Origin of the sequence: Peribacillus simplex (assembly GCF_030123325.1) — a bacterium.
Classification (GTDB): Bacteria; Bacillota; Bacilli; order Bacillales; family DSM-1321; genus Peribacillus; species Peribacillus simplex_D.
Map to the genome: position 1 here is coordinate 2,216,807 of NZ_CP126106.1, position 57,671 is coordinate 2,274,477.

The following is a 57,671-nucleotide window of genomic DNA, read 5'->3' on the forward strand; positions in this document are numbered from 1 at the left end:
AAGAATAAAGAAGAAAAGCATGAGCTAACGGAAAAGGAGCTCGAACAGAAATTACAGCAGGATTCCCATGAAGCTGCGCAACTTAAAGTGTTACTAGATAATTGGGAAGAAAGCAATAATTTTGATGAGAGGAAGGCTACTCTTCAGAATCGAATCAATCGTCTACGAGTAGAAATCGAATATCTCGAAGCACAGGAGTCTTTCGACAAAGCATCAGAACACTATAAAGAATTAGATTCACAGTTAGAACGGTTGCGGAGACGTGAGAGAGAAATAGAGGATATCCTAATGGAAATTCCTCGGATGCATGATGTGGAGATTGTATCTTTTATTAATAGTAGAAGGGATATCAATTCTCCTGCGATTTTGCAAAAACAAATGCGACTATCTGAGTCGATTCGTATGGTTAATCAAGGAGAAGCTGGCAAGACACAGTTAGCGAGTGATAATGATACTTTTTCAAGGCTAGAAAAGCAATTAGATATTGTCATTGGTAGGCAAAAGAAGGTGCTCGTTCAATATGGGTATGATACAGAATTAGCAGAGACACTAGGTGGATCCGATGAGTATCCACATACAGACCTTATGCAGCTTGTTCCTCGTCTGGCAAATCGGATGATGGCATTCTCAGAGCCTTCTTTTCTACAAAACTTGAAATGGAAACTCACGAAAAAGCTCCCGAAACAAGTGGAGAAGTTAATAGAAGAATACAATCAAAGTATTGCTGCTAAAAAGCTACTAAAAGAGACGGTTGAGCGCAATAAACTGCGAATGGTGGAGATGAGAGAGGCAAAAAGTAAGCTTCCTCTTTTAACCGTGGAAATGCTGGAAGCACTAACTGATTATTATAAGCAAGTAGAAGTGAAGATAGAGAATGAAATCGGCGTTATCCATTTTGACATGGTACCAGGTAAAAATCAGGTGAAGAAGTGTCATCAGTTGTTGATAGAGTTGAGAGGAAAGTTGGATGGTGAGGAGCCGAGTAAAACTGTCTCTGAGTTAAGAAGATTAGTAGATGTTGCGGTGATAGAGTTAACGGAGCTAGGAACAGAGGAGCAATATAAAAAGAGACTCATGATTCAGAAGGAGGAGAAAGAGTTTGCTTGTGAAAAATATGGGGTGCAGCTAAAAGAAATCACTCGTGAAGTGGAGGGGTTGGGCTTTAAGCTAGCAGAACTACAGCCAACTCTAGAAGACCTAGTGAAGCAAGTGGAAGAGAATCAGAAAATAGTTGATTATTTAAGTAGTATTAACGTAGAAAAAGAGAAAATGATGATTGATAAGAAGAACCAATTGATAAAACAGAGAATGGAGAGGTCGGATAATCATATTACAGCTTATATGAATCAACGGATGATGAAGATTGAATGGTCGAATATGCTGCAGGATGCAAAGGATTATGACCTGAGAGAAATTAAAAAGCTGTATATTAAGCATGCGAATGTGATTGGGATTACATGTGTGCAGTCTGCGAAGAAGGATTTTGCTAGAGATTACCCAGATTTTGATGTGGTCATTATTGATGAGGTATCAAAGGCGACACCACCTGAACTGCTTTTACCGATGCTAAAAGGGAAGAAGGTCATTCTGGTAGGGGACCATCATCAGCTACCACCACTCATTGGACAGGAAACATTGGATGAAGTGATTGAGAAAATCCCGAATCCACAGAAAAAGGATGAGGTCAAAGCCAACCTGCAGGAATCTCTGTTTGAGCGCTTATTTAAAACTTTGCCAGATCAGTATAAAAGCACTCTCCGGATTCAATATCGAATGCATGAAGATATTATGGAAACAATCACTCAGTTTTATGAAGGGGAAAGTGAGGTAGGTTACGGATTAAGATGTGGGTTAGAAAATTCTAATAGAGAACGTGACCATTATTTAGACGGACAATATGTGAAGCGTGGTCAGCATATTATGTGGTTTGACCTACCGCATGAAGAGGGATTTTTTGAAACGAAAGAGAAGGGGATGACAAGTCCTTATAATGGTGCCGAGTTAAAAATCATCTCTGAATTGTTAGTCGACCTAAATGCTGCTGTCGACAAAGCAAAACAAGAAGGTAGAATCTCAGAGGATGCAACGAAGAATGTTGGTATCATTAGCTTTTACGGGGAGCAAGTGCGTAGATTAAGGCATTTAGTAGATGATCTTAAAGTAGAGCATCTCAAGTTTCGGGTCGGGACCGTCGATAGATTCCAGGGGATGGAAAGTGAGATTATTATCGCAAGCTTTGTACGTAATCATAGCAATAAAGAAGAGGATATTGGTTTTGCCAATGATTATCGTCGTTTAAACGTTGCGCTATCAAGGGCTAAAGAGCTATTAATTGTAACTGGAAGCTCAAAGATGTTTACTGTGCAAGCAAAACGAGCAGCAAGTAGGAAAATGTATACGAGGGTTATTGACACCATTCGTTTTAAAAACGGTTTAAGAGATCACAAGGGTCGTGTGAAATAGAAGGGATTGATTAGGGTTGTTATGGAAACTATGGGATGATTCTTCCACAGATGAATTTCAGGAGAGAATGCTCCATCAGGCGATAGAAGACAAAGAATATCTTCATATATTGGGGACAAAGGAATGGAAAATCCCGATCCACTATTATCACGTCCAGGTGACAGCATCGACGAAAACAAAGATTGATATGTTAAAAAAGATGGTTATGTTCTCCTTCTTAAATATGAATATTAGCCATCTGGATGAATTGAGCGGGTTTTTACATGTTGATACGTTATTTATCGAGGATATTGTTACGCAGATGATTGCGACAGGTGTAGTGGAAAAGGTAGATAGTGTGTACAAACTGACGAAAATTGGTGAAGAACAATTCAAAGCTGGAACCATTTTGAGTGAGCCAAGTACAGAGGTTATTCCATTTGAATTTAGTGTGTTAAATCAGAATGCGATACAAGAGGAACCGACGAATGTAATGGTAAAAGAAGATTGGGAGTTAGATTTGTATCGTTATTCCAATGAAGTTGCCAATTTAGCGGGGACTATTTTAGAAGAAGATAAGCTTCGAGAGTACGTTCAAGAAAGTGGCAAAGTGTTTGAAGTCGGGGGAAATGAAAAAATCATTTCTAAGATTGAGCCCATTACTTTACAGGCTATGAAATTTGCGAAGTGTATCGAGTATCAATTGTACGATTTACTTGAAAACAAAGTGTATGCACGTATCTGGAATGGAGCATCTGGTAGATGGGATGAACGTTTTGAAGAGGAGATTACTAGACTTGAAGGAGAAGCGTGGAAGTCTCATCATGATCAAGCGATTATCGAAAACTTTCCGGAGCGATATGAATATCTAAGAGGTAGATTGAAGGCTTTTCACAATAAGGGTAATAAAAATCAAAAGGTACTCGATATTTTAAGAGGGAAAGATATTCGAGCCCGGTTCATCAATTCCTTTTCCGAAACAAAACGAAAGATGCTCATGGTCTCACCGTGGATATCGGCAGTAGTAGTCGACCGAGATATGCTCTCGAGATTGCAGCAATTTGCTAAACAAGGAAAGACCCTCTATATCTCGTGGGGAATTGCGAAAAACATGGAAACTGAGGACCGTAAGCCTAGTCCGGCGCTACTTAAAAGGCTGCAGGAGATTACCCATGAAGATGGCACACAGGCTGTGTTTGTTCGATGGTTTGGCAATCAGCATAACAAGGAAATTGTGGTAGATGCAAGAACACATATACTAGGCTCGTATAACTGGCTGTCTTATCGTGGGGAATACGATATTCGCCATGAATCTGTCGTGGTGATAAAAGAAGAAAAAGTAATTAAGGACACGACTGTATATATTGAAGCGAAGTTTATTAACGCGCTAAAACAGGATTTAACAGCTCTTTTAAGCAATGTGAGCGCGCAGGTTGAACCAATTATCGTGAAAAATTGGATGAAAGAGCTCATTATGTTAGACAGCTCACTTGAAAAGAGAAAACAGCTATCAGATCAACTAATGGAGCATCTACGAAACAATGGACAAGTTGAATTAATACATGAACTTGCATCCCTATGGGCTCGTTATGATGTGGAAGACTTTGGTGTGCGTTCGTATTTAAGTGAATTGTTAAATGAAGAGAATTTTGACTTAGCGAAGGAATATTATGCGCTTTGTCAAAAGCATATAAAAACAAGCCCTATCTCTGAGTGGGAGAAGGCTCCTGAGTTATCGGAATATAAGGAATGGTTTGCAGAGCAGAAGGTTGTGGGGAAGACGAAGCCACAATTACAAGAGAAACCTACTCCGAAAGGTAATGCTAATGGGAAGAAACGAATACCGAGGAGTAAGAAGAAGAAGTAAGTTAATGGTGTCCCACTTTTATAGGTGGCCATTCATTAAAACTATTTAACTGTGTTTATTAATTTTTTCTGGAGGATAATAAGGGATAATTATTTGGATATGTAGCGAGGATAAATTGAATTGAATCGTTATAAAAAGAATAAACCTAAATACTTATGGATACAAGAAGAATTAATGGAATTTTTTATTGACTAAGTGTGGATTAGTAGAAGAATGTTTTTCCAGTACATAGATACATAGAAAGAACTAAAAAGATAATGAACGATCCACATAAAGAAGAGTGTAACTGCTAAACTAAATTGAACAGTTTCTGACAGATAAAAATGAACACTTTTTGCCCGATATCATCTCGGCTAAGTTATGGTGGGATTTTAACATCATTGTTTAGTTGAGGGATTTGAAAGGTGAAAAAACTAAAATTGTTAATGCAGGTTTATCATCCACACTTCAATTCATCAGAAATCCTGCTAAATTACTTTACTTATAGAGTCATAGCTAAACTAGTAAGGGGATTGGTGAGAGAGGTTTTTGTTATGTTTTCCTCTCTCCCTCTCTATAAAAAAACTAGGAGGATTACTAAATGAGTAAAACTACACTAAAGACAACTATAGAAAAAAAGGTTCAGGAATTACATGAGAAATTAGAGGCTCTTGATTTGGTATTAGGAGAGAGCAAGTCAGTAGAATCAGCAGGAGTTAAAGCTATTGCTGAGATTCAAGCAAAGATTGCTGAATCAAAATCCCAATTAGTTGTAACAGACATTGAGAGTGCTAAACAGCATTTATCTATGTTGGATGAGATAACAAAGGATTTAGGCATTCAAGCATACCTAAATAAATCACTTGTCGAGTCAAAGAAAGAAGGCATCTTATCTGCATTGGATGATGCTTATGGAGTCCATAAAGAGGCGGTAGCATTGTTTAAAGAGCTAGATAATGAGTATGTATTGCATATGAGCATTGCATCTGTAAATTAGGATTTTGCATATCTGAATGGTCTTGAAAATGAGATAAATTCTGTGATTGGAAGTCTTAATACTTGTATGGTGCGACAAGGTGTTGTCCAAAATACCTCAACTTCTTTTACATTTAAATCAAGTGGATTGATTCATTTAGGACAAACAGGAGTATCTACTGCATCTAGAGGTTTTGAAAGTGCTATTAGCATGTTTGTTTGGGAATATAAAGTAAAAGTAAATAACTAATAAATGGAGGCTGAGCAGAGGTGCTTGGTCTTTCTTTTTTTAGCTGACATGTACATTCTACATGGATGAGGATAGAGAGGAGGAGTGGCTTAGACCTATTTAAGGGATATATTTATGGATCATCTAATACAGAATCCTACACCAAATATAAGGATACACTTGAGACTGACCCTGAGAAGCTGACAGAATCTTTGGTAAAAAAGATAGGATCAAGAGGAAAAGATTTAGGTAAGCTTATATACTGGATAAATGTACCATGTTAAATTATGTTTACAAAATTATTACAGAGTAATATTATTGCTATTGGGATTAACTATTGTAATCTCTATTTATCAAAGGGGGACAAATACATACTATGAGAAAGAACATGTTAATCAGCCTATTCGCATTACTAATGGGTGCTTTTTTAATGGTTGGTTGTAGTGATGAAAAGGTATCTAATTCAGAGGGAAAAGAAGAGAAGGCAACTCCCGCTGAACAAAAAAAAGTATCTAATGAGCCAGAAACAGAGCCAAAAGAAGATGAAAATGGAAATGTAGTGCTTACTGAGGTGGGGCATAAAACTAAAGGTGAGGATGGTACCACTGTAGAGCTACTGAAAATAAAAGATGTAAATCAAAATGTTAACATCGATCCTATCAAGTTAACTATTAAAGATTTAAAAGTAATCCAAATGACTAATGTGAGTAAGGATTCGGAAGAATTTTTACTCCAATATACAAATGGAACAAAATTACCTGAAAAATTAAATTATCTTCAAATTCAATATACAGCTGAAAATACTGAGGATAAGAATATTGGTTGGAATGGTATTCAAAAAATAGTAACTAACACTGGCGAGCAGTTAGATGCTAGTGGTAATGACTTTATCTGGGAGGAAAATGGATTTGATGGAACTTTTTATGGTAAGACTAAACATGAGGGTACTATTGCAGTTATAACCAAAAGTGATCCAAATCAATTAAAGAATGTTAAATTCATTATTGGTAGCACTTTTAATCCAGATAATTATGAGGATATTACTCCAGAACAACAAACTCAATTTGATTTTTAAATATGTATAGGAAGCTTGAGCGTATTTTTAAGCTTCCTTTTTTTGTCCATTTTCGAGGCAGTAATAAGGAGAATGTACAAATATAAAAGTTAAATAAGAATAGTATAGTAGAACCTAGAGCCTGCGGTTTGGGCTTCTTTTTGTATACTGTCACACTTCTAAAGACACTTCTAATTATAGCTCTGTAAGAAAATTGCAGACAAGGAGAGGGTAGAGATGACTAAAGCAATTGTACAAGAACAGACAAAGGCAAATAAGACTTTCACTATAGGAAAGGGTAAGAGTAAAGTAACTGTGACCTCAGAAGGAAATCCTTACTTTGATCTATTTGTAACAAAGATAAGTAGTATTTTTGTAGAGAATAAATATGAGTTGATGCAGGAAAGACTACTTAAAGGGAGAGGCAGATAATCTGTCTCTTTTTTTTATCTGCTTTTTTAGGCAAACAAAAAGGAGGAGCTATTACAGCTCTCTCCAAATAATTTTTATATGAGGTTGGTTATTTGTCTCCTTTGTTCTTGTATAGATAATCACCCGTTTTATCTTTCGATTCGTGAGTTGTTATTTTCTAATCAGCACCTTGAAAAGTACTTCCTATATAGAATTTTTGGCTTTGATGAGCGAGCAATAGTGGAGCCATATATAATAAACGAGGATTTAGAACAACATCTTAATTTGGAGCCCTTAACTTTTAAGGCTTCAAAATAGTAAGGTGAATTGTGAAACAAACAGCTAAGATAATTGATTCATCCGAATTTTACTCTTTGACATTCCATTTTGTATTATTCCGATAACCTGACCTTAAAATTTTGTGGAGTTCATCGGAAGATTTTCCGTTAACTACGTAAAGAATCACAGCTTTAGAGAGCTATTGTTGGTGACACAGTGTCGACTAGAGGGCGCCGTTAAATAAATTCCCCTTCAATTTCATAACAACATCCTATAGAATAAGGTTTTAAAACTGGTTTAAAATCATTTCGCTACCTTGACAGGGTAAGGGATCGTGGGTTGGACTCCCTCACAGGTCATCTTACATTTGAAGCCCCTGCTATGACTGGTTTTTGAGCATTTTCCGAACTTTATGCATCATGCAATATTATAGAGTAGGGGGGGGTTCCTTTTTATTATACGTTTTTTTAGTAGCATAGTAGTTGATATCTTTGGTTTTCATATCTACACACATACAAAAAAAGAGAAGACTAGAAAATCTTCTCCTTTTTCATTTAATCCTTTTCAAGATAATTAGTTCTTCGCTCTCCCAGTTGTTTCGCAGCCTTTTTAGCCTTCAGGATTTGTATATAGAGCAGCGGTTGTGGTTGAAGTATGACCAAGTTGAGTCATCAGTAAATGGATGTCTCCTGATTGCTCCATTAAGTTCGTCCCATAGGTATGCCTCAGTTTGTGTGGGGACATCGATTTATTGGATTTAAATGCTTTCGTGTATTTCTTTACTAAAGCCTCAATGGCGCGGTTGGAAAGAGGAGTGGCTCCATCATTCACCCTAGTCAAGAATACATAGGCCGTATCATCGTTTGATCCCCTATAACGCTAGTTAATCTTTTACGTCCTGCATAGACGGAGGAGATACTGCCACTACATCCTTTTTTTCGCCTTTACGTAAAACATGTATTTGTTTTTCCTCGAAATCCAAGTCTCGTAGCCTTAAGTTGGATAACTCATTCATCCTGATGCCACTTCCTAAGAAGAGAGATAAGATTGCAAAATCACGTTCCTTGTCCCTTTTAAAGTATATGAGTTTTCTGGACTTTTCGGGTAGCTCCTTTTCATAGTCATGCTTCACGAATTCAAGAAACCGAGCATCCTCATCATTGTGGAAAATCTTTGTCGATATTCTGGAAGCACGAGCCCCAATGTTTCTTTCACTTTATTCACTTCAATTTTCAACATGACATTTCAATAGAAGTAAGGTTCGCCATCTTCATTTTCTGTCTGGGTCGTTAAATACTTGCAAAATAACTTTCCAGATAATATATCATCATTATACTTTAAGTTATCTTGAGAAAAGTTCTCAAGTACTTCCCGTTCAAGAGCTTTAGACGAAATTATTTTTCTTTTTCAATAGAATGATCTCATTTACACAGTTACTTATAAAAAATCCGTATTAAATGAAGAACTAATCCATATTTTCGAGAATGTGGAAATTTATTCCTTGGACCGTTGCGATTACAATTCGAAAAAAGTAAGGTATGATTGGGTATATAGATTATGTACGATTATAAAAAGAAACAACTATGAATTTAAATCGTATATTTTAGCATGTAGGAGGAAATACGTTGAGCAGCTTTATTGTCATGCAAGGCAGTACATATCAAGAAGAAAAACAATTAGGGATCATCTGGTCTCCTCAAATAGACAAATCAGGCATGGTACCTCACTCATGGAAAAGGATGCAAGAGGTCAAAAGTGGCAATCGAATCTTTCATTATGTAAAAGGGTTCATTGTCGCAATTAGTGTAGTCAAAGAAGGCTGTAAAGAGGGTAGCAAGCCACAAACGATGCAAAATCATGATAGATGGAACGATGAAGGATATCTGGTTTCGACTGAATACCGTGAGCTAGAAGTACCACTGAATGTACGCGATCATTTTGATGAAATTGTCCGGTACCTACCTATTAAGTATTCAGCATTCCAAGTGGACGGAAGTGGCAATCAAGGCTACTTATATCCTTGTAATGAGGAGCTTTCTCTTAAACTATTAGAATGTATCAGTGTGCTCAACATTTATAAATTAGATGAAGATCAATTAGAACTTTCTGTTGATGAAGTCATTGAAAAAGAGCGTAACCCATTACTAACCATCATTGCCGAAACTGAATCAGAGGCTAAAATGAAAATCCGACGCGGCCAGCAAAAATTTAGAAAGAGCTTAATGCCACTCTGGAATAATGAATGCCCGCTATGTGGCATTGGAATGGAAGTCCTTCTAAGAGCAAGTCACGCTAAACCATGGAAGGACAGCTCAGATCAGGAGCGACTAGATCCATACAACGGAGTACTATTATGCTGCAACCATGATGCGCTGTATGACAAAGGCTTGATTTCGTTTGACGGTCAAGGTAGACTGCATATCTCTAAGCAGATTCCTGAAGAAGAGTATGTTCTGTACGGTTTGGCAAAAAACGTAAAAATCCCCGTTCATCCTGAAAATAAACTTTATTTTAAGTGGCATAAGAAGAATGTATTTGTGGAGAATAATAGAGTTTAATATCTTATTTTGAAGTAAAGGGGATAGATCCACATGCCAATACCCATTAAGCTAACACCGTTTTATCATGTCGAGGTTAACTCCTCGGCTTTTTCTATAGGTTTTGGAATGATTTTCGCCACGATAGCATCTTAGGTGAATGAAGCAGTTGGTAAATCTAAAACGAAAAGTTACAAAGTCACATCTACAAATTTTTGGATCACTAAATCCAAACAAACGGTAGGATGGAGCGGTGCCAAACCTATAACAAAAACCGTTCAAAAAAGTGCCAAATTGGCAAATAAGAAAGCAAGTTTATACCCTAAAATCAAAAATGATCACAACAGGGTGACTATGCCTACTCCTAAAATTGCCGATATGGAAATAGTGCCAAAAAAAGATAGAGTTAAGTGGACAAGTACAAATAGAAAAAATTACAAGAAGGCATACATAAAAAAATACGGTGATCCAAAAATTGATTGGAGCGGCGACTCTACCGAGATACATCACGTTGTTCCAAGAGAATACGGTGGAACTAACAAATTTGAAAATTTATTCCCGCTCCCTGTAAGAATACATCGTTCTACAGTTAATACCTGGTGGAAAAACTACTAATAAGGAGATCATCTATATGCCATTTATTAATCAAACTTTAGCAAGTTTTAAAAATAGATTAGACGAAGACTTAAGTATGATTGTTTCAGGTCCTGAAGGAGAAAACTCGAATATTGTTTGTTCCTTTAATGATCCGGCTACAAAAGAACAAATTGAGGAATTTGAAAAGAAAACGGAATGGATTTTACCAGAAGACTACAAGGCATTTTTATTTATTCATAACGGTTGTATGCTTTTCGAACATATAGACGAAGATGGCGACAGAGTGGGAGGGGAATACGGCTTCATTCTTTAGAAGAAATCGAGCGTGCATATAAAGATATGCAAGCAGATGAGCCAGATAAACCCTTGCCTTTTATTCCTATAGGCAGCGTATTGGACGGAACCTTGGCTATTAGTATTAAAAAACTCAAAACTCAAGAGCCAAATTATTTACTTAATTTTGATATACCATCTGAAGAATTTTTTGAAGACATTCAACTTAACTTCGAATTGTTTCTTGATCGATATATTATGACTCAGGGGAATGATTTTTGGAACTGGAACACTTATACAGCTGAAAACTATTATAGGTTATAAACAAAAAGCAGAGTGTGAAAAAACACTCTGCTTTTTGTTTAGGTTGCCAACCCCTTGCAAACCGTTATTTTATTGTAAGCGTTACAGAATTATAGTTTTTCCCATTACCGAGTGGATTGTAGTTTTTCTCAATGTTTCCTGCGGCGTCCACAGTGAAATAATTGATGGTTGTTGTCTTTTCAATTTTTAATGTTTCTGCAAATTCACGGGTGCCGCTTAATTTAATTTTAGTTGATTGGAAGGTAGGGCGGCTGCCGTCAAGCGTATAATAAATGGTGGCTGGCTCACTTGTTTCAATCTTAACATTAACCGGACCTGTGTATTTACCGTTTCCAGGTGTAGCTTTTGAAGTAGGCGGCTGATGGTCTTTTGCACTGTTGTAGGCTACTTTCATTAAGCCAATCAACCCATTGGCAAATTCCATTGCTTCTTCATGACCTTCTACAAAGGCTGGCTGGAATCCAACTGCCTGCCATCTTTTTGTATCCTTATTCCATAAATCTGCCCCTACTTCGAAGTTCCAGGCATAAATCCCCTTTTCATACCATAGGTAGTCCGCAGAGTTACCTGCAGCAGAGTATAGTACGTCAGGAATTGGACCTGTACGGCTAGGTAGAATGACCGTTCCGCGGTGGTCTTGAATATCATTTAAGATGTTATCAGAAGCTGCCCAGTAAAACGCTTCTTCACCAGCTGATGGGCGTGGTAGAGTTGTACGTTTTGAATCGTAAGCACCAGGGGACCACATGAAGTAGCCGCCATAACTATGAATATTCATTGCAAACTTAATATTTGGGTTTTTGTCAGCAAGCCAGACAAGGTTTCTTCCTTCAGGCTCAGAGTTTTCAGCTGGTCCAGCATAAGTTTCTCCCGTGCAACTTGTACCTCCGCCAATATAGCCATCAAAAACGGAACCAACAGAATGGTTGCGGTTAAGGTCAACTCCCCAATTATTACGGTACCCAGGGTCAGAGGCAGTGGGACCACAGTGATTGGTCATATTCTTACGCTGCACATTGTAATCATTGAGGCTGTAATTGGCACCATCAGGGTTTACTGAAGGTACAAGGAATATATCAAGATTATCGACAAGCTTTCTTGTCTCACTATCTTGACTATAGTTTCGCAGTAGTCTTTCCGCTGTTTCGATTGTTACGAGTGGGGTCACCCATTCACGGGCATGCTCCTGAGCATATCCAAGAACACCTGGTTTAGAACCGTCTCGATGCTTGCCGATTCGGATCGCTTTTACTGTAAAAGGATCACGGGAAACGTCTGCCCCAGCTTTCAAGCCATCAGTTAATATCGCAGCATTTGTAGTTGGTGCGACAACACCAGCACCAGTATTACCGCGGTATGTAGTCGCAGTGACAAGGTGGCTAGCATTCTCATTCAGTGCTTTAACCACTTGTGCGGCAGTACTTGTTGCCTTTCCTGACGAATCAGTAGCTAAATCTACTAAAATCTTGGTACCATCCACAGTCACTTTTAGTGGTGCATTATTGGTTCCTGGATTCTTGAATTCTACCGATACATCATTCCCGCCTTCATGCCCCCATGCTTTTGAGGAAACAACAACTGCGAGATTGGTCGTGCCGCCGATAGTTGCTTGGGCAAGACGTCTGTAACCATTTGTTTTATTTGGCATATCAATGATTTCTACCAAGTTCGGAAATTCTTTTGCAAGGTTTTCGGCACGTTCATATAATTCATTTGGTGACATATAGTGGTCAACAAAATCCGTAACATAATCTGTTTTTGGATGTTTCGGCTCTTTCCCTAACCATTCAGTAATGGTGCTCGTAGCTGTTCCTCCAAGATTACTTTCAATTTTAACAGATGAAGGAATGGCGCTAACTGGTAGAAGCAAATAGTGATATAAATATTCACCGTAATCTACCAATCTAGAAAGTGTAGCGGATTTTTCCTCACCGTTCTCGGTCCAAGTTGCTTTAAGTGCTGTGCTAGCAGTCGCACCGGCGCTTGATTTCACTTCGAGATATAGGAAGGTGCCTGATTGATTGGTAAAATGGTTTGCCCTAAGGACTTTAAGTGTATCCTCGGAAGCTGCCAGACTGGCTTGCAGCTGGACAGTAGATTGCCGCTCTGCCACGCGTGTGTTCCATTGATTTTCGGTGATCAGGGTCTCTTTTACATTGATGCCAAAGGTCTTTAACATGGCAATTTCTGTTGGTGTGACAACGGCATCCACTTCATAGACTCCGTCGTGTGCTTCGATTCTGTGGGTAAGGTCAATTCCAAGCTCAAGAAGCTTGTCCTTTGCCTTTTCATTTGGTACTACAAGTTGAACAATTGAGACCGATTCTTCCTTAGGAATCGGCTGGTCAGGTTGTTCGACCGCTGCAACCGGAATACTTAGGCCTGTATAAAATGTAGAGAACCCTAGTCCGGTAATGGCAGTCATCACCACTAAATTCCTTTTCCATTTCTGCTTTTTCTGTTTTGTCAAAAACTGCACCCCCAAAATGCTAGAAATTTTAATACAAGCTTATTGTAAATTGAATGTACTTAATATCTTGTCGTAAAATCAGGGGCAGATAAAAATCGGCTCTACAAAAATTTTATTGAGAAAATATAATACTTTATTTTAGAAGAATAAATTTTAGGCTGTTTTTCCTGTTTAAAAAGTACTGTGCCACTCGAAATCCAGTAATTTTAGGAGTACAAAATTACTGGATTTTATTCCATTATAATCCCCATAAACTGTATATTGATAATCAACTGTTTTTATTGTTTAATATTGTTGCTGCTTGTTTAATTTTGTAAAAGGAAAGTTGTAATATATTTCATGTGAATTGCGGCTCTATTGTTAAAAGCCATTAAATGCCTATCAACCTTTGTGCCAGTCCAACATTTAATAAAGAAACAAGAATTATTATGAATAGGAATGATGGGGAATGGCAAAAAGAAACCGAGGAAAATCAATCAGCTACTTGCCTTCAAATGGCAGAGGGACATGCCCACTGTGTGAAAGAACAGGAGTAAAGCTTCTCTACCCGCACAAAACTGAAACAAACCAAACCATCAAAGTCTGCAAAAACTGCCGCCATAAATAAAAATCTCATAGTATAAAAAATCACATTCAGCAATTGACCGTAAAAATGAAACCATGGAAATGGAAGCTATTACTATGGTAAAAGCGCTACAAGTAAGTAACAACCGCACAGAAGCAGAATCAGCTATGGCGAAGGAGAACCTATACTTTGGCTCGTCTGCAGACAGATATTCTCGAGCTTGCGATAACAGATTTAATCGAGAAATATAGTAAATAAAAAACACCAACATCCATTGGGTGCTGGCGTTACATCTATACGGTAATTCATTAAAGTCTATGAATATAAAAAAAATCTGGCAACATTAGAACAGTTTGAATAATAATTCCCATTCGGTGGGATAGTATTCTTACACCTAAATGTTGTCTATCCCTGTTATCAGTTGCCTGGTGCAGGGGTAGTTTTATTGTCCTGGTAAGTTACTATGTGAGAAACACATTCAATTAAGCTTAATACAGCTCTTCCCAGTGCCCTTGTAACAGCCTAAAAGTTGGTACGGGGCATTTTGTGCGTTATGGCTGCTTGCTACTAATATCCTATATCTTGATGGAACTAGTGAAAAAAGAGAAATCAAACAGTCTAATACCGATAGCAGTTACACCAAAATAAACCCCTTGGAGCGAATGGGTTTATCTTTCACTTATAAAATGCCACAAAAGTCCTTGCAAACAAGTATACAAGGACTTTTATAAGTTACATAAAAGAAATAGCACCACTAATTATAGCTAATACTGTTAAGATTAACGATGTCAAGATGGCCCATTTGTATGCGAATTTCTGATATTCTCCAAGGTCTTTATCAACCATACCAACTAATAGAATGGTTGATGCAACAAGTGGACTCATTAAATGAGCGGGTTGTCCCAATATAGAAGCCCGAGCAATTTCTAACGGACTAATACCATAGGCTGAAGCTGCTTCTGCAAGAATAGGGAGAACTCCAAAATAATAGGCATCATTCGATAAAACGAAAGTGAATGGCATACTTGTAATGCCAACAATGACAGGAAAAAACTGTCCTAATGAAGCAGGTATTATCGCAACCAGTCCATTAGCAATAGCATCAACCATTTTTGTACCGGAAAAGATTCCTGCAAATACTCCTGCCGCAAAAACTAATAGAACAACAATTAATGCGTTTCCAGAGTGTGCTAAGATACGTCTTTTTTGCATTTCCAAATTGGGATAGTTAATCATTAAAGCAATAGCGAATCCGACCAAAAATAAAATAGGGGAAGGTACCAATCCCATAATAAGAAGAACCATAATGCCTACCACAATTAATAAGTTAACCCACAAAAAACGAGGACGTTTAATGTCAATATGATGATATGTTTCAGTGGCTTCATTTTCTATAGTAGCAGCTATTTCATTTTTCAACTCTTCTATATGTATTACACCAAGTCGTTTACGTTCTTTTTTCCCTAAAATAAATGCGACGAAAATAACCCAAAGAGCACCACCGAACATGGTAGGAATAAGTGGAACAAAAAATTCGGATGCATCAAGTCCCAATACTGCTATTGCTCGGGTAGCAGGTCCACCCCAGGGAGTCATGCCACTCATTACACTTAAAGCTAGCATGGCTACTGTGGCTAAAACCAATGGATTCATACCGATTCGTTTATAAAGTGGATACATAGCTGAAACAGTAATGATATACGTTGTTGTACCGTCTCCATCCAGGGCCACGAGTAATGCAAGAATTGTGGTACCCAACGAAATTTTGACAGGGTCCCCCTTGACAACTTCTAATAACTTTTTGATAAGTGGGTCAAATAAGCCCGTGTCTATCATAATACCAAAAAACAATATGGCGAATAATAATAGGGCTGCAGAAGGAGCGACTAGCTTAATACCTTCCATCATCATAGTGCCAATTTTACTTCCAAAACCACCAACTCCCGCAAAAACGATCGGAACTAAAGTTAAAGCAACAATGGGTGATAAACGTTTGGACATAATTAAATAGGTAAAAACGGTAACCATGGAGATGCCTAAAATTGTAAGAAACATTATTAAATCCCCTCCCAAATTTTGAATGCGCTTTCAATTGATCTCTGGATGGCTAAGAATTAGTTTTGTGACTCTTCAGAAAAATTAACTGGTAGATTAATAAGTTTTACACTATGCTTATGCGCTTTTCTTTATTAAAGGTAATACAGGGAGAACAATAAGTTAAATACATATTTTTTTTGTATAGGTATCAAAATAATTTATTCTTAATAAATGATGGGGGGAGGAGAGCAAAGAAAGCCAAGGGATAAGTGATACAATAAAGAAATTATTAAAAATTTAATGCTATTTTTAGTATTTAAAAAGAAGGTCATCATCTAAATATTGTGGATGATAACCTTCTTTTCTTTATTAATCAGACTTTTTCAGTGTCCTTGAGCAAAGCTCGCTCCTTTTTTATTTAACATTTAGTTTTAAGGTTACTGTTCTTGTCTTTTTTTCTTAAACTTAATTTTAATACCAATCTTAGTAATGGAGGCACTGCGGCATAAATAAAAGCCATCCGAAATAGTTGATAGCTGGTAACAATAGATACATCAGCATTTACTTCTTGTGCAATGATTCCCATTTGATCCATTCCACCAGGGGCTAAACTTAAAAAACCCGTAATAGTCGATAAATCATAATACTGGGTCAGTAGAAAACTAAAAAACATTGTTGCGCAGATCAAAATCAGTCCGTTCATCAAAGCCAAAAATAAGGTCTTTCTTTTATTGTCAAGTTGTTCCGGTTTTAATAGTAAACCGATATAACCGCCAACCATAAATTGAGATATATCAAGAAGTGAAGGAGGAAGTGGTGGTCCCTGCAAACCAAAAAGACCTATTGCGGCAGCAACGATTACTGGTCCCAAAAAGTAAGGAGCTGGTAATTTGATTATTTTACCTATTCTTGCTGCGAGGAAACAAATAAGCGCGAACAGAAACATAAGGGGAAATAAATCACTCCACTCTGGAATAACGTTATCCATTATTTTAGATGAGTCATTGGTACTTTTCCCTGCAAAAATAGGACTGAAAATTAAAAGGGGAACTAAGAAAACAACCATTATCACTCTTGTAACATGGAAAAAGGTTACTGTCGTAATATCAATACCTTTCATTTCTTCTGCAAACACAACAATTTGTGACAAACCTCCAGGAATACTACTCGTTAAGGAGGTAGGATAGTCAATGCCGGAATATCTTGACATAACAAAAGCTGAACATACACACACAAGGACAATTAAGGTTGTAAGGATCAACATTGAGGGAAGGTGACTAATCATGTCAGACAGTGAACTCTTGGTAAAAGAAATGCCAATTGAATAACCTACAATAATCAATCCAGTATTTCTCATCGAAATGGGCCAAATTAATTTAACGTTTTTGAAACGTGATGTAATTAATAGGGCTGCCATTGGACCTAGAAGCCAGGGGATTGGCAACCTGATAAGAGAGAAAAGGCAGCCTCCAATAAAAGCAGTTAGAAGTGCAGCCGAAAATTGGATTGTCTTGCTTGCATTATTTAAATCCCACTTTTTCATATTAATTCTCTTCCTTTGTACTAGTTTTATTTCGATTCGTCTTATTGCTATTGTTTAGAATCATTAAGAAAATCAATAAATGCTTTTACTTGTGCCAACTCCATAGTCACATCCCGATAAAAAACCCAAGTTTCTCTAAGCAAATAGCTATTATCGCTTAATACAATGGGGAAAGTATACAGTGGTTCATCATTTTTAATACAGATTTCTGGTAAAATGGCATATCCTAAACCATTAAGAACCAGTTCTTTACATGTTTCAATCCGATCTACCTCCATTGAAATCTTAGGTGGTACCGCAAATGTTTCCTGCCACCAGTTTTCAATAGTATTCCTTAACGATTGGTCTGTCTGATAATTAACTCTAGGAAGAAAAGGAAGTTCTTTTAAATCAATTTTTTTACTGGAGGCAATACAAATCTTTTCTTCTTGAAATAACACTTTATTTTCCTGCCATTTGTAAGGGCCTCTAACTATCCCGAGGTGTGCTTCTTCTTTTTGAAGCATTTGATGAATTTGAGAACTCCATCCAGTTTTCAAACTAATTTCAACCTCTGGATATAGGGTTAGAAATTCTTTTAATAATACTGGTAGTTTATAACGGGCAAACAAGCCAGATACACCCAATCGTAAAGTTCCTTTTACTTTTTTATCCAAATTTGAAATGTGTTCTTTTGCAGCGCCTAATTGCTTCCGCATATTTTTCGAATATTGAACGAGGTATTCCCCTTCAACTGTAAACTCGACACCTTTTTTGCCTCTAGAGATTAAATTTGTTGTGAACTCTTTTTCCAGCTGTTTTATACGATAGGATAAAGCTGGCTGAGAAATAAATAGTCGTTGTGCTGCCTTTGTTATATTTCTTTCTTCGTAAAGAGTAATTAAAATAAGCCAATCTTTTTCATCCATAAAATTTTTCTCCTTTAACCATAAAAAATATTTATGGGTAATTATAAATAATAATAATTTATTTAATTTCTAAAAGTATAATACAACTAATCAATAAAAGAAATCTATCTATTTATGTAAAGCAATAGACTCACTCTAGTTCGCGTTTACTGCATTTTTCATAAAATTTTTCTATGGCAATGAATAAAAAAACAATATTATTTTTATTCATTATTTTCACTTATTATTTACATGAAGAGTTATCACTACTTAACAGGAGGGGTAAAATGGCAAATACACAAAATTATGATGTAGTTGTAGTAGGAGCAGGAAACGCAGCTTTATGTGCCGCAATCTCAGCAAAAGAGGGAGGTGCTAGAGTTCTTGTATTAGAACGAGGACCATTGGAAAAGCGTGGAGGAAACTCTTTCTTCACAGATGGAGCCATACGTGTAGCCTACAATAATTTAGACGCAATCAGAAAAGTAATACCTGAATTAACAGACGCAGAAGCCGAGTTAATTGTTATGCCTGAATACTCGGAATCCGATTATTACAATGATCTAATGCGAGTAACAGGTGGACAAAGTAATCCTGAGTTAGCAAAACAGCTTGTTTCTAGATCGTATGAAACAATTGCGTGGATGCGTGATCAGGGAATAAAATTTGAATTGAATTATGAAAATCAATCTTTCGTACAAGATGGTAAGCGCAATTTCTGGGGAGGACTGCCTATCAAAACGGAAGATAAAGGCGTTGGCTTAATGAGACAGCTCTTTGCGCGGACAGAAGAAATTGGTATTGACGTTTGGTACGATTCACGTGCTGTGGAGCTTGTATCAGAGAATAAGACAATATCCGGTGTCGTTGTTGAGAAAGATCATACAATGGTAACAGTTCAGACATCCGGTGTGATTTTGGCTTGTGGCGGCTTTGAAGCCAATAAGCAAATGAGATGTGAAAACATTGGTGAAGAATGGGAAGCGGCAATTGTTCGTGGAACCGAATTCAACACAGGAGACGGCATTTCCATGGCTATGGCAGTCGGGGCTCAAAAATTTGGACAGTGGTCTGGATGTCATTCGATTGGGACAGATTATAACGCGCCAAAAGTAGGAGACTTCACGAAGCCGGGAGATATTTTTAAAAAGCATTCTTATCCGTACAGTGTCATGCTTAATAATGAAGGGAAACGTTTTGTTGATGAAGGAGCAGATTTGCGAAATTACACCTATGCCAAATACGGCCGTGAGGTATTAAAACAGCCTGGACATGTGGCATATCAAATTTATGATGCACAGGTACGCCCGATGCTGCGTAAAGAATATGACCTTGAAGAAGCGACTATTTATAAAGCAGATACACTTGAAGAGTTGGCTAGTTTACTGCCGGTCAATCAAACACAATTCCTTAAAACGATCGAAGAATATAACAGTGCCGTACAAGATGGCGAGTATAGACCCGCAGAGAAAGATGGCAAAGGAACGAAAGGAATTACCCCTCCTAAATCCAACTGGGCACTTCGAATTGAGCAAGGGCCATTCTATGCTTTCCCTGTAACGTGCGGAATCACCTTCTCGTTCGGTGGTTTACATGTAGATGCAACGGGTCATGTGTTAGACAAAGAAGAACAACCGATAAAAGGTCTCTTTGCGGCTGGTGAAATGATTGGGGGGATTTTTTATGAAAACTATCCCGGTGGATCCGGGTTAATGTCTGGAGCAGTCTTTGGAAAATTAGCTGGTTCATCCGCAGCCCACTATACTCAAGAAAAGGTTGAAACGATCAATAATCACTGAGTCTTTTCCTTGAATGGTCTATTAGATAAGAATGTGTCCAAAAATAATAGAGATACGTGAAGTAGAAGAATGAAAAATAGCCAAGGCTTAAAATAGTCCTTGGCTATTTGATATTTTAAAATATTAAAAGTCTTTATGCATTGACTAAAACTCATATCATATAGGGATATGAGTTCTAGAGAATAGCTTTAAGCGTCCGGATGGCCCGACAATAAATAATGGGTTGGTTTGTGGATATTTTCCCCTATAACAAGAATGATAGATAACAATTAGTTTTCTTTTTGTTTAAATACCCTAGTAACCATGAAAATCTGGATTCAGTATCTATATCCTAACTTGTATAAGGGTGAGCGCTCCCTCCCGGAAATTTTTCAACTATTCTCAATCCTATTTTATAATTGAATTTTGTAGGCATCGGTTAGTTGGAGATACATTAGAGTCTGGTCTCTATTGAAAACTCACTTATACAAAACAAGGATCATTGAAGTAAACTATTTCGGAAAGAATTTTAGTGCCATTCATATTTTTGAATAGTTCTTTCGCTTCTTTTTCTGTGTCAAATTCAAAAATTTTAATATTTCCTTTTAAAAAGACAGTGATGACCCACATTGCAAAGCCTCCAAGTGATAGATAATTTTTTTTTTGCGTAATTTGCAAATCAAATCAAGCTAATTGATAGGTAAGGTCGTAATTATTTTTCGTGTACACGTATCCCTCTAAAATGATTCTTGCTGTGCGTACCACTTTAATAGCGCGAATGTGTCCTGCCAAAAAATCAACTTTTGTTTCCATTATTCCCGCCGGGTGGGCTAATCGAAAAATTTCCTGTTTGATGTCCACCATATCCGATAAAATCGTTTCCTGTAAGTAAGCTCCTGCAGTTGCACAGATTGCTCCTGTAATAGCAAGCGCTTGATGGGGCTTCTGCATCGACATCATTCTGATCATCAAATCCATCTCTGACGCTTTTCTATCCGATCCGTTTATGTCGACATAATCCATAGGAGGAGCAATTAGGGTCATTTTAGGCACAGCAGGAGATTGGACAGTTGCTGATTTCTTATCGGAAAATTGACACATTTCAGCTGCAATTGACCGGATTTCTTCTAGTTCATTTAATTTTTCCTGTGAATATTCAGTGGGCAATTCGCTTCCGTTTAGACCAATATCCTGTGCCCTTACAAAAACAAGTGGATTAGCAACATCAATAATTGAAACTTGAATCAGTCGATCCTTCGTTTTAATCATGTCAATTGGATTTCCTGTAGGGAATAGTTTTCCTGTAACTGCTCCTTCAGCACGAGTAAAAGAAAGATAGATAGGTGATCCTTTACCAGGTACGCCTGGAATTGAGCAGCTGCCTTCTGTTTTCACTTGTCCATTTTCAACCTCTACTTCTGCAATAATCAATTTTTGTGTATTTGTGTTAAAAATTTTTACCGTTGTAACAGGTTCTTTTGCCGGAACTAATCCGTGCTCAATTGCGTAAGGTCCTACAGCAGATGAAATATTACCACAATTCCCTTTAAAATCAACCATTTGATTATCGATGCTGATCTGCGCAAATGTATATTCCACATCGAATTCTGGTGAATCCGATTTTTTGATAATCGCAGCTTTACTTGTCAATGAATTCGCTCCTCCAAGACCATCAATCTGTCTCCGATCCGGACTGCCCATCACGTCAAGTAAGAAACCTTCCCAGTGTGAGCGATTCGAAGGCATATGTTCAAAGTTAAGGAACACACCTTTACTTGTCCCGCCGCGCATTACAACTACTGGTACTTTCATTGTTTAACCACCTTTTCTCAACCCATTATTTATAGCACTACCGGTTCCATTGGGAATATAGTATGATAAGTTATGTAATAAGTAAAATACAAATTTTTTTAATAAAAACGATAAAAAAACTTATAATCTAAAAGTGGGAGATGGTGAAGTGGACGAAAAAGATTGGATTGCGATAAGGATACTATATGAAGAAAAAAACATTAGCCGTGCCGCAGAGCGTTTATATATATCGCAGCCGGCGTTAACGTACCGGCTTAAAAATTTAGAAAAAGAATTTAGCACGAACTTATTTTTCAAAATAAAAGGAGGCATTGAGTTTACTTCCGAAGGGATACATTTAGCGGGCTATGCGGAAGAAATGGTGAAAAAGTTGCAAAAAACGAAAGATTATATGCTTAATATGAAAAATGAGGTAAGAGGAACTTTAAGGCTTGGCGTTTCCAGCAACTTTGCCCAATATAAACTACCAGAAATATTGAAAAAGTTTTCAACACAATATCCTCATGTACAATTTAATGTGAATACAGGCTGGAGTACAGAAATCATGCATCTTCTGGATTCCTCTAATGTTCAATTAGGCATTCTGCGTGGAAACTATGAATGGTATGGAATCAAATCGTTACTGCATAAAGAAAGACTTTGTTTAATCTCTAAAAAAGAGGTAGACTTAGATGATTTGCCACAACTTCCATTCATAAATTATAAAACAGACAGTTCTTTAAAAAACTTAATAAATGGCTGGTGGCATGATAGATTCCCGGAGCCACCATTTGTAACTATGGAAACAGATCGACAGGAGACGTGCAAAGAAATGGTCAAAAATGATCTTGGTGTTTCTATTTTGCCGGAAATATGCCTGCAGCCTTCAGATAACTTGCATACATACGGGTTATCTTACAAAAATGGGAAGCCAGTCTTAAGAAATACATGGTTAATGTATAACCAGGATTCTTTAAAACTATCTACTGTGAAAAACTTTATTGATTTCTTGAATAAAAATTCCAATCTTTAACGAAAAAGCACAATGAAATTTATTGACAATTTCATTGTGCTTTTTCGATTTCTTAATTTAATATAAAATCGATTATAAGTTTTTTTTTCGAAAAAGTAAAAAAAATATGTATTTCACTTATTTTAAGAAATGAACTATTCTAAAAATAGAAACCAAATCAACAGGGAAACAGAAAATATTATATAATGTTTTTTAACTATTCAAACTTTTTATCCGATTTGTAAGCGGTTTCTTTAATAGGAGGGGATTCATATTCTTACGTTACTTGGAATTTCAATGGTCGTTGTCTTTACTTATTTAATCATGTCTAAACGGTTATCACCTGTTAATTCTCTTGTGGTCATTCCAATTATCTTTGCATTAATTGGCGGATTTGGTCCAGAGCTCGGAGATATGATGCTCGATGGAATAAAGGTTGTCGCACCTTCAGCCGCTTTGCTATTGTTCGCTATTTTGTTTTTCGGAGTTCTGATTGACGCTGGATTATTTGATCCACTTATTAAAACTATGTTAAAAATCGTAAAAGGGGATCCGGTTAAAATAGCGATAGGAACAGCAGTAATCGCAATGACCGTTGCCTTAGATGGAGATGGTACCACGACTCATATGATTACGATTTCCGCTATGCTGCCTCTTTACTTACGACTTGGTATGAATCCACTTATTCTTGCCACTATTTCTATGCTGGCTGTCAGTATTATGAGTGGTATGACTCCTTGGGGAGGACCTGCAACAAGAGCAATAGCATCTTTAGGTCTCGATGCAAATGAATTCTTTGTCCCGATTATCCCAACACTGTTCGCAGGTATTGCAGCTATTCTTTTTACCGCTTATGTACTTGGGAAAAAAGAGCGCAAAAGGCTTGGGGTTGTACATATCAAAGCTGCACCTGAAATGAAAGGAGCTCTTGCTGAAGCAGCGGTAGCTTCCGCCATACAAGACGATTTAAAGCGCCCTAAATTAATATGGGTCAATCTTTTGTTGACGCTCACGGTTATGGTCATTCTTGTAATGGGCTTCGTACCGGTACCTGTGTTGTTTCTAATCGGATTTGTGCTTGCTTCGATCATTAACTACCCTAACTTAGAACAGCAAAAAGAGCGAATCGTGTCACATGCAGGAAACGCTATAACCGTCGTCACATTAGTATTTGCGGCTGGTATTTTCACAGGGATCTTTTCCGGAACAAAAATGGTAGACGCCATTGCAAATTCATTAGTGGCCATCATTCCGGATTCTTTAGGCTCTTTTTTACCGATGGTCGTTGCGTTCACCAGCATGCCATTTACGTTCGTTTTATCCAATGATGCTTACTACTTTGGTGTTTTGCCAATTCTTGCCGAAGCAGGAGAAGCTTATGGGGTGAGTCCTTTAGAAATTGCCAGAGCTTCCGTACTGGGCCAGCCTGTACATTTCTTAAGTCCACTCGTGGCATCGACTCTTTTACTAGTAGGGATGGTAAAAACAGATATCGGGGAACTACAGCGGTATGCATTTAAATGGGCTCTAATTTGTTCATTAGTCCTTATCATTGTTGCCATCTTGACAGGGGCTATCATTTAAGTACAATGTTATCTAATAAATTCTTCGAATTTAAACAAAGTAGGGCTGTGCCAAAACCAATTATTATTAGTGGTTTTGGCACAGCCCATTCTTTTATTTAATTCCAGAAGTCTCACCGCTAGCTTGAGTAATTATTTTTACGATTGTTTTCGCAAGGTTCATAACCGTGTATAGACGAGTATCATTTAAAAATTGCATGGTTGGCAGCGGATCTATATAATTGACCATTCCTGTAATATGATAATCTCCCACTTCCGGCAATACTTTTTTTAAAGCTTTCCCTGGGACAAGTGGTCCATCCTTCAAGAAAACATGACCGACCTGGTTTTGATTCCCTAAACAAGCATCCACACTAAAAATTAGAGGCTTTTTGAATTGTTTTTTAATTATTTTCAACGTGTCTTTTAAATTAAATGCATGAACGGGATTTTCCAAAGTACCGTAAACACGATAAGGCACCGTATGTTCTTTAAGCATTGTCCCGACTAAAGGGCCTAATGAATCCCCAACTGATCGGTCCGAACCAATGCACAGAAAGATTACATCTTCATTTTGACATCCAGAAGATTGAATAATCTCTTTGACTTTTAATGCTAAGCAGTTTATTTCTTCGCCTTTTGGTTCCACAGAACAAATTGCTCCTCTTCTTGTAAATTAGACTCATCTTCATTCCCCTTTGTTCTATTATACGAACAAAAAGGACATCATGCATGTAAATATATGTATATGCTCGAGGTCATATCCAATATTTTACTTTTGGAGAAACTTTTTAAATATACTTCTCTGTGATTATCTGGTCTTCTTCAAATTCTCACCTGGCGTGTCAGTATTGCTTTTGAAATACCGGGTAACAACATCTGAATATCATTAATCATCTTGTTCTTTTAGACATCTTCATCTAAAGTAAATGGATATATGATATAGAGGTGAAGAGATGGCATTTAGGCTATTACGATATTTTATTTTTTTTCTTGGTTTAACTTTTTTTGGATTAGGGAATGCGATTGCGGTAAATGTTCAATCCTTGGGGCTGCACCCATGGGAAGTTTTGAACGTTGCCCTGTTCCAGCGGTTCGGGTTCACGATTGGGACTTGGAGTGTCATGTGTGGATTAGTACTTGTGGTGATCACCTTTGTAGTCGATAGGAAGTATATTAGTATTGGTACCTTTCTAAATGCCTTATCAATAGGACCAATCATGGATTTTTTCTTACATCTCAACATTCTTCCTCATGAAACGGATCAATTATGGTTGAATCTACTCATCTTGTTGATGGGTATCATCATATCCGGCATTGGCGGAGGAATTTATGTGGCTGCGGGAATCGGGGCAGGTCCTCGAGATGGTTTCATGCTTTCCGTTTCGGAAAAAACCGGGTTATCGGTCAGCCGGGCAAGAATTTTTGTCGAGAGCCTCATCTTGATATTCGGGTTCACCCTTGGAGGTCCAGTGTTTATTATGACGTTTGCATATACCTTTATTCAAAGCCCAATCTTTCAGTTTTCCATGAAGCTAATGCGTTCCTATATCGCTAGTTTGGAGCGGAAGCAAAAGGGACAATTTGAGCTTCCATTATAAATTGAAAGGTGGATTCAAAAATGATACAGATATTGATGCACGAATATTTGCTGAAATGATTATCGAAAAACTCAACTATTCTTATGAAGATTTTAAAAGGGAGTTGGGTTTTGATAAAAGAGTCAGTTTTTCTTTTCAAGACTACATTTATCATATTAATGAACTTCTAAGCTATGGCATCTCTAAGATTATGAACTCGATTACAATCGTTTTGTACAACGGAGGAGCCACTACAACAGGCAACATTGGATGGAAAGCCTTTAGAGGAAATATGGAGTAATTTGAAAATATTATAGTGTGCTATGTAACTAACGCAGGTTAGTGAAAGAAGGAATTTTCATATTCTATACTGATAATTTATAAAAAATTCTGATCGTTTATAATAAAGCTTGATTAGGATCCTGTTTTGATGTGCAGGATTTTTTCTTGTTCCGCAATTGGATCATATTCTTGAATAAAGAAGAAATTTATATAAATAGTCTTAAAATTATGATTTATTCCAAAAAAGATCATCGTTTTTAAATAATGTACAAATACAGTGCAACCAGTACGTGCCTATTATGTAATTCACTTAAAGGATATAAAGAATAAAAAGGCTCTAATATTGAATAAGAATATAGGGCGTAACTATTTTTGAAGATTTTTTGAAACTGTGTACTTTTAGGTTGTTTTTAAAACAAATAGGTTCCATTTCATAAGTGAGAAGGGAGAATGTCTTTTGAGCTTAAAACATGAGAAACATATGAGGTCAGAAAAAGCTGATAAGACTTATTTGGAATGGAGAAGGAATAGTAAGGTACCTCCAGAAGAATTTATCAAATTAGTCATTCCTTCTATAATGTATGGGATTGATTTTGAAACAAAAAATAACAGGTATATAAGTTGACAATTAAAATAGGTTGGTTCAATATACATGCTATAGCATGTATTTATTAATATCTCAGTGGAAGATTTAGTAATATGCTTAGCTCTATCTTATATCTTAATTAATAGAGGTGATATATGGATTTACAAGATTTAATTGGGTATCTTATTCATCGTACGGATGTAAAAATGACCAATTATTTTACCAAGAGGTTAAAACCATATGAAGTTACCCCAGAACAATGGGGCATTATTAGTGTTCTTTGCAGCCAAAAAGGCACTACTCAAAAAGAGTTGGCAGAAGCCATTGATAAAGATCAAACTACTATCGTAAGAATGATACAGTCAATGGAAAAAAAAGGGGTTGTAATGAAGTCTTTTAATGACCAAGACAGGCGTTCACATTACCTTTTCTTAACTGAAAAAGGTGACGATATAAAAAAAACTATCCTGCCTGTGGTTAAAGATGCTCATCATTTCGTTACGAGTAATTTAAGCGAGGAAGAGATCCAGCAATTAAAATCGTTATTAAACAAATTATATGATACACGCTACTAATACTTGTTCCTTATGGATGCTATGCTATTTATAAGGAACAAAGTCAATTTTTCGCATTATATATGTTATAGCATGTATTTTTTGCTTGTGTCATATGTAGAGTTGGTAGCGTCAATAATTTTAATTACAAAAGCTAAATGAAGGAGTAGATAGAGGATGCTGAATGGAAAAGTAGCAATTATAACAGGAGCAAGTCGAGGGATTGGAGCTGCTACAGCCAAATTATTTGCTCAGTATGGGGCTAAGGTAGTTGTAAACTATGCCAATAATATGGGGGCGGCAGAGGAAGTAGTAGAATTCATCCGTGAAAATGGTGGACAATCCATTGCGGTTCAAGCAGATGTTAGAAATCAAGAAGATATGAATTCTCTAGTAAATCAAACTATTTCACATTTCGGAAAAGTGGATATTCTGGTAAACAACGCAGCCATTCACTTTGCTATGAAACCCTTCTTTGACATGGAATGGGATGAATTCAGGCCCAAAATTGAAGAGGAAGTGAAAGCAGCTTTCGTTTCAACAAAATCAGTATTACCGGTTATGAAAGAACAGAAATACGGGAAGTTAGTTTTCATTTCAAGCGGTTTAAGCCACCAGCCTATGCATGGCTTTATTGCACATGGAACAGCAAAGGCGGCAATTAATTCCTTTGTACGGTATCTGGCTCAAGAATTAGGACCATATAATATTACAGCTAATACAATATCACCTGGTATGGTCGAAACAGATGCCACTAAACATACTCCTGCAGAAGAAAAAGAAAAAGCAGCCACATTTACTCCATTAGGAAGAATTGCAAACCCTGAGGATATTGCTCGTGCTGCCTTATTTTTTGCAAGTGATCAAAGTGCCTTTATGACAGGAACTTATGTCCCGGTATCCGGTGGCATGGAAATGAATTCATGAATTTATAAAAAATCAAATCTAATTTGAGATGATTACGGAAGTTTTAGTCATGAGAAAAATAATATTAGCATTTGATAGAGAGCTTGTGATTGCAGAAAGAAATAGAGCAGGATGGAATGTGTCTTCTCGGTAAAAGGCGCAAACCCCAAACATTACCTTATGATTCAAATAATGTGGAAATAATTTACTGCGGCACTTTTGATAGAGGATTGTGGAGAAGTGTAGATGGCGGAAGTTCATGGGAAGCAATTGGAACGCTTCATTCTTTTGGTGATGTATTTACCAATGATACGCCCGCAATTCGCTCTGTAACGGCTTTGGCTGTCTAACCACTGACAGGGGAGGACGGTAATGGAATAGTCTTTGTAGGAACCGAGCCAAGTCGCTTGTTTGTTTCAAGGATTGGTGGAGATAGCTTTGACTTATTGACTAATTATAATCAATTCCTTCTCGATCTTCTTGATTTTTTCCACAAAGAACATATACACACCATGTGAAATTGATTGAAATGGATAGTACTAATCCTAAAACAATTTATACAACCATTGAGGTAGGGGTATTAATTAAGAGTTTAGGAACAATCGGTCAATTGCTTCCTTTGCATGATGTCGATTTTCATAAAATAGATGATCCTAGTAGTGGAGTATTATTAGTGGCTGGATTATCTGACTCATATGTTATTGATCTAGTATTTGCAGCTGTGCAAAAAGATTTTGTTACAAATGGTAACTTAGAATATTTAGGTAGTGAATATGAGAACGGTGTTGAAGTACAATCGTACCAAGCTAAAAAAGGAACTTACTATGTGGACGTTATTGCACCAAGTAAGCCAGCAGTAAATAAGGTCAACAATAATGACAAAGTTGTCACTGGTAAAGCAGAAGCTAATTCAACTGTAACTGTTAAAAGTGGTAGTAAAGTGTTAGGTTCTGCAAAAGCAAGTTCTATGGGGAACTACTCAGTCAAGATTAAAGCACAGAAAAAAGGAACTACACTTTCAATAACTACAAAGGATAAAGCAGGGAATACTAGTTCAAAGGCAACTACTAAAGTTGTAAAACATTAAGTTCAATATAACAAAAAGGGAGCCTGGTGGTTCCCTTTTTTTTATTTGGAAGGCCTTAGTGAGTCATAATCATACTCGTTAGCACATCTTCATTTATCCCAATATGTAGAATGGTAGGTGTCTCTATAAGGGAGTACTATACTTGGCATTGTTATGTGCTCTCAAACTAAAAAGGCGAAGACTAAAAATCTTCTCCTTTTTTTAATCCTTTTCACGATAATTGGTTCTTCTCTCTCCCAGCAGTTTCGCAGCCTTTTTAGCCTTCTCCTGTTCAGGGTTTGTACAGAGGGCAGCCGTTGTGGTTGAAGTATGACCGAGTTGAGTCATCAACAAATGAATATCTACTGCTTGTTCCATTAAATTCGTCCAATAGGTATGCCTCAGTTTGTGTTGGGACATGGATTTATTGGATTTAATGGCCCTCGTGTATTTCTTTACTAGTGCCTCGATGGCGCGATTGGAATGAGTAGTTTTCTGCATGGTTATTGTATGATCTGATCTACTCAAACTAATATTTTATTTGGTAACTTTACACTATTTTTCAAGACACCAATATTAGAGACTTCAATTTCAATCTCATCGCCATCTAATAAGGTGAAGTCATTTGGTGGAATTATACATGTACCAGTCAATAATACAGTACCGTCAATAATTTCATTGTCGCGTATGAGGAAAGAAATTAATTCATCAAATTTTCTTTTTAACTGGCTAGTATTCGCTTTTCCCTCTACTTTAAGCTCGTCATTACGGTAGATTCGACATGTGATGTCAAAATTGTAGGGATCTTCCGCAGACTCTGCAAGGAGAATTGCCGGTCCAATCGAACAAGAATTTTTCCACATTTTTGGTTGTGGTAGATAAAGAGGATTCTCTCCTTCAATGTCACGACAACTCATATCATTTCCAATCGTATATCCAAGGATTTCACCATCTCGATTAATAACAATGCCCACTTCTGGCTCAGGAATTTGCCAATTAGAATCACTGCGTATGTAAACGTCCTGTCCTGGACCAACCGTACGGGCAGCCGTAGACTTAAAGAAAATTTCTGGCCGTTCAGCCTCATATATCTTGTCATAAAAAGTGGTTGCATCAAGCTTTCCAGCCGTTGCTTCATAGTTACGTGCATCGCGACTACGCTCATATGTAACACCGGAAGCCCATACTTCTTCAGCTACGATAGGAACAAGTAACGATAAATCTTCTACAGAGTATGGAATGGGCTTTGAATTGGAAATGGTGAATTCTACAAAAGAGAGGGGAGAAACATTTTGTTCGTTTGCCTGTTGGATTAATTCAATCAATCCATCTTGAGGAAGAGGGTATACTTTTCCCTCATTTGTAACAGCGGCTAGAGTTGTTTTTGAATGATCATGTAAATATCGGATAATACGCATAAATTTAGCCTCCTAATGTTTTATATTATAAAACTAAGTTTTTATATATAGGCAAAAGAGAAGGGAACCATCTCTATGAAATTGGTATCCCATTTCCCATTTGTTCTGATAATTGGAAAGCTGCCTGTTTCAATTGTTCAATAAAAATGTCTAGCTGAGCCTCATCTATGCGAGCTATAAGTGTAGAAAGGCTAATAGCGGCAACAACTTTGTTCTCATGATTTCGAATGGGTGCTGCAATACAGCGAACACCTGGCTCGTTTTCCTGATTATCAACTGCGTACCCTTGAGATTGAACTTGTTGGAGCTCACGCAAAAATTCAGATTCACCTGAAATGGTAGATTCAGTTTGTTTAAAATAGACATATCCATTTAGAATTTTTTTAATTTCTTCTTGATCTTTAAAAGCTATTAAAGCTTTACCAACAGCGGAGCAGTGAAGTGGGATTCGTTTCCCTATTTTTGAATAAAGAATAACAGCCATAGGACCTTCAACTTTATCGATATAAACTCCCTCTTTGCCGTCTAGTATAACCAAGTGGGCAGTCTGTCCGGTTTTTACCGATAAATCCATTAAGTATTTTTTTGATAGATCTCTAACGTCTAAAGACTGAATGACATAGTTTCCTCTTTCAAAGAGCTTCATTCCCAATCCATACTTCCCATTCTCAGGATTTTGACTAATATACCCATGATTTAAAAGCGTTTTCAATAAAGAATGAACAGTGCTTTTGTGAAGTCCTAACTGATTACTTATATCTGTTATTTTCAATTCTGCTGTATGTTCGTCAAACAAATCAAGAATACGAAGAGCACGATCTACTGATTGAATAACAGGCATGAATTTCACCTACTTGTTTTAAGTTATAAAACCTGTTTTTACTATTATAAACACTCTTACAACTCAAATATAATACTAGTTTTTTTAAAATGTCAAGAAACATATATAAATACATGGATATTTTTTGTCCAAAGAGAAATTGTAAAGAATTTATTTATCATTCTCATTCTACAATGCGAAGTTATTAAGTCATACATTTATCTACGTAAGATTGAAAAAGTTAATAACTTCTATAGAAACTAGTATTTTTTTAGAATTATTCACTCTGTTTTTAAAACAATTAGATTCCCTTTGAGGTTCCTTACGTGGATATGAGTAAAATGTAGAGGTTCCTTAAAAATAACATGAAATCTGACTCTATAATAGGCTCTAAAATAGTTGATTGACTTTTCAGAAAAAATATATATGATTATTTTAAAAGCAACAAAAGTTTAATATAGATAAACTCAGTTTTATAATATAAAACAAATGGAGGGGTTTTTATAGAAAGTATTCAAAGATAAACAGTCCTATGATAATTCAATATTCCTGATGATAAAAATTGAAATAGCAATAGGCAAACATGATAGTAATGGCTATAAATTAAGATGAAAATCAGCAGATTATTATGTGGGCTACATAAAAAATATTTCTTTTATTGTAATAAAAAAACCTTATTAACGGAGGAATACATATGTCATTGCAATCGATATTTGGCGAAGAGGATGTATCTTTTTACAAAGTTCAAACTCATTCAAAAGGGGCAGATGGTTCACTTCCACTTACATCCGAAATGTTGCTAGATTCACCAAGTGGTGACCTTTTTGGATTATCTCAAAATGTTGGAATGGGATGGGCACCTTCAAACCTCCTTGGAAAACAAGTTCTAATCCTCGGTACTCAAGGTGGAATTAGGAATCATGATGGTACTCCAATTGCATTAGGCTATCATACTGGGCATTGGGAAATAGGTTTATTAATGAAGGCCTCAGCTGAAGAGATTAGTAGACAAGGAGGAGTTCCTTTTGCAGGGTTCGTAAGTGATCCATGTGATGGTCGTTCTCAAGGAACTGCCGGTATGTTTGATTCCCTTCCTTTTCGGAACGATGCAGCTATAGTTTATCGAAGATTAATTCGATCATTGCCTACACGTCGTGCAATTATTGGGGTAGCTACATGTGATAAAGGTCTTCCAGCAATGATGGTAGCTCTAGCGTCAATGCACGACTTGCCAACTATCATTGTCCCTGGAGGTGTTACTCTTCCGCCTACAAATGGAGAAGACGCAGGAAAGATTCAAACAATTGGGGCAAGATACGCAAACAACGAAATTACTTTACAAGAAGCTGCTGATCTCGGGTGTCGTGCTTGTGCTACACCGGGTGGAGGCTGTCAATTTCTTGGTACAGCTGGCACCTCCCAAGTAGTTGCTGAAGCCATTGGGATGGCTTTACCTCACTCGGCACTAGCACCTTCAGGTCAGCCAATATGGATGGAGATGGCTAAGCAATCAGCACGTGCAGCTTTAGAATTGGAGAAGAAAAAGCTATATACCAAAGATATTATTACGGATAAAGCGATAGAAAATGCTATGGTGATTCACGCCGCTTTCGGAGGTTCAACAAATTTATTACTTCATATCCCAGCAATTGCTCATGCAGCTAATTGTAAAATCCCCACTGTTGAAGATTGGACTAGAATCAATAAGAAGGTTCCTCGCTTAGTCGATGTACTGCCCAATGGTCCTGTTGGTCACACAACCGTTAAGGTATTCCTGGCTGGTGGGGTTCCAGAGGTTATGCTTCATCTAAGAAAATTAGGTGTCTTGCATGAAGATGTACTAACCGTTACCGGAGAAACCCTTGGTGCAAACCTCGATTGGTGGGAAAAATCAGAAAGACGTGCATTGATGAAAAAGCAATTGTTAGAAAATGATGGGATTAATCCTGAAGATATTATCATGGATCCAGTCAAAGCAAAAGAAAAAGGTCTAACTTCTACAGTTACATTCCCAAAAGGAAATATTGCTCCTGAGGGATCAGTAATTAAATCAACTTCCATTGATCCATCTGTGGTAGGAGAAGACGGAGTGTATCGGCATACAGGAAAAGCTAAAGTCTTTACTTCAGAAAAGACAGCTATAAAAGCTATTAAAACAGGGGGCATTGAAGCAGGAGATATAATGGTAGTCATGGGCGGTGGTCCTTCAGGAACCGGAATGGAGGAAACCTATCAACTAACATCGGCATTAAAACATTTGTCTTTTGGCAAACATGTCTCCTTAATTACTGATGCGCGTTTTTCGGGTGTTTCGACTGGCGCATGTATTGGACATATTGGACCTGAGGCATTGGCTGGGGGAGCAATTGGGAAATTGCGTGATGGAGATGTTATTGAAATCATTGTTGACCGCAATCAGTTAGTGGGTTCCGTTAATTTTGTTGGAACTGAGAATGAAAGACTTTCTTTAGAAAAAGCAACGAATGTCTTGAAAGAACGTGACCTTCATCCAGACCTCAAACCGGATCCTGGTCTTCCGGATGATACTCGTTTATGGGCTGCGCTTCAATCAGTAAGTGGAGGAACTTGGCGCGGAAATATCTATGATACAGATCGAATTATTGAAGTTCTAAATGCGGGAGTTAAAGCATTAGGTGAAGAAAAAACACTAGTTCAAAATTAACCCATTATTGCATAACTTTAAAGCACATTTAAGACTTTACTTTTTTCAGTCATAGATTATTTTCCATTTTAATTAAATAGTAGTGTACGCTAAAATTTTGTAATAGCTTCAAATGAAAGCGATTACCATATTTCGTTTTTTCAAATAACTACACTTTATGACTAGTAAACAAAATAGCATAAGCATCCTAGAGTTACTTACTAATTAAAATATAGGGTCAGTATTTTTATAAGTTGAGCAAAAAGAAATATTTTAATTATTTTTTTGGAGGTTTATTATGCCATTACTTATAGTAGCGATTGGGATTATCCTGTTGCTAATTTTGATTACTGGATTCAAATTGAATACATTTGTTTCATTAATTATTGTATCTTTAATTGTATCTTTAGCACTAGGAATGCCGCTGGAAAATGTTGTTGCATCAATTGAAGGTGGATTAGGAGGTACACTTGGCCATATCGCTTTAATATTTGGACTTGGTGCAATGCTTGGTAGGTTAATTGCTGATGCAGGGGGAGCCCAGCGTATTGCAATGACCTTAATTAACAAGTTTGGAGAAAAAAGAATTCAGTGGGCAGTTGTAGTTGCTTCGTTTATTGTGGGTATAGCACTATTTTTCGAAGTAGGCTTAGTTTTATTGATTCCTATTGTATTTTCAATTGCGAAAGAATTAAGAGTTTCTATTTTGCACCTAGGTATTCCCATGGCTGCAGCCTTATTAGCAACTCATAGTTTCTTACCCCCACATCCAGGGCCAACAGTAATAGCTGGTGAATATGGTGCAGATATTGGCTTAGTTTTACTTTACGGTATTATTGTCGCAATACCAACCGTCATTCTAGCAGGCCCTCTATATACTAAGGTTGCTAAAAAAGTTGTACCTGATGCATTTAACAAAACAGGTAATATAGCTTCTTTAGGGGAACAAAAAACATTCCAACTTGAAGAAACACCAGCTTTCGGTATAAGTGTATTGACTGCAATGTTCCCCGTTTTATTAATGGCTATATCTACAATTATTGATATGATTCAAAAATCAGTAGGGTTTGAAGGGAATACATTATTAGAAATTGTACGTCTTATAGGAAACCCTTCGTCTGCAATGTTAATCTCTTTATTTCTTGCATTCTATACAATGGGAATAGCAAGAAATACTCCAATAAAAGAAGTGATGGATTCTTGTACATCAGCAATTGCAGCAATTGGCATGATGCTATTAATTATTGGCGCTGGGGGTGCTTTCAAGCAGGTACTAATTGATGGTGGTGTAGGAGATTATGTAGCAGAATTATTTACAGGATCTTCAATGTCACCTATCATACTTGCTTGGTTGGTTGCTGCGATATTACGAATATCTTTAGGATCAGCCACAGTTGCAGCTATGTCCACTGCAGGATTAGTTATTCCAATGTTGGCTCAATACGATGCTAATTTGGCCTTAGTAACTCTTGCAACTGGAGCAGGCAGCTCAATCTGCTCGCATGTTAATGATGCAGGATTTTGGATGATTAAAGAATATTTTGGGTTAAGCATGAAGGAAACGTTTTCAACATGGACAATACTTTCCACTATTACTTCTATAGCAGGATTAGGTTTTATTTTATTATTAGATGCATCTTTAATTATTTCGGGAGCAGTAATAATTCTTATTAGTATAGTAGCCATATATTTCAGTATGTTTGACCGATTCAAAGATAAAAGTAACGCTTTGGGGAATATAAAGGCATAAAAACCTTTGGAAAACAAAGGGACGGTTTGAGACCAGTGATAAAGTCTATTTAAATAGAAATGGAAGTTGAAAACATACTAATAATGTAAGACGGGGGAAGAATTGCTTGTGATGATTGAAGAGCAGCGAAATAAGTTTATAAATCTCGTCCAACAAGATTTGCTCGATTAAGCAATTTCCGGGATATTTACATTATAATAGGTTTTTTCGAGGTCCTCAGTGAGAGGGCTTTTTTTGTTGCAAATATAAATACCCGATCAATTCTAGTTATTTTTGGAGTAATGTGCGTATATGTATTGGATGCAATTCAAAAATTGCAATATTCATCTTTATAAGTCTTTTTCATTAATTTTAAAAAAAACGGTAAAGCTAAGAAACGTTTTCTTTTTGCTGGAGTTTCTTTTGTAGTGATGGTAATAGGCGCTTTATTTATGGTCGCTTTTCAATAGGGTGAACAGTATAGGAAGAAGCTGAAGCCGAACAAAAGGCTAAAGAAGAAAGAGAAGCTAAAGAGGCTGCCGCATAAGTTAAGATTACACTTTACAATGAGATACTAATAAATAAAGCCTATATGAGATACCTAGTGGGTTTTCTGTCCATGGAGTCCCGGAAAAACCGTGATTGAAGTTTCCCCCAATTTAAAAAATGCTTTTTCCGTTCTTGTCAGGTTAATAATTCTTCCCATGTACCACCTGATCGAATGCCATCTAAGTATAAGCAATCAGGAATATCATCTAAATGGTCATCGATGTGAAGTAAAACAGAATCAGAACCGATGTTACCTGGGAATTAGCGGCATTTGTACAGTGCAAGTACCCAATGATGAAGGAGAAAATTGTATCTTAAGGGTTAAAAAACACTCAGATTTTAAAAGGGTGTTTTTTTGTGCAGAAGTCTACTGAATTATCTTAATTTTCCAAAATTATAATTGACCATAATGGGACGACTGATTTAGAATTGATATGTATATGAAATTATGTTTTATATATAAAACTATAAAAAGGGGGGAACGGCAATACCTTATGGACAATCTTCAATTGAAATAAAAATAAATCTGATTTGGGGAGGTAAGGAATATGTTTAAGAATAAATTGGCGTTCGTTCTGCTTTGTTTAGTATTAATATTGTCTGCGTGCGGTTCAAGTGACGAAACAACTACGGAAAATAAGGGGAATTCAGGAGGGAAAGCTGTAAAGCTTACTTTTACCGAACCTGCACGGTTGTTGTCAGTTGCCCCTTTATATGTAGCCATCGAGCAAGGATTTTTTGAAAAAGAAGGAATTGACGCTGAGATTGTATCTGGTGGTGGAGGAGCACAAGTCATTGCTTCTGTATTATCGGGAGAAGCTCAATTTGCCGTCTCAGGTCCTCGAAGTATGTTCACTCCTCTTGACAAAGGTGAAGATTTATTGGCTATTCAATCATTGAATTCGGCGCTAACCTATCAAATTACACTCTCAAATCAATATCTAAAGAAAAAGAATGTTTCTAAAGACTCATCATTTGAAGATAAAGTCGCTTCATTGAACGGCGCAACCATCGGTACAAATCTTGTTGGCGATTCTGGAGACGTATACACCCGATATTTAATGCAAATGCATGGTGTTGATCCCAATACTCTTAAAGCAGTCAAATTAGCAGGAGATGGATCGAAGATCGGCGGTATGCAGGAGGGGGTTGTTGACGGGGGAATAGCATCACCTCCAATGGGATTACAAGCGGAAAGTAAAGATGTTGGTGAAATAGTAATCAATACAAGTGAAGAGCCAATGTATGGGAATATGGTCTGGGAAGCTGTTTTTGCTAAAAAAGAATATTTAGAAGAGAATCATGAAACATCTTTGAAAGTAGTTCGGGCAATAGGGAAAGGCATGGAGTTCACACGTAATAATCCAAGAGAGGCAGCCGAATCAATCGTATCTTATTTTGATGGAATTGATGTTGATATTCTAGAGGAATCAATTATCGGATTGAAAAACACTTTTAAAGGCTATGGAGAAATGAATCAAGAAGCTTGGGATAATGCCCAGGATCCATTAGTTGAATTTGGCAGGTTGTCAGGCGTTTCTACTAAACAGGATACAACTGAAGATGTTATATGGACAAATGGTTATATAGAAGAAGCTTTTAAAAAATGAGTAGATGGAAAGGAGATGATGGTCAAGATGGAAAATGCACAACTTGAAAAGTTCAAATTGTCCACTCGTTTTTTGGATGTTACTTACGTAAACAATAAAACTGGTGCAGAAGTGATTGCCCTGCAGAATATAAACTTACATATCAAAGATGGTGAATTTATATGTATTGTAGGGCCGAGCGGCTGTGGGAAAACCACTTTTTTAAATACTGTAGTTGGATTACTGAAGCCAAGCAAGGGGGAAATTCTATTAGATCAGCAAAAAATTGATGGTCCCGGCAAGGACAGGGCAATGGTTTTTCAAAACCCTAGTCTATTACCTTGGAGAACAGTTATGGAAAATGTTCTCTATGGAGTTGAACTGCAAAAGCAAGTAACACCAGAGAAAAAGAAAGAGGCCAAAGAATTTATTGAAATGGTCGGTTTAAAAGGTTATGAAAATCATTATCCCCACGAATTGTCAGGAGGGATGCAGCAAAGGGTAAACTTGGCTCGAGCATTAACGGTAAACCCGTCATTAATATTACTGGATGAACCATTTTCGGCATTAGACGCACAAACCAGGGAATTTATGCAAGGTGAGTTACTTAGAATATGGGATGAGACAAAAAAGACAAGTCTTTTTATTACACACCAAATTGATGAAGCGGTATTTTTAGCTGATCGAGTTTTTGTTTTTGGGGCAAGACCAGGACGTGTAGTGGAGGTTGTGGATGTTGATATACCTAGACCGAGAGATCTCCACGTGAAGCGTAGCCGGGAATTTTTAGAGTTTGTAGATCACATATGGTCCATTATTGAACAGGAGTCTTCAAAGCAAGGTTTCGATAATAAAGAAAAATAATAAAGGGAAAGGAGAATAATATGACGAAGGGTACGATCCAACTTACACAATCAAAGCAAAAGATAAAAAAGGCGAAGAAAATAAAAAAAGAAAAGAAGTCATTTTTCATCAGTGTTGCTTCTGTTTTCATATTCCTGTTGCTTTGGGAAGTTGCTTCTCAAAATGAATGGATAAATCCATTGTTCATTAGCTCACCAATTGAAATTGCCCAAGCGGCCGTTTTAATGGTCCAAGAAATTTCTTTTTGGGAAAATATGAAAGTAAGTGGTTACGAATTCATTGCAGGCTTTGTTTTAGCCATACTTATTGGAATTCCAATTGGTGTGTTATCGGGCTGGAATTCCAACTTTAATGCTGTCGTTAATCCTTTCATTTCAGGATTATATGTAACTCCTAAAGTCGCCCTTTTACCAGTGATCATAATTGCGTTCGGAATAGGCCCAGCATCAAAAATCGTTATCGTATTTTTGATGGCCTTCTTTCCAATAGTGATGAGCGCTCAAAAAGCTATGTTAACATTAGATCAAAACTTAATAAAAGCAGCCAGAACATTTAGTGCAAGTGAATTTCAAATTTTTAAAACGATTGCTTTGCCCTCGACCGTACCATTCCTTTTAAACGGTATTCGCTTAGGTATTGGTCAAGGATTAATTGCTGTAGTTGTAGGTGAATTATTCGCTTCGACAGCTGGTATCGGATATCAATTGACAAGCAATGGTCAAAATCTGCAAACAGACCGTATGTTTGTTGGAGTGTTGGTCATTACGATTACGGGAATCATTCTTACTTCATTATTAGGCATTATTGAAAGACGATTTTCATCTTGGAAACCAGAAAATAGTTAATTAAATTAATTATGCAGACTGTAGCCAAACTTAATGAAAATCGAGTTTGGCTACAGTTTTTTTAAAAATCGTTCCAGTTGATCTCAGAAATCCGCTCCCTTTCCGCCGACTGTCTGCCAAGCCTCCTCGACGCAAGCGTCTGTGGGGTCTCGGCTAGCCAGTTATTCGGCAGGAGTATCGCAAATTTCTTCAATCCATTGAGGGTTTCATATAACAAAAAAACATAAAGAGAGAGTTTGCCTGCCGTTTTTTTCTTTAAATATGTTACAGTTGATTTCGGAAATCCGCTCCCTTTCCTTCGACTGTCTGCCAAGCCTCATCAAATCGAGCTACTGTAGGGTCTCGGCTAGCCAGTTATTCGGCAGGAGTATCGCAAATTTCTTCAATCCATTGAGGGTTTCATATAACAAAAAAACATAAAGAGCGAGTTTGGCTACAGTTTTTTTATTAAAAATCGTTCCAGTTGATTTCAGAAATCCGCTCCCTTTCCGCCGACTGTCTGCCAAGCCTCCTGGCCGCAAGCCGCTGCGGTGTCTCGGCTAGCCAGTAATTCGGTAGGAGTGTCGCAAATTTCTTCAATCCAATAAGGATTACAGTAAAAAAACATGAAGGATAATGCAGGTAGAACCCGGTTTTTAGGGTTTATAATTTGAGCATTGCCCCCAGGCACTCCCTTTCCGCATGCGGTCCGCCCTCGGCACATTTGCGCCTGTGAGGTCTCCCCTAAGACACGCTTTTCCCACAGGAGTCTCGCACACCCTCTCCAATCAACTTTGTTTTAACTTTTAGATAGAACTTTTTGGTTAAGCATGCATTTCTACCTTGATCCATCTTTAAAGATTTCCAATCCAATCTCATATGGAATAAAATTTCGTCAGCGATGATTACATCTCAAAATGGATTATGATTCGTTATTTTTACTGTTCCACTTCACAGCGAGATAGAAAATTTATTGAAGTTCTCCTGTATCCATGATACCTTCAGTTTATAGTGAATGGTTGGGAGGAATGGGTTTTGAACACTAAAGCGTTTTTATTGGCATCTATTACAGTTATTATTTGGGGATCTACATTCGCTGCCATTCGTGCAAGCTTACATGGCGGGTATTCAGCCGGCCATTTGGTACTTGTTCGTTATCTTATAGCATCTGGGATTTTTGTCCTTTATGCTCTATGGCCTGGGGTGAAATTTCGACTCCCGAAAAAAGAGGATTTACTGAGAATATCGATCCTTGCATTTATTGGTATTAGTATTTATCATATCGGGGTGACATTCGGGGAACAAACCGTTTCAGCGGGAACGGCTGGAATGCTGATTGGTTCAGCACCTGTTTTCATCGCGATCATCGCTGCGTTCGTTTTAAAAGAACGCCTCGGCCTATTCGGATGGATTGGCTTAGGTATAGGATTTACAGGGATCACCTTAATAACATTAGGTACTGCAGGCCCTTCCCTGAAAATTTCTGAAGGTGCCTTTTTAGTGCTGATGTCCGCTATTGCTTCTGCAGTGTTTTTTGTTTTCCAAAAGCCGCTGTTTAGCCGCTATAATCCGATTGAATTGACAGCCTATTTCACATGGATCGGTACAATACCCTTTTTCATATTTTTTCCTGGGCTATTTCAAGAAATTCAACACGCTACAATGGAAGGTCATTTATCAGCGATTTTTGTTGGTATTTTCCCTGCGGCCATCGGTTATGTAACCTGGGCAATCGCACTATCATTAGGAAAAGCCAGTTCCGTTTCCAGTTTGTTATACCTTGAACCTGTGATTGCCATTTTCGTCGCTTGGGTTTGGCTGCGGGAAGTGCCTAGTACTCTTTCAGTCATGGGCGGCGGAATTGCGATATTAGGGGTTCTTGTCGTTAATGGGTTCGGAAAGTATAAGTCAGTAATGAAAAAAGCAGCATGATGGTTGTTTAAACCGACTGGAAAAAATCGCAGCATTGTAAAATCATCATGAAGAAGAACGTTTATCCTTCTTGAACGACTCAACAAATAGGAGGGCACCCAATAAAGGAATTCACCCAGGTTGCTGAGATATATCAGTTACACCTGGGGAATTGGATTTTTTCCTCCTCTTTTAATTACTTAAAATCAAATCTTTTTTTAAAGTCCCAATCCAATTTAAATGAATTATTTTCACCTGTTAAAAATTTGTAATCGATATAGGATTTTTCCTTTTTAGACATTTCGTCGACAAATGGCGAATAGGTACGGAATACCAATCCATTTTTCTTTTCATCAAACTCTACAAGTCTTAGCCAGCCATTACCCCCTCGATAATTCGTTTGGTAATTGACCAGCATTTGAATGACATCATTTCCTGCTGAATTTTGTTTTACCCGATGTGCTATCCCAAAATAATGTCCATTAACCGTCATGAACACTTGATTATGGTCCTTTACAAGTTCATTCCAAATCAGCCGGCCATTAGACGACTCGACGGCGATGGTTTTATCATCCTTAACCTTCGGAAATATAATATCATGTGAGACGAGGATTGTCGGTTTATCTTTATGCAGATCTAGAACCTTTTTTGACCATTCCAGGTCCTTATGAAGATTTTTCATATCCACTATCAAGACTAAGTATTCATAACTCCCTGCCTTAGCGATTGCATATGAGCTATAACCAGAGAGAGACGACCCCTTATAGTATTTTTTATTCAAAAAACGCTGCGGCCCATAGTGTGTTAAGAAAGGGTCTCCGGCCGCATAGTCATGATTCCCTGCCGCCATCATATATGGAACTTCCTTTTTATCCAAAAGGGAAATGGCCCCGAGGGAATTCTGCCATTGTTTTTCTGAATCACTATCGACAATGTCCCCAACAAATGTATTCATGATGATATTGTTCTTCTTGGTGTTATTGGAAATCCAGTTCATTTGGCTATTAAAAATCTCTGGATTTTGACTTGAATATTTCTGGGTATCTGGTATAAAAAGGAAATTATAATTCTTTTTACTCGTTAGAAAGGGTAAAGCTTTGTTGGATCCTACGAATGGTTCATCGTCACGGGCATCCTGCACAAGCCATTCTTTTTCGGATAAAGCCTTATTAGCGATTCGTATTTCCTGGATATTCCCTTTGAATAGTGCATTAAACTTATTTCCCCACTCAGATGCCCCGATGTTCCAGCCTTTACCTTTAACTGCTGCAATACCTATTACTTTTTCTGATTTTCCGTAATCACTTATGCCATTCAACGTTAAAGTCGTCGTGTCACCATCATTTACAACTGCCAAATGGTACCATTCATCAGCGTTTAAAGATCGAGACCAATTGCTTACATTATAATTTAAATTAGATGGATGACTTGTCCAGTGGATTTTTTGATCACTGGATACAGTTAAAGCAGAAAGGATTTTTTTCTCGCCTTCCATTTTATTAAGATCGGCAGCCTGTCCTTGTCTAGAAAAAAGCCCCATGACACTCTTGGAATCACTTGGCAACTTAAAAATCGCTTCAATGGTAAAACCCTTATCGAAATTCTCCGAATTGATAGGTGCATTCTTATTGGTTTTGAAATACCTACCTGAAGGGGCGTTTTCGTAATTAGCGAACTTCAAGCTATCCACTTTTTCTTGATCATGATAATCTTCTTCAGACCATTGAATCATATTTTTTAATTCAGGCGAGGCAGGATCACCTATCGTCACTAACTCTAAATCATTTCCATGTTTGCTTGTATCTTCTATAATTAAATTACCTTTATCGATAGATCCGCTTTTAACATGTTGTTTTGTGAATTTCCAATTTGCTACGATATTGCTTCGATTATTTTCAGCAACGGAATCAGCCGATTTGGCAATACCAGGAACAATCATACATAAGAGTGAGAGACCTATTAATGCTTTTTTCATTCTCATAAAATATTCACCCCATTACATTTTGATTAAGCGATATACATTTATCCTTTTACTACCTGGATTAATTTGTAGCGAACTAAGCCTAGGTAGATTCCGTATAGCTGCAATATGGTATAGTTTGCTTATCTTCTCGATAACTTATTAAGGATGAGTAAAAAAGTCTTATTCTTTTGAAGGGCATTAGGTGATAAGTCCTAATGTGTACGAATTATCTTGTTGAAATCAGGGAATGCAACTAATTGTCGAAAGAGGTTTGCAGTAATTTGAACTTCAGATGGGGAAGAAGGAATAGCATACTGGTAATTGGAGTTAATGGACAAAACGAAGAAAAAGCAAAAAAAGAGACAGCCATAAGCTGTCTTTTTTCACCACCTACAAATCCAAGACCACCCAAATCCGGGAACCCATACTCTTCTACAACGTGGAACCCAATGCCCGTGTTCCCAATGACCACCGCCATGACCGCCACCGTGTCCATCCCAATGACCACCGCCATGACCGCCGCCGTGTCCATCCCATTGACCGCCGCCATGACCGCCGCCGTGTCCGTCCCATTGACCTCCGCCCGGGCCCGGTATTCGTTCTCCATCTATATAATAAGGCACATTATTAGGGTAATAAGCGTAATTATACATTCAAGAAATCCTCCTTTTTTGTTTACCCTTTCAGGATATGTACAAAGGGTGGGAAGTGTCCTATATGGACAATGATGGACGATAAAATAGGCCTGCCTATTTATTGTTGTCAAAATAAAAGACAGCAATATTAATGGCAGTTTTTTTCCCTCATATTGAATTTTAAACACTATTGGTACTTCAGTTGTTTTGTGATAGAGAACTGTTACTATTATGTAAACTAAAGATGATAAGAGTATTCAGTAGATACTAAGAAAAAATAATCCGTTTTGACTTAACAAAACTTTTGTTTTCTCGGTTGAACATCCAATCTTTACTTCTCGCAAGGAACAAGCTTGGTATGTAGATGATCACGGTAATCATCTGCATTGTCCAGTAGACAATTATCAATTCGAAGGTGTGAGAGAAACAACCTTCTTAACCGAAAACGTAGTAAAGTATCATCGTACGATTTCAATATAAATAAATGACTTAATTGGTGCTGGATTCAGCGTAAGAGCCGTAAAGGAACCGATACCATCTGATGAATTGTTAAAAAGTGTTCCTGAAATGGTAGATGAAAACAGAAGGCCCGTGTTTTTAATGATTTCAGCAGTAAAGGAAACGAATTCTATTAATGAAGGAATCAAGTAAACGGAAAAAAGGCGTTTCCACAAAAGTAGGGACGCCTTTTTGTTATTATCATTATTTCTTTATACAATAAAGCGTTGATTATCGGCGTTAATTAGGTAATGATTAAATCAGTTACGTATGGAAAGGACTTTTGGGAGGGGAATTGGATGGAGAAGGTATTTCCGCTTATTGAAACACGACGATTGATATTAAGGGAAGTAACAATAGAAGATGCGGGTGATATGTTTAAATATTTATCTGATACGGATGTAGTGAAGCCAATGGGGCTAGATCCATGCCAAACAGTCAATGACGTATGGGATGAAATTAAGTGGTACGAATCTATATTCCAGGAAGGTACGGGAATCAGATGGGGAATTACATTAAAAGAATCCGGTAAGGTTATAGGAAGTTGCGGTTTTCTTAATATGGTCACCAAACACCATCGAGCTGAAATTGGATATGAATTAAGTAAAGATCATTGGGGAAAAGGCATTGCTAGTGAAGCATTGGAAGCCGTTGTTATGTATGGTTATCGCCACTTTCACCTGGAAAGGATTGAAGCGTTAATTGAACCTGATAATCACCCATCCCAAAAACTCGTGGAAAAACAAGGATTTAGAAGAGAAGGATTGCTAAGGCATTATGAATATACATGTGGCAAATTCGATGATTTATATATGTACTCACTCATAAAAGAAGATTTTAATGACATTATTCATTGTGAAAAACGCTAAAAAGGCGGTCAAAGTATCATACAACAGTAAAAATCGATAAAGAATAAACTAGTCTTAAACCTGGTTTGTGATGAGTACAGCCTAAAGTAAAAAAACATCCATTTGAATGGAGTGGGTGTTCCAGACTCATGCGGGAAAAGCGCGTCCAAGGGAGACCCCACAGGCGTAATGAGCGCCGGGAAGGCTCCCGGAACTTCCGCGGCAAGCGAGTGCCTGGAATGGAAATTAACGTTCAAATTTTACACCACCTCAAAAAACGTTCCAGTTGATTGCAGAAATCCGCTCCCTTTTCGCCGACTGACTGCCAAGCCTACTTGTCGCAAGCGCCTGCGATGTCTCAGCTAGCCAGTTATTCAGCAGGAGTGTTGCAAATTTCTTGAATCCAGTGAGTGTTCAATCCATAAAAGTAAACCATGAAGGATAGCCAAGTCTTCTTTTTATGATTAAACCATTCGAACCCTCCCTCCAGACTGTAAGCAAACTCGAAGAAAAGTCAGTTGGCATAGAGTTTTTTCTAAAAGAACAATCCAGTTGATTGGAACGGAAGGTACGAGACTCCTGCTTAGAAAAGCGCGTCCAGGGGAGACCCCGCAGGCGCAAAGGCGCCGAGGAGGCTCCCGGACCGCCCGCGGAAAGCGAGTGCCTGGAGTGGAAATCAACGATCAAATAAAAGCGGTCTTTTTCTATTGTTGAAAATTCATAATAAGTACTTGAAATTTTAATTTCCTCACTGGCTTGTATAATCTCTTTCCACCTTGCAAATTCGGGTTGAGTATGACGAGTACCAATCCTTCATCCCTTTTTCCTGTGCTTTTTTGTGAGCAGCATTTTCTTTCCAAAGCTTTATGGCATCCAGGGACTTCCAATAGGATACGGTAATTCCTAAACCGTTTGGATCTCTTACGCTTTCCACTCCTAAATAGCCATCTTGTTGGGCAGCAAGTTCAACCATGAATTCAGCGGTTGAATTATATCTTGCAGCATCCTTATCGCTTCTTTTAGATGTGAAAATACAAGCGTAATAGGGTGGTTCGGGAGTATTTGCAAACATGAAATGATGCCTCCTTTTAACTTAATATTCAAAACAATACCACATGGGCGGGAACATGGATAGATGCCAGGTAAAGCGGTTCCTTGATATCCGCCAAGAAAACAAGGTGGTAAGAGCGGTATATATCACTGACACGGCTAATTCTTTGGAAGGGATTTTATTCTGATTACCGAATATATATTACTTTGACGGTTTTACAAAAGAATATGATCCCAGAATTCCTTAGACTAAAATAAATACATGTACGCAAGTGGGTGTCGAAATAGATGAAGACCATATCAAGAGTATAATGGATATGGTTATCTGAAAGTTATAAGACACTTGTTGTTCGTGTAAAATGTTGAAATCACTTTTGGAGGGATGGCTAAGTGGCAGAATTGGTATATCATGTAGCGGTTTCACTGGACAATTTCATTGCCGATCAAGCAATGTTGGATGGGAATATCAATCAATCTTTTTTCTTATTTGAAGGAGATCATGTCCCAGACTTTTTATCCGATATCCAGCAATATGAAGCGGTGTTGATGGGAAGTAAAACATATGAATTTGGATTTCAATTCGGAGCTAAACCGGGTGAACCGGGCTATAAGGGCTTGAAACATTATATATTTTCGAGCTCCCTTCAGTTTGAATCGAATGGGGAGGTAGAACTTATCGAAGGAAACGCCGTAGCGTTTATTGAAAGCCTCAAGCAGCAAGGTGATGGAAAGCTATGGCTTTGCGGGGGAGGAGAATTGGCTGGAACGTTATTGAAACATAAACTCATTGATCAATTGGTGCTGAAAGTGAATCCAGTCATAATCGGTGAAGGCATCCCTCTTTTCGGCAGCGTTAAGCCAAGTCTAAAATTAGATTTAGTTGACATGAAACAATATCCAAACGGAGTGATTAAACCTACATATAATATTATTTATACTTAGGAATATGGTGGAGGGCTTCCGATACTTCATTCTTAAAGACTTTCCTTCAATAGTTAGGGCTGCTTTGGCGCAGCCTTTTTCTTATGAATATTCACTGGTCAATAAAAAAGTAAAAGTGAAAATATTCAAAGAAAATTAATTAGAAATTTATTTTTAACATATATCCTTTCAGTATAACTTGAAAGGAGTTTTCTCTATGAGGAAAATGTTGAAAGTATCAAAGAATATATTTTTTTCCTTCGTTGCTATTATCATATTTGTAGCAATGGCTGTTTTTATTTACCATAATTATCAAAAGGGCAAAGAATCATCATTAATTAGAGAAGGAACATTGGTTGATTTTAATAACAAGGGAATTAATGTATATTCGGAAGGCAGCGGTGAGGATACATACGTTTTTATGTCCGGTTCCGGGATTGCGGCTCCAGTTTATGAATTGAAAGGATTATATAGTGAATTTGCAAAAGAAAATAAGATTGCAGTCATTGAAAGAGCTGGATATGGATACAGTGATGTTTTTCGTGATGATAGGGATATTGATACAATATTGGAACAAAGCAGGAAATCATTAATGGAAAGCGGAAATAAACCTCCTTATTTTTTGGTCCCACACTCAATATCAGGTATCGAAGCTATTTACTGGGCACAAAAATACCCAAATGAAGTAAAGGGAATCATTGCTTTGGATATTGGTTTACCGCACCAATATGTAACTCATAAAATGGGCATGGTAGATTCATTGACTGTAAGAGGAGTGAATATTTTAACGAAAATGGGTTTGCACCGTCTTTTTCCTTCTGCTGTTTATAATCCCGAAGTGATTAGGCAATCTTTCTTAAGTGACCATGAAAAGGAAATATATAAAGCACTATCATATAAACAGTTTTTTAATGATGATATGGAGCAAGAGCTAATACAGAGTTACAGTAATGGGAAAAAATCAGTTAACTTGCCGTTTCCAAAAGAAACACCCATTTTATTTTTAGATGCGATTGCCGATGAAAATAAAAATTCAAAATATACAAAACAAAAAAATGAAGATTATGAGAAGTTTGCACAGAAACTATTAAAGGCCGATGTAATAAAACTGAAAGGGACGCACAGCATTTATTTATATGTGCCAGATGAGATTTATGATCTTGCCATGGAATTTATTAAATGAATAAAGAAAGGCTTTGTGATGAAAAGATATAATATTTTAATTGTTGAAGATGATTTGATGATTGGTGATTTATTGAAAAAAATTTTGCAACGCGAAGAATACAATGTACGTTGGATGAAGGGAGGAAAAGATATTATAGATATAATCCATGGGATGGATTTAGTCATTATGGATGTTATGCTGCCAGGAGATGATGGCTATCAAATTACAAGGAAAGTAAATAGTCTAGGATTAAATATTCCAGTTATTTTTCTATCCGCCCGAAATGATATCGAAAGTAAACTCCAAGGTTTGACAATTGGCGAGGATTATATGACTAAGCCTTTTGATCCCAGGGAGCTATTACTAAGAATGCAGAAATTGCTGGATAATCAATATGGCACTTTCACGCAAATCAAGCATATATATATAGATGCCGAACATAAAAAAGTATTCAATAATGACTTGCATAATGAAGTGGTTTTTACTGCGATAGAGCGTAAAATATTTTTCTATTTATATGAAAATAGGGATCGGATCTTAACGAAAGAACATTTCTTTGAATATTTATGGCAGCTCGAAGAAAGGAATCAAAATATCATTAATGTTCATATAAAAAAAGTTAGAACAAAAATCAATGATAACAACGGTGAGATCATCCAAAATATATATGGGGAAGGGTATAGATTGAATACCTATATAAAGAAATGAAATTAAAGAAAAAATACCAGCTATTATTATTTATCGCCGTTATTAGCGTACCATTTATATTACTGTTAATCAGTATCCTTATGTCAGTCATTTATGATTTGGCCTTTAAAACCAAAAATGATGATATTCCTTTTCATGAATCTTTTGCATATCCTACAATGCTGGGGGTATTTATTTTATCATTGTTATTGTTAGCCTTCTTATTTTCCAAATCTATTAACTCACTATTAAATAAAATCAATATATTGAATGAAACCATCAGGAATTTAGCCAGTGATAAGGAGATTCCGAATAAATTAGAGATTAAAAGCAATGATGAAATCGGGAAATTAACTAAATCGGTGAACTTATTGATTGAAAGAACGACCTATCGGGAATTGGAACTAAAACAACAGGAGGAAATGAAAAAGGAACTCCTGAATAAATTAAGGCATGACATCAATACACCTTTAACAGCAATAAAATTACAATTGTTTTATTTAGAAGGTCAATATACGGGTCAAGTTCCACTATTGCAATCACTATATCAACAAATTGATTATATTTCCGAATTAACAAATGAATATAAAATTCAATCCACAGATGCGTTAGATAATTCTTATATCTTAAATGATGAAGTGAATATGCACGAATTAATAGAAATGATGGTTAAAAAATGGGACTATTTGTATAACATGCATGGTATTGAATTAATATATCACCCATTAAATGGAGAGTTGGAATGGATAAGTAATGACTTGTGGCTTCAAAGGTTGTTCGATAACGTTTTCCAAAATGTGTTGAATCACTCGAGGGCTGATAAACTTGTGATAACCATCGAAAATGATGGAGTCATTATCAAGGATAATGGTATTGGTTTTGATATCGATCGTAAAAGTAAGGGGCTTGGCTTAAATATAATTGAGGATATAGCCAAGACACTACATATAAAATATAATTTGCAATCAAACGAAAGCGGAACTTCATTTTGTTTTACAGTCGAAAAAACGATATAAATCTCAATTGATTCGTTATTTTTGCGGCGTTAACATCCGGGGATTTTGTCAAGGGTTCATCAATATCATTCTTTTCAGATAGTTTGCCCCATGCAACATAGTTATATATCACTTACTTATATAAAGCGATACAAAAAGGTTGCTATAGACCCACCCATTTTTAAGTTGATATGATATTCAGGTACTTAATTGTGGGGGGAAGTTGAATGGAAGAACAAAAATATAATGACCTCAAATTAGGCGAACGTGGTGCAATCATTAGTATCATTGCTTATATTTGTCTATCAATCATGAAACTTGTTATAGGATACATAAGCGACTCAGCTGCCTTGAAAGCGGATGGTTTGAACAACACGACTGATATTATCGCGTCCATTGCCGTGCTGATCGGTTTAAGGCTGGCTCAAAGACCCCCCGATAAAGATCATGGTTATGGTCATTGGAAAAGTGAAACGATTGCTTCGATGGTAGCTTCATTCATCATGTTTGCTGTTGGTGTACAAGTTTTAATAGATGCAGTTGCTTCCATGCTTAAAGGTGGAAAGGAATCACCTGACATTATTGCAGGATATGTAGGTGTATTATCAGCAATAGCCATGTATTTTGTATACCGATATAATAAAAAGCTTGCTTTAAAAATTAATAGTAAAGCCGTTATGGCAGCTTCAAAAGATAATATTTCCGATGCTTGGGTAAGTATTGGAACAGCTATTGGGATTTTCGGTTCCCAATTGAATATGCCTTGGCTGGATTCACTTACCGCCATCATAGTTGGATTATTGATATGCAAAACAGCCTGGGATATTTTCATTCAAGCTTCGCATGAACTTTCCGACGGATTTGATGAAAATAAAATTCATCTATATAAGGATGTAATTACGAATGTTGATGGAGTTAAGGGGATAAAGGAAATTAAAGGGAGAAATTACGGGAATAATGAAGTGATTGATGTTGTCATCCTTGTCAATTCTACCCTGGATATTAAGGAAGCACATGATATAGCGACCCATGTAGAGAAAGTGATGATGAAAGATCATGGAGTGTATGATGTTCATGTCCATGTTGAGCCCAATTAGTTCTCTCTCTTGAGCATTAATAAAAAGGGAATAAAATGGCTTTACAAACATATGAATAATATGCAATCATTAATTCATTACATTGGAAGGAAAAGGTACCTTATACAATGAAGCAGTAATCTTATCAAATAAACAGTAAATCTAAATCTATATCAATGGGTGTAATCGGTTAGATATGTTCAATGAAAATACGCGTCACTTTTTTTGCTTACCGGATTTATTGGTGAGTGAAGTGAATCACTAATTCATTTGAACAAGAATCTTTTGAGATACCCTTGTGAGATTTTTAATGATTATGTTTAGAGATGGGATTCGTCTGTTCGTTTATAGGTACTAATTCATATACAACTGCTTTATCTGTTATCAAATCAGATGAGGTATATTTGGTTTATGTATATTAATTTAGTAACAGGCGATCTCTCTCTAGAAAAATAGAGGGGGATTTTTCATGTTATTTTTAAAAGCGAATGATTTAAAGAAAAGTTACGGGAACCGTGAAGTTCTTTCCGTTGACTCACTTCATCTTTACAGCCATGACCGTGTTGGTTTGGTTGGCAGGAATGGAGAAGGTAAAACGACCTTGCTTTCTATTCTAGCGGGCGTGAGGGTACCCGATACCGGTCATATAGAAAGCTATGGAACAGTCAGCTATATCCCGCAAATTGAAGAAAATGAACAAGAAATAAGCGGGGAGTTAACGAGCATATGGAAACTGCCCAATGAGAATCAAGAAATCATAAGCGGCGGCGAGAGTACTCGAAGGAAAATCGCCGCAGCTCTGTCCTCCAATGCGGATGTATTGATTGCGGATGAACCTACCAGCCATTTGGATATATCCGGAATGGAACAATTGGAAAAGGATTTAAAGTCTTTTAATGGCGCTATTTTGCTTACTTCACATGATAAAGCTTTCTTAAATCATCTGTGTACAACAATATGGGAAGTCGAGCAAGGCAAGGTAACTGTATATGAAGGGAATTACGAAGCGTATATCAAACAAAAGCAAGCAAAAACAGAAAAGGAAAATAAGCAATATGAAGAGTATACCCGTGAAAAGAATCGGTTGAAACAGGCTGCACAAAACCTCCAAGCCAAATCTGATTCAATCAGGAAAGCCCCTAAACGAATGGGCAATTCAGAAGCAAGGCTCCATAAACGGAGCTCCGGGAAACAGAAGGCGAAATTGAACCGTTCTGCTGAAGCGATTGAAACCAGAATCGAAAAATTGGCAAAAAAAGAAAAACCGAGGGAAGATTCCCCTATAATCTTTGATATTTCAGAATTTCCATCTTTGCATAGCAAAAGGGTCATTCGATTTAATGGCTGTTCCCTGAAAATCGGGTCAAGGATGCTGAAACAGCATATTTTTGGAGATGTCCCGCTAGCTTGCCGACTCGCCATCAATGGTCATAATGGTTCAGGAAAAACGACATTATTGAAAAAGATAGTGGAGCGGCACCCAGATTTATATGTCGCGAAGCCAGCAAAGATTGGATTTTTTGCCCAACAACAAGAAAATTTGAATGAAAGTAAAACGATACTAGAAAATATATTGGAGGACAGTCCCTACAATAAAGCCTTTATTCGTACGCTATTATCCCGATTAGCTTTTAAAGGAAATGATGTTCACAAACAAGTATCACTTTTAAGCGGTGGGGAAAGAGTCAGGGCATCCCTGGCAAAAGTCTTTTTGGGAAACTATAATGTACTGGTTTTGGATGAACCTACAAATTACCTGGATATTCAAACTAAAGAGGCTTTAACCGAGGTGTTAAAAGCATATCCAGGAACCATCGTTTTTGTGACTCATGATCGTTCATTGATTCAATCGCTTTCAACACATTCCCTTTCATTTGAAGATGAACCTCCGAGAGTATGTGCTATCAATCAGAAATCAACTAAATCGGCTGCGCTTGAAGACGGTCATCAAGATAAACAGGCTGAACTTCTTATGGTTGAAGTGCAACTCATCGAGACACTTGGGAAGCTGTCCAGTGTTATGAAGGAAGAGGAGAAAGCGGAATTGGATAGGGAATACCTCCAACTCTTGAACAAGAAAAAGGAGCTTGAGGATTAAGTGCCATCCATTATTAAAGGCCCTTCTTAATCGAGAGGGGCCCTATTGATGGATAAAGAGCGGTTAAAGCAGGGGATGATAAAATAGCTATAAAATGGATTAGTCCTAATTAGTCTTGATCGGTATTCTGGATGAACTAAAAGCGTTGGTAGCCAATAGAGGGTGAATGTAAGAAGGAGGTCAATCATGAAACCGCGTATTACTGTCATAACATTGGGTGTGGATGATTTGGAAAAATCGTTGAAATTCTATCGGGATGGCCTGGGATTTCAAACTGAAGGAATAGTGGGCAAAGAATTTGAGCATGGAGCTGTTGCCTTTTTCGACCTGCAAGAAGGCTTAAAGCTTGCCATATGGAATCGAAGGGATATAGCTCATGAGGCCAAGGTTCCTTTGTCTCCGACAAGTCCTGCTGAATTTACCCTTGGTCACAATGTAGGTAGTAAAGAGGAAGTGGATATTGTGTTGGAAAAAGCAAAAAAAGCTGGGGCGATCGTAACTGATCCGGCACATGCCACTTTCTGGGGAGGATACTCTGCACACTTTCAAGACCCTGATGGACACCTTTGGGAAATCGTTTGGAATCCGCAGTGGGACATCATTTAATCATGAATGTGATCCATTTCAAGTGGATCTCGCTGAATGGAATCATGTTTAGAAAGCATACTCATCACCTAAAGTTTTAATATTTCTAAAAAGACTCTAGGCAAAAGGATTCTATCTAAAGGTTAAAACAAAGTTGATTGGAACGGAAGGCACGAGACTCCTGCGGGAACAGCGTGTCTACGGGAGACCCACAGGCGAAAGCCGAGGAGGCTCCCGGACCGCCCGCGGAAAGCGAGTGCCTGGAGTGGAAAGCAACGTCCAAATTGTACAAGCCATAAAAAACTGTAGGTAAACCAGATTTTCATCGAGTTTGCCTACAGCATGAAACAAGCACTTAACCTATGGGTTAAGTGCTTGTTTTTTATTAATGAATTCTCTACTTTTTGCAATACTTTCTTTATTCTTTTCTATCGCTTCGTTATTACTGTATTTCACCTGATTAACGGTCTCATTATGAGTTTGTTGCTGCACATAAAATCCAAACCGCATTGATTCAAAAAGAAGTGAACGGTGAGAAATTCGAAATTCCATTGCTCCTGATCCATGCTCAAGATCACCTGATGACCTCCATGACAACAAAAGATTTAGCGATGGAAATCGTCGAATTACACGAGAAAACACAAAGGAACCAATGAAGTGATTCATGCTGATGGAATCCTTTTAAGAGGCTGCTGTGGCAGCCTCTTTCTTATGGAACAAACGGGTGAAATTACATGACAAGGCGGCGATGCATTTCTTTAGCTAGGTTCATGAATTTATGCTCGGGATATAAGGGTCACTCAAGATTAGGAATCTCCGAAATTTTAAATTATACTAATGTTCAAGGCAGTACCAATGATACTGCCTTGAATTAACGAAGGATGATCATGAAAAGCAGAACAAACAACTGATTAGCAAGATTAATCATGTTATAAAAGGGGAGAAAAACATGCAAAGAGTCAATCTAACTGAAGATTTTAGTCTTTCACGCATTGTACACGGTATGTGGAGATTGGCAGATTGGAGATTTTCTACAGATGAAATCCTAGCTCTTATTGAACATGGGGTGGATCGGGGCATCACTACATATGATCACGCCGATATATATGGCAGCTATACGTGTGAGGAGATTTTTGGGAAAGCACTTGCATTAAAGCCATCTTTACGCGATAAAATGGAGATCGTTACGAAATGCGGCATAGTTCTTCAATCAGAAAACCGTCCATCACATAAAAGTCACCATTATGACACTAGTAAACCCCATATAATGAAGTCTGTTGAACAATCTCTAATGAATCTTAAAACGGATTATATTGATTTATTGCTTATCCATCGTCAGGATCCCTTGATGGACCCGGCGGAAACGGCTGAAGCGTTTAATCAATTAAAAGAATCAGGAAAGGTCCGTAACTTTGGAGTATCGAACTTCAAAAAACCGCAATGGGATATGCTTCAATCTTATCTTGAATATCCCCTTGTGACGAATCAACTGGAGCTTTCTGCATATAATCTTGAAAACTTCGAGGACGGAACCGTTAATCTATGTCAACAAACGGGCGTGGCTCCTATGGCATGGTCACCTCTTGCAGGAGGAAGCATCTTTGAGGAATCGAATGAAAAGGCTGCCCGATTAAGAAAAATGTTAGAAATCGTAAAAGAAGAAATCGGTGCTAACGGAATAGATGAAGTGATGTATGCATGGCTATTGAGACATCCTGCAACAATCATTCCGATTGTTGGATCCGGTAAGAAAGAACGGTTGGACAGCGCCATTGATTCACTAAACCTAAGCATGGAAAAAGAGCAATGGTTCAATATTTTAACCAGCTCGATGGGACATGATATCCCGTAATGAAATGTACCGTTTAACAAGGAACCTTAATGGGGACCTCCGTGAAGAGGTTCCCATTTTTAAATTGCAAGAGATGTACTTTCACTTTTCAAACCATGATTTTTGTGAATTTATTTAGTACTAATTAGATTCTGCCGTATAATAAAAATACTATTTCATTTTCGAGGTGAAACAACATGAAAATCGGGGTAATAGGCTCAAAGTATTTTTTGGAATCCATATCAATCCACTTTCCCATGTTTCCTGAGGTACAATTCATTTCCTTTCAATATGACATGCCGGAAGAAAGCCGTCTATTAATAGAAAATGCGGGAAAACAAACCGATCTAGTACTGTTTTCAGGTTCCATACCTTTTTATTACGGATACGAAAAAGTTAAAAGGGGTTTATTGGAAGCTATTTATGTCCCATTTGATGAATTGACAGTTGCGCTTTCGTTGTTATCGATTTCTCATAGGGAACAGGTTACCATAAATGAAATCTCAATAGATTTACCGGACAGAAAAAGGTTAATGAATGTATTGGAAGAATCGGAAATTGTTGAAGAATTACTATGTGTGAAAGATTATCCTTGGATATACAAGAGGGAAGAAATTACCCAGACACTAAATATAGCCGAATTCGTTCAATTCCACAGCAACCTGCATAAAGAAGGAAAAACACATATTGCATTAACGAGCATACATGCTGTATATCAGGAGCTTCAAAGACTGTCCATTCCTTCCAGATTTATGGTCCAGCCCAAACACACCTTAGTAGACAGTCTTACAAGAGCTATCTCCTTATTAAAACTAAAGAAAACGGAAGAATCCCAGATTGCTGTCATTTCCATTCAAGATTATCAACAAAACGCTAATGAAAGTGAACGATTATTAAATTTTTTACAGAAATTGAGTAAGAGATTACAGGCTCGTGTTTCACTTGAATACTGTAATCCATATTTGATTTATACTACACGCGGTGCATTGCAGGCATTTGAATCAGGTATATATGATGAAATTATCGGACAAATGGAACAAGAATTTCAATCCCTCTTCCAAATTGGCATTGGATATGGATATACGATTCAAGAGGCGGAAAAACATTCGGCTCAGGCACTGTTTTTCACCAATAAATTTCTTAGGAACAAAACGGTAGTTTGCTTGGTGGATGAAGATCAAAAACTCAAGGGACCATTATTCGAAGGGAATCACAAAGTGGAATTGAAAAATGAAGATGAAGCCATTCAAAAATTAGCCAGTGAACTAAAAATGAGTGCAAAAAATATAAAAATGATTCAACAGTTTATTTCGATAAACCATTTTCGGGCTTTTTCTGCAGCAGAGCTGGAGGAATACATGAGTTGT

General features: G+C 37.3%; 51 protein-coding genes and 2 pseudogenes (2 of these 53 running past the window's edge). 37 read left to right on the forward strand and 16 right to left on the reverse strand.

Features of this window, described 5'->3' with window-relative positions; translation table 11 throughout:
* The 6 genes from QNH43_RS10545 to QNH43_RS10570 form a co-directional block, all read left to right on the forward strand.
* Positions 1 to 2,463, forward strand: the 3' portion of a protein-coding gene (locus QNH43_RS10545; protein WP_283917781.1) for a DEAD/DEAH box helicase. Its footprint begins 1,497 nt before the window's first position; the window shows 2,463 of its 3,960 coding nt (coding positions 1,498-3,960); its start codon lies beyond the left edge, outside the window; the stop codon is at positions 2,461 to 2,463.
* 16 nt (positions 2,464 to 2,479) lie between these two features.
* Positions 2,480 to 4,309, forward strand: coding sequence for a phospholipase D-like domain-containing protein (locus QNH43_RS10550; protein ID WP_283917782.1), 1,830 nt, complete (start codon positions 2,480 to 2,482; stop codon positions 4,307 to 4,309).
* A gap of 580 nt (positions 4,310 to 4,889) precedes the next feature.
* On the forward strand, positions 4,890 to 5,285 hold the full coding sequence (locus tag QNH43_RS10555) for a hypothetical protein (protein ID WP_283917783.1): 396 nt from the start codon (positions 4,890 to 4,892) through the stop codon (positions 5,283 to 5,285).
* Between the two features lie 42 nt (positions 5,286 to 5,327).
* Positions 5,328 to 5,513, forward strand: a complete 186-nt coding sequence (locus tag QNH43_RS10560; RefSeq protein ID WP_283917784.1) for a hypothetical protein — start codon at positions 5,328 to 5,330, stop codon at positions 5,511 to 5,513.
* Between the two features lie 355 nt (positions 5,514 to 5,868).
* Positions 5,869 to 6,567 (forward strand): hypothetical protein, encoded by a 699-nt coding sequence (locus tag QNH43_RS10565; protein ID WP_283917785.1) that lies wholly within the window; start codon positions 5,869 to 5,871, stop codon positions 6,565 to 6,567.
* Positions 6,568 to 6,783: 216 nt separating this feature from the next.
* Complete coding sequence (locus QNH43_RS10570) at positions 6,784 to 6,978, forward strand: hypothetical protein (protein ID WP_283917786.1); 195 nt, start codon at positions 6,784 to 6,786, stop codon at positions 6,976 to 6,978.
* A gap of 867 nt (positions 6,979 to 7,845) precedes the next feature.
* Here QNH43_RS10570 and QNH43_RS27780 read toward each other — a convergent pair.
* On the reverse strand, positions 7,846 to 8,067 hold the full coding sequence (locus QNH43_RS27780) for a tyrosine-type recombinase/integrase (RefSeq protein ID WP_434060194.1): 222 nt from the start codon (positions 8,065 to 8,067) through the stop codon (positions 7,846 to 7,848).
* Positions 8,068 to 8,119: 52 nt separating this feature from the next.
* Positions 8,120 to 8,368 (reverse strand): tyrosine-type recombinase/integrase, encoded by a 249-nt coding sequence (locus QNH43_RS10575; protein ID WP_283917787.1) that lies wholly within the window; start codon positions 8,366 to 8,368, stop codon positions 8,120 to 8,122.
* A gap of 493 nt (positions 8,369 to 8,861) precedes the next feature.
* On the opposite strand from QNH43_RS10575, the gene QNH43_RS10580 reads away from it, so the two are divergent.
* The 4 genes from QNH43_RS10580 to QNH43_RS10595 all read left to right on the forward strand — a co-directional run bounded on the left by QNH43_RS10580 (position 8,862) and on the right by QNH43_RS10595 (position 10,967).
* Positions 8,862 to 9,794 (forward strand): HNH endonuclease, encoded by a 933-nt coding sequence (locus QNH43_RS10580; RefSeq protein WP_076372070.1) that lies wholly within the window; start codon positions 8,862 to 8,864, stop codon positions 9,792 to 9,794.
* 135 nt (positions 9,795 to 9,929) lie between these two features.
* The gene (locus QNH43_RS10585; RefSeq protein ID WP_283917788.1) at positions 9,930 to 10,388 is read left to right on the forward strand and encodes an HNH endonuclease signature motif containing protein; all 459 of its coding nucleotides are present in this window, start codon (positions 9,930 to 9,932) and stop codon (positions 10,386 to 10,388) included.
* Between the two features lie 16 nt (positions 10,389 to 10,404).
* Positions 10,405 to 10,683, forward strand: a complete 279-nt coding sequence (locus QNH43_RS10590; RefSeq protein ID WP_283917789.1) for an SMI1/KNR4 family protein — start codon at positions 10,405 to 10,407, stop codon at positions 10,681 to 10,683.
* Between the two features lie 26 nt (positions 10,684 to 10,709).
* Complete coding sequence (locus QNH43_RS10595) at positions 10,710 to 10,967, forward strand: hypothetical protein (protein ID WP_283917790.1); 258 nt, start codon at positions 10,710 to 10,712, stop codon at positions 10,965 to 10,967.
* A gap of 64 nt (positions 10,968 to 11,031) precedes the next feature.
* Here QNH43_RS10595 and QNH43_RS10600 read toward each other — a convergent pair whose 3' ends face one another.
* The 4 genes from QNH43_RS10600 to QNH43_RS10615 all read right to left on the reverse strand — a co-directional run bounded on the left by QNH43_RS10600 (position 11,032) and on the right by QNH43_RS10615 (position 18,490).
* Positions 11,032 to 13,437 (reverse strand): M14 family metallopeptidase, encoded by a 2,406-nt coding sequence (locus QNH43_RS10600; RefSeq protein WP_283917791.1) that lies wholly within the window; start codon positions 13,435 to 13,437, stop codon positions 11,032 to 11,034.
* Between the two features lie 1,297 nt (positions 13,438 to 14,734).
* Positions 14,735 to 16,057 (reverse strand): CitMHS family transporter, encoded by a 1,323-nt coding sequence (locus tag QNH43_RS10605; RefSeq protein WP_283917792.1) that lies wholly within the window; start codon positions 16,055 to 16,057, stop codon positions 14,735 to 14,737.
* Positions 16,058 to 16,457: 400 nt separating this feature from the next.
* Positions 16,458 to 17,582: an AbrB family transcriptional regulator gene (locus tag QNH43_RS10610; protein WP_283917793.1), complete on the reverse strand. Its 1,125-nt coding sequence runs from the start codon at positions 17,580 to 17,582 to the stop codon at positions 16,458 to 16,460.
* 47 nt (positions 17,583 to 17,629) lie between these two features.
* A complete protein-coding gene (locus tag QNH43_RS10615; RefSeq protein ID WP_283917794.1) occupies positions 17,630 to 18,490 on the reverse strand; it encodes a LysR family transcriptional regulator in 861 nt (286 codons plus the stop codon).
* 266 nt (positions 18,491 to 18,756) lie between these two features.
* Between QNH43_RS10615 and tcuA the strand changes: the two genes are divergently transcribed.
* On the forward strand, positions 18,757 to 20,268 hold the full coding sequence (tcuA, locus tag QNH43_RS10620; RefSeq protein WP_283917795.1) for an FAD-dependent tricarballylate dehydrogenase TcuA: 1,512 nt from the start codon (positions 18,757 to 18,759) through the stop codon (positions 20,266 to 20,268).
* A gap of 462 nt (positions 20,269 to 20,730) precedes the next feature.
* Here the strand turns inward: tcuA and QNH43_RS10625 are convergent, their stop codons facing one another.
* Together QNH43_RS10625 and QNH43_RS10630 are read right to left on the reverse strand one after the other, a co-directional pair.
* Positions 20,731 to 20,877 carry a hypothetical protein gene (locus QNH43_RS10625; protein ID WP_278090096.1) on the reverse strand — a complete coding sequence of 49 codons (147 nt, stop codon included), beginning with the start codon at positions 20,875 to 20,877 and terminating at the stop codon, positions 20,731 to 20,733.
* Between the two features lie 54 nt (positions 20,878 to 20,931).
* Positions 20,932 to 22,059 carry a 2-methylaconitate cis-trans isomerase PrpF family protein gene (locus tag QNH43_RS10630; protein ID WP_283917796.1) on the reverse strand — a complete coding sequence of 376 codons (1,128 nt, stop codon included), beginning with the start codon at positions 22,057 to 22,059 and terminating at the stop codon, positions 20,932 to 20,934.
* A gap of 148 nt (positions 22,060 to 22,207) precedes the next feature.
* On the opposite strand from QNH43_RS10630, the gene QNH43_RS10635 reads away from it, so the two are divergent.
* Both QNH43_RS10635 and QNH43_RS10640 read left to right on the forward strand, forming a co-directional pair.
* On the forward strand, positions 22,208 to 23,071 hold the full coding sequence (locus tag QNH43_RS10635; RefSeq protein ID WP_283917797.1) for a LysR family transcriptional regulator: 864 nt from the start codon (positions 22,208 to 22,210) through the stop codon (positions 23,069 to 23,071).
* Between the two features lie 252 nt (positions 23,072 to 23,323).
* Positions 23,324 to 24,634, forward strand: a complete 1,311-nt coding sequence (locus QNH43_RS10640; protein ID WP_264641367.1) for a CitMHS family transporter — start codon at positions 23,324 to 23,326, stop codon at positions 24,632 to 24,634.
* A 93-nt stretch (positions 24,635 to 24,727) separates the two neighbouring features.
* On the opposite strand, the gene yyaC is transcribed toward QNH43_RS10640, so the two are convergent.
* A complete protein-coding gene (yyaC, locus tag QNH43_RS10645) occupies positions 24,728 to 25,261 on the reverse strand; it encodes a spore protease YyaC (protein WP_283917798.1) in 534 nt (177 codons plus the stop codon).
* 307 nt (positions 25,262 to 25,568) lie between these two features.
* On the opposite strand from yyaC, the gene QNH43_RS10650 reads away from it, so the two are divergent.
* The 6 genes from QNH43_RS10650 to QNH43_RS10675 all read left to right on the forward strand — a co-directional run bounded on the left by QNH43_RS10650 (position 25,569) and on the right by QNH43_RS10675 (position 29,607).
* Positions 25,569 to 26,213 (forward strand): YczE/YyaS/YitT family protein, encoded by a 645-nt coding sequence (locus QNH43_RS10650; protein WP_283917799.1) that lies wholly within the window; start codon positions 25,569 to 25,571, stop codon positions 26,211 to 26,213.
* Positions 26,197 to 26,493 carry a hypothetical protein gene (locus tag QNH43_RS10655; protein ID WP_283917800.1) on the forward strand — a complete coding sequence of 99 codons (297 nt, stop codon included), beginning with the start codon at positions 26,197 to 26,199 and terminating at the stop codon, positions 26,491 to 26,493. The genes QNH43_RS10650 and QNH43_RS10655 overlap by 17 nt, the downstream gene beginning before the upstream one ends.
* Before the next feature lie 722 nt (positions 26,494 to 27,215).
* Entirely contained in the window at positions 27,216 to 27,635 is a 420-nt protein-coding gene (locus QNH43_RS10660) for a MarR family winged helix-turn-helix transcriptional regulator (protein WP_283917801.1), read from the forward strand.
* 156 nt (positions 27,636 to 27,791) lie between these two features.
* Positions 27,792 to 28,541 carry an SDR family NAD(P)-dependent oxidoreductase gene (locus QNH43_RS10665; RefSeq protein ID WP_283917802.1) on the forward strand — a complete coding sequence of 250 codons (750 nt, stop codon included), beginning with the start codon at positions 27,792 to 27,794 and terminating at the stop codon, positions 28,539 to 28,541.
* Between the two features lie 89 nt (positions 28,542 to 28,630).
* Positions 28,631 to 28,870 carry a hypothetical protein gene (locus tag QNH43_RS10670; RefSeq protein ID WP_283917803.1) on the forward strand — a complete coding sequence of 80 codons (240 nt, stop codon included), beginning with the start codon at positions 28,631 to 28,633 and terminating at the stop codon, positions 28,868 to 28,870.
* Positions 28,871 to 29,049: 179 nt separating this feature from the next.
* Entirely contained in the window at positions 29,050 to 29,607 is a 558-nt protein-coding gene (locus QNH43_RS10675; RefSeq protein WP_283917804.1) for an Ig-like domain-containing protein, read from the forward strand.
* A gap of 201 nt (positions 29,608 to 29,808) precedes the next feature.
* On the opposite strand, the gene QNH43_RS10680 is transcribed toward QNH43_RS10675, so the two are convergent.
* The 3 genes from QNH43_RS10680 to QNH43_RS10690 all read right to left on the reverse strand — a co-directional run bounded on the left by QNH43_RS10680 (position 29,809) and on the right by QNH43_RS10690 (position 31,845).
* Entirely contained in the window at positions 29,809 to 30,087 is a 279-nt protein-coding gene (locus QNH43_RS10680) for a tyrosine-type recombinase/integrase (protein ID WP_283917805.1), read from the reverse strand.
* 23 nt (positions 30,088 to 30,110) lie between these two features.
* Positions 30,111 to 31,004 (reverse strand): fumarylacetoacetate hydrolase family protein, encoded by an 894-nt coding sequence (locus QNH43_RS10685; protein WP_283917806.1) that lies wholly within the window; start codon positions 31,002 to 31,004, stop codon positions 30,111 to 30,113.
* A 73-nt stretch (positions 31,005 to 31,077) separates the two neighbouring features.
* Positions 31,078 to 31,845 carry an IclR family transcriptional regulator gene (locus QNH43_RS10690; protein WP_283917807.1) on the reverse strand — a complete coding sequence of 256 codons (768 nt, stop codon included), beginning with the start codon at positions 31,843 to 31,845 and terminating at the stop codon, positions 31,078 to 31,080.
* A gap of 673 nt (positions 31,846 to 32,518) precedes the next feature.
* On the opposite strand from QNH43_RS10690, the gene QNH43_RS10695 reads away from it, so the two are divergent.
* From QNH43_RS10695 to QNH43_RS10715, 5 genes are all read left to right on the forward strand, one after another.
* Complete coding sequence (locus QNH43_RS10695; RefSeq protein ID WP_076368789.1) at positions 32,519 to 34,507, forward strand: YjhG/YagF family D-xylonate dehydratase; 1,989 nt, start codon at positions 32,519 to 32,521, stop codon at positions 34,505 to 34,507.
* Positions 34,508 to 34,784: 277 nt separating this feature from the next.
* Positions 34,785 to 36,236, forward strand: a complete 1,452-nt coding sequence (locus QNH43_RS10700) for a GntP family permease (protein ID WP_283917808.1) — start codon at positions 34,785 to 34,787, stop codon at positions 36,234 to 36,236.
* A gap of 1,076 nt (positions 36,237 to 37,312) precedes the next feature.
* Positions 37,313 to 38,374, forward strand: coding sequence for an ABC transporter substrate-binding protein (locus tag QNH43_RS10705; RefSeq protein WP_283917809.1), 1,062 nt, complete (start codon positions 37,313 to 37,315; stop codon positions 38,372 to 38,374).
* A 27-nt stretch (positions 38,375 to 38,401) separates the two neighbouring features.
* Positions 38,402 to 39,217, forward strand: a complete 816-nt coding sequence (locus tag QNH43_RS10710; protein WP_283917810.1) for an ABC transporter ATP-binding protein — start codon at positions 38,402 to 38,404, stop codon at positions 39,215 to 39,217.
* Between the two features lie 20 nt (positions 39,218 to 39,237).
* Positions 39,238 to 40,062, forward strand: a complete 825-nt coding sequence (locus QNH43_RS10715; RefSeq protein WP_283917811.1) for an ABC transporter permease — start codon at positions 39,238 to 39,240, stop codon at positions 40,060 to 40,062.
* A gap of 61 nt (positions 40,063 to 40,123) precedes the next feature.
* Here the strand turns inward: QNH43_RS10715 and QNH43_RS10720 are convergent, their stop codons facing one another.
* Positions 40,124 to 40,375: a hypothetical protein gene (locus QNH43_RS10720; RefSeq protein ID WP_283917812.1), complete on the reverse strand. Its 252-nt coding sequence runs from the start codon at positions 40,373 to 40,375 to the stop codon at positions 40,124 to 40,126.
* A gap of 701 nt (positions 40,376 to 41,076) precedes the next feature.
* On the opposite strand from QNH43_RS10720, the gene QNH43_RS10725 reads away from it, so the two are divergent.
* Positions 41,077 to 41,973 carry a DMT family transporter gene (locus QNH43_RS10725; protein ID WP_283917813.1) on the forward strand — a complete coding sequence of 299 codons (897 nt, stop codon included), beginning with the start codon at positions 41,077 to 41,079 and terminating at the stop codon, positions 41,971 to 41,973.
* Positions 41,974 to 42,148: 175 nt separating this feature from the next.
* Here the strand turns inward: QNH43_RS10725 and QNH43_RS10730 are convergent, their stop codons facing one another.
* Both QNH43_RS10730 and QNH43_RS10735 read right to left on the reverse strand, forming a co-directional pair.
* Positions 42,149 to 43,933, reverse strand: coding sequence for a laminin G domain-containing metallophosphoesterase family protein (locus tag QNH43_RS10730; protein WP_283917814.1), 1,785 nt, complete (start codon positions 43,931 to 43,933; stop codon positions 42,149 to 42,151).
* Positions 43,934 to 44,298: 365 nt separating this feature from the next.
* Positions 44,299 to 44,568: a hypothetical protein gene (locus tag QNH43_RS10735; protein WP_283917815.1), complete on the reverse strand. Its 270-nt coding sequence runs from the start codon at positions 44,566 to 44,568 to the stop codon at positions 44,299 to 44,301.
* A gap of 282 nt (positions 44,569 to 44,850) precedes the next feature.
* On the opposite strand from QNH43_RS10735, the pseudogene QNH43_RS10740 reads away from it, so the two are divergent.
* Positions 44,851 to 45,201, forward strand: a pseudogene (locus QNH43_RS10740) (class I SAM-dependent methyltransferase); the annotation flags it as partial.
* 146 nt (positions 45,202 to 45,347) lie between these two features.
* The gene (locus QNH43_RS10745) at positions 45,348 to 45,917 is read left to right on the forward strand and encodes a GNAT family N-acetyltransferase (RefSeq protein ID WP_283917816.1); all 570 of its coding nucleotides are present in this window, start codon (positions 45,348 to 45,350) and stop codon (positions 45,915 to 45,917) included.
* 727 nt (positions 45,918 to 46,644) lie between these two features.
* On the opposite strand, the gene QNH43_RS10750 is transcribed toward QNH43_RS10745, so the two are convergent.
* Positions 46,645 to 46,968: an antibiotic biosynthesis monooxygenase family protein gene (locus tag QNH43_RS10750; protein WP_283917817.1), complete on the reverse strand. Its 324-nt coding sequence runs from the start codon at positions 46,966 to 46,968 to the stop codon at positions 46,645 to 46,647.
* A 368-nt stretch (positions 46,969 to 47,336) separates the two neighbouring features.
* On the opposite strand from QNH43_RS10750, the gene QNH43_RS10755 reads away from it, so the two are divergent.
* The 10 genes and pseudogenes from QNH43_RS10755 to QNH43_RS10800 all read left to right on the forward strand — a co-directional run.
* The gene (locus QNH43_RS10755) at positions 47,337 to 47,888 is read left to right on the forward strand and encodes a dihydrofolate reductase family protein (RefSeq protein ID WP_283917818.1); all 552 of its coding nucleotides are present in this window, start codon (positions 47,337 to 47,339) and stop codon (positions 47,886 to 47,888) included.
* 196 nt (positions 47,889 to 48,084) lie between these two features.
* Complete coding sequence (locus QNH43_RS10760) at positions 48,085 to 49,050, forward strand: alpha/beta fold hydrolase (protein WP_283917819.1); 966 nt, start codon at positions 48,085 to 48,087, stop codon at positions 49,048 to 49,050.
* Positions 49,051 to 49,068: 18 nt separating this feature from the next.
* Positions 49,069 to 49,740, forward strand: coding sequence for a response regulator transcription factor (locus QNH43_RS10765; protein WP_283917820.1), 672 nt, complete (start codon positions 49,069 to 49,071; stop codon positions 49,738 to 49,740).
* Positions 49,737 to 50,735 (forward strand): sensor histidine kinase, encoded by a 999-nt coding sequence (locus QNH43_RS10770; RefSeq protein WP_283917821.1) that lies wholly within the window; start codon positions 49,737 to 49,739, stop codon positions 50,733 to 50,735. Before QNH43_RS10765 ends, QNH43_RS10770 begins: the two co-directional genes overlap by 4 nt.
* A gap of 206 nt (positions 50,736 to 50,941) precedes the next feature.
* Entirely contained in the window at positions 50,942 to 51,811 is an 870-nt protein-coding gene (locus QNH43_RS10775) for a cation diffusion facilitator family transporter (RefSeq protein ID WP_283917822.1), read from the forward strand.
* A gap of 448 nt (positions 51,812 to 52,259) precedes the next feature.
* Positions 52,260 to 53,888, forward strand: a complete 1,629-nt coding sequence (abc-f, locus tag QNH43_RS10780; RefSeq protein ID WP_283917823.1) for a ribosomal protection-like ABC-F family protein — start codon at positions 52,260 to 52,262, stop codon at positions 53,886 to 53,888.
* Between the two features lie 186 nt (positions 53,889 to 54,074).
* Entirely contained in the window at positions 54,075 to 54,494 is a 420-nt protein-coding gene (locus QNH43_RS10785) for a VOC family protein (RefSeq protein WP_283917824.1), read from the forward strand.
* A 458-nt stretch (positions 54,495 to 54,952) separates the two neighbouring features.
* Positions 54,953 to 55,129 (forward strand): annotated as a pseudogene (locus QNH43_RS10790) (PTS lactose/cellobiose transporter subunit IIA); the annotation flags it as partial.
* Between the two features lie 293 nt (positions 55,130 to 55,422).
* Positions 55,423 to 56,325: an aldo/keto reductase gene (locus QNH43_RS10795; protein WP_283917825.1), complete on the forward strand. Its 903-nt coding sequence runs from the start codon at positions 55,423 to 55,425 to the stop codon at positions 56,323 to 56,325.
* Positions 56,326 to 56,501: 176 nt separating this feature from the next.
* A protein-coding gene (locus QNH43_RS10800) for a MarR family transcriptional regulator (RefSeq protein ID WP_283917826.1) crosses the window boundary here: on the forward strand, positions 56,502 to 57,671 show its 5' portion. The gene runs 147 nt beyond the window's last position; the window shows 1,170 of its 1,317 coding nt (coding positions 1-1,170); the start codon lies at positions 56,502 to 56,504; its stop codon lies beyond the right edge, outside the window.

Excerpts from the sequence above, each read along its gene's own strand:
- QNH43_RS10555 (WP_283917783.1), top strand. The coding sequence starts at position 4,890 with ATGAGTAAAACTACACTAAAGACAACTATAGAAAAAAAGGTTCAGGAA.
- QNH43_RS10665 (WP_283917802.1), top strand. The coding sequence starts at position 27,792 with ATGCTGAATGGAAAAGTAGCAATTATAACAGGAGCAAGTCGAGGGATT.
- QNH43_RS10760 (WP_283917819.1), top strand. The coding sequence starts at position 48,085 with ATGAGGAAAATGTTGAAAGTATCAAAGAATATATTTTTTTCCTTCGTT.
- QNH43_RS10595 (WP_283917790.1), top strand. The coding sequence starts at position 10,710 with ATGCAAGCAGATGAGCCAGATAAACCCTTGCCTTTTATTCCTATAGGC.
- QNH43_RS10750 (WP_283917817.1), bottom strand. The coding sequence starts at position 46,968 with ATGTTTGCAAATACTCCCGAACCACCCTATTACGCTTGTATTTTCACA.
- QNH43_RS10765 (WP_283917820.1), top strand. The coding sequence starts at position 49,069 with ATGAAAAGATATAATATTTTAATTGTTGAAGATGATTTGATGATTGGT.
- QNH43_RS10675 (WP_283917804.1), top strand. The coding sequence starts at position 29,050 with ATGGATAGTACTAATCCTAAAACAATTTATACAACCATTGAGGTAGGG.
- QNH43_RS10570 (WP_283917786.1), top strand. The coding sequence starts at position 6,784 with ATGACTAAAGCAATTGTACAAGAACAGACAAAGGCAAATAAGACTTTC.
- QNH43_RS10660 (WP_283917801.1), top strand. The coding sequence starts at position 27,216 with ATGGATTTACAAGATTTAATTGGGTATCTTATTCATCGTACGGATGTA.
- QNH43_RS10650 (WP_283917799.1), top strand. The coding sequence starts at position 25,569 with ATGGCATTTAGGCTATTACGATATTTTATTTTTTTTCTTGGTTTAACT.
- QNH43_RS10735 (WP_283917815.1), bottom strand. The coding sequence starts at position 44,568 with ATGTATAATTACGCTTATTACCCTAATAATGTGCCTTATTATATAGAT.
- QNH43_RS10795 (WP_283917825.1), top strand. The coding sequence starts at position 55,423 with ATGCAAAGAGTCAATCTAACTGAAGATTTTAGTCTTTCACGCATTGTA.
- QNH43_RS10785 (WP_283917824.1), top strand. The coding sequence starts at position 54,075 with ATGAAACCGCGTATTACTGTCATAACATTGGGTGTGGATGATTTGGAA.
- QNH43_RS10625 (WP_278090096.1), bottom strand. The coding sequence starts at position 20,877 with ATGTGGGTCATCACTGTCTTTTTAAAAGGAAATATTAAAATTTTTGAA.
- QNH43_RS10770 (WP_283917821.1), top strand. The coding sequence starts at position 49,737 with ATGAAATTAAAGAAAAAATACCAGCTATTATTATTTATCGCCGTTATT.
- QNH43_RS10630 (WP_283917796.1), bottom strand. The coding sequence starts at position 22,059 with ATGAAAGTACCAGTAGTTGTAATGCGCGGCGGGACAAGTAAAGGTGTG.
- QNH43_RS10680 (WP_283917805.1), bottom strand. The coding sequence starts at position 30,087 with ATGCAGAAAACTACTCATTCCAATCGCGCCATCGAGGCACTAGTAAAG.
- QNH43_RS10705 (WP_283917809.1), top strand. The coding sequence starts at position 37,313 with ATGTTTAAGAATAAATTGGCGTTCGTTCTGCTTTGTTTAGTATTAATA.
- abc-f (WP_283917823.1), top strand. The coding sequence starts at position 52,260 with ATGTTATTTTTAAAAGCGAATGATTTAAAGAAAAGTTACGGGAACCGT.
- QNH43_RS10730 (WP_283917814.1), bottom strand. The coding sequence starts at position 43,933 with ATGAGAATGAAAAAAGCATTAATAGGTCTCTCACTCTTATGTATGATT.
- QNH43_RS10745 (WP_283917816.1), top strand. The coding sequence starts at position 45,348 with ATGGAGAAGGTATTTCCGCTTATTGAAACACGACGATTGATATTAAGG.
- QNH43_RS10695 (WP_076368789.1), top strand. The coding sequence starts at position 32,519 with ATGTCATTGCAATCGATATTTGGCGAAGAGGATGTATCTTTTTACAAA.
- QNH43_RS10710 (WP_283917810.1), top strand. The coding sequence starts at position 38,402 with ATGGAAAATGCACAACTTGAAAAGTTCAAATTGTCCACTCGTTTTTTG.
- QNH43_RS10685 (WP_283917806.1), bottom strand. The coding sequence starts at position 31,004 with ATGCGTATTATCCGATATTTACATGATCATTCAAAAACAACTCTAGCC.
- QNH43_RS10610 (WP_283917793.1), bottom strand. The coding sequence starts at position 17,582 with ATGAAAAAGTGGGATTTAAATAATGCAAGCAAGACAATCCAATTTTCG.
- QNH43_RS10775 (WP_283917822.1), top strand. The coding sequence starts at position 50,942 with ATGGAAGAACAAAAATATAATGACCTCAAATTAGGCGAACGTGGTGCA.
- QNH43_RS10690 (WP_283917807.1), bottom strand. The coding sequence starts at position 31,845 with ATGCCTGTTATTCAATCAGTAGATCGTGCTCTTCGTATTCTTGATTTG.
- QNH43_RS10615 (WP_283917794.1), bottom strand. The coding sequence starts at position 18,490 with ATGGATGAAAAAGATTGGCTTATTTTAATTACTCTTTACGAAGAAAGA.
- QNH43_RS10590 (WP_283917789.1), top strand. The coding sequence starts at position 10,405 with ATGCCATTTATTAATCAAACTTTAGCAAGTTTTAAAAATAGATTAGAC.
- QNH43_RS10700 (WP_283917808.1), top strand. The coding sequence starts at position 34,785 with ATGCCATTACTTATAGTAGCGATTGGGATTATCCTGTTGCTAATTTTG.
- QNH43_RS10605 (WP_283917792.1), bottom strand. The coding sequence starts at position 16,057 with ATGTTTCTTACAATTTTAGGCATCTCCATGGTTACCGTTTTTACCTAT.
- tcuA (WP_283917795.1), top strand. The coding sequence starts at position 18,757 with ATGGCAAATACACAAAATTATGATGTAGTTGTAGTAGGAGCAGGAAAC.
- QNH43_RS10565 (WP_283917785.1), top strand. The coding sequence starts at position 5,869 with ATGAGAAAGAACATGTTAATCAGCCTATTCGCATTACTAATGGGTGCT.
- QNH43_RS10715 (WP_283917811.1), top strand. The coding sequence starts at position 39,238 with ATGACGAAGGGTACGATCCAACTTACACAATCAAAGCAAAAGATAAAA.